The organism is Paracoccus versutus (assembly GCF_029909795.1).
GTDB classification, from domain to species: Bacteria; Pseudomonadota; Alphaproteobacteria; order Rhodobacterales; family Rhodobacteraceae; genus Paracoccus; species Paracoccus versutus.
Window position 1 is genome coordinate 2,334,001 of the sequence record NZ_CP038197.1, and the last position, 55,089, is coordinate 2,389,089.

57 protein-coding genes and 1 pseudogene (1 of these 58 only partly in view) are annotated in these 55,089 nt (G+C 68.4%); 48 read left to right on the plus strand and 10 right to left on the minus strand.

Annotation, left to right across the window (positions count from 1 at the left end):
* Positions 1-157: 157 nt before the first annotated feature.
* Together E3U25_RS22850 and def are read right to left on the minus strand one after the other, a co-directional pair.
* Positions 158-715, minus strand: coding sequence for a peptide deformylase (locus E3U25_RS22850; protein ID WP_116222966.1), 558 nt, complete (start codon positions 713-715; stop codon positions 158-160).
* Complete coding sequence (gene def, locus E3U25_RS22855) at positions 708-1,229, minus strand: peptide deformylase (RefSeq protein WP_114534805.1); 522 nt, start codon at positions 1,227-1,229, stop codon at positions 708-710. Before def ends, E3U25_RS22850 begins: the two co-directional genes overlap by 8 nt.
* A 91-nt stretch (positions 1,230-1,320) precedes the next feature.
* Here def and E3U25_RS22860 point away from each other — a divergent pair, with 91 nt between their 5' ends.
* From E3U25_RS22860 to E3U25_RS22880, 5 genes are all read left to right on the plus strand, one after another.
* Positions 1,321-2,505, plus strand: a complete 1,185-nt coding sequence (locus tag E3U25_RS22860) for a MalY/PatB family protein (RefSeq protein ID WP_116222965.1) — start codon at positions 1,321-1,323, stop codon at positions 2,503-2,505.
* Positions 2,502-3,152: a L,D-transpeptidase family protein gene (locus E3U25_RS22865; RefSeq protein ID WP_116222964.1), complete on the plus strand. Its 651-nt coding sequence runs from the start codon at positions 2,502-2,504 to the stop codon at positions 3,150-3,152. The genes E3U25_RS22860 and E3U25_RS22865 overlap by 4 nt, the downstream gene beginning before the upstream one ends.
* A 56-nt stretch (positions 3,153-3,208) precedes the next feature.
* Positions 3,209-4,585 carry an MATE family efflux transporter gene (locus E3U25_RS22870; protein ID WP_116222963.1) on the plus strand — a complete coding sequence of 459 codons (1,377 nt, stop codon included), beginning with the start codon at positions 3,209-3,211 and terminating at the stop codon, positions 4,583-4,585.
* Positions 4,586-4,616: 31 nt separating this feature from the next.
* Positions 4,617-4,853 (plus strand): Lrp/AsnC ligand binding domain-containing protein, encoded by a 237-nt coding sequence (locus E3U25_RS22875; protein ID WP_028713408.1) that lies wholly within the window; start codon positions 4,617-4,619, stop codon positions 4,851-4,853.
* A 178-nt stretch (positions 4,854-5,031) separates the two neighbouring features.
* Complete coding sequence (locus E3U25_RS22880) at positions 5,032-6,135, plus strand: pyridoxal phosphate-dependent aminotransferase (protein ID WP_116222962.1); 1,104 nt, start codon at positions 5,032-5,034, stop codon at positions 6,133-6,135.
* A 49-nt stretch (positions 6,136-6,184) separates the two neighbouring features.
* Here E3U25_RS22880 and E3U25_RS22885 read toward each other — a convergent pair whose 3' ends face one another.
* Positions 6,185-6,667, minus strand: coding sequence for an Lrp/AsnC family transcriptional regulator (locus E3U25_RS22885; RefSeq protein WP_036760216.1), 483 nt, complete (start codon positions 6,665-6,667; stop codon positions 6,185-6,187).
* A 122-nt stretch (positions 6,668-6,789) separates the two neighbouring features.
* Between E3U25_RS22885 and E3U25_RS22890 the strand changes: the two genes are divergently transcribed.
* From E3U25_RS22890 to ggt, 8 genes are all read left to right on the plus strand, one after another.
* Complete coding sequence (locus tag E3U25_RS22890) at positions 6,790-7,116, plus strand: DUF2849 domain-containing protein (RefSeq protein WP_036760214.1); 327 nt, start codon at positions 6,790-6,792, stop codon at positions 7,114-7,116.
* Positions 7,109-8,773, plus strand: coding sequence for a nitrite/sulfite reductase (locus tag E3U25_RS22895; protein ID WP_072460977.1), 1,665 nt, complete (start codon positions 7,109-7,111; stop codon positions 8,771-8,773). Before E3U25_RS22890 ends, E3U25_RS22895 begins: the two co-directional genes overlap by 8 nt.
* Entirely contained in the window at positions 8,766-9,497 is a 732-nt protein-coding gene (locus E3U25_RS22900; RefSeq protein WP_036760210.1) for a phosphoadenylyl-sulfate reductase, read from the plus strand. Before E3U25_RS22895 ends, E3U25_RS22900 begins: the two co-directional genes overlap by 8 nt.
* Positions 9,494-9,865 carry a DUF934 domain-containing protein gene (locus E3U25_RS22905; protein WP_116222961.1) on the plus strand — a complete coding sequence of 124 codons (372 nt, stop codon included), beginning with the start codon at positions 9,494-9,496 and terminating at the stop codon, positions 9,863-9,865. The genes E3U25_RS22900 and E3U25_RS22905 overlap by 4 nt, the downstream gene beginning before the upstream one ends.
* A 55-nt stretch (positions 9,866-9,920) precedes the next feature.
* Positions 9,921-10,757: a ferredoxin--NADP reductase gene (locus tag E3U25_RS22910; RefSeq protein ID WP_072460976.1), complete on the plus strand. Its 837-nt coding sequence runs from the start codon at positions 9,921-9,923 to the stop codon at positions 10,755-10,757.
* Positions 10,758-10,915: 158 nt separating this feature from the next.
* Positions 10,916-13,471 carry a type I DNA topoisomerase gene (gene topA / locus E3U25_RS22915; RefSeq protein WP_116222960.1) on the plus strand — a complete coding sequence of 852 codons (2,556 nt, stop codon included), beginning with the start codon at positions 10,916-10,918 and terminating at the stop codon, positions 13,469-13,471.
* 32 nt (positions 13,472-13,503) lie between these two features.
* Positions 13,504-13,665 carry a hypothetical protein gene (locus E3U25_RS22920; protein WP_166435610.1) on the plus strand — a complete coding sequence of 54 codons (162 nt, stop codon included), beginning with the start codon at positions 13,504-13,506 and terminating at the stop codon, positions 13,663-13,665.
* A 12-nt stretch (positions 13,666-13,677) separates the two neighbouring features.
* Positions 13,678-15,417, plus strand: coding sequence for a gamma-glutamyltransferase (ggt, locus tag E3U25_RS22925; protein ID WP_181180824.1), 1,740 nt, complete (start codon positions 13,678-13,680; stop codon positions 15,415-15,417).
* Here ggt and E3U25_RS22930 read toward each other — a convergent pair.
* The gene (locus E3U25_RS22930; RefSeq protein WP_036751410.1) at positions 15,411-15,761 is read right to left on the minus strand and encodes a DUF488 domain-containing protein; all 351 of its coding nucleotides are present in this window, start codon (positions 15,759-15,761) and stop codon (positions 15,411-15,413) included. The genes ggt and E3U25_RS22930 overlap by 7 nt on opposite strands.
* 381 nt (positions 15,762-16,142) lie before the next feature.
* Between E3U25_RS22930 and E3U25_RS22935 the strand changes: the two genes are divergently transcribed.
* The 26 genes and pseudogenes from E3U25_RS22935 to aroA all read left to right on the plus strand — a co-directional run bounded on the left by E3U25_RS22935 (position 16,143) and on the right by aroA (position 39,160).
* Positions 16,143-16,508 carry an NADH-quinone oxidoreductase subunit A gene (locus tag E3U25_RS22935; RefSeq protein WP_036751408.1) on the plus strand — a complete coding sequence of 122 codons (366 nt, stop codon included), beginning with the start codon at positions 16,143-16,145 and terminating at the stop codon, positions 16,506-16,508.
* Complete coding sequence (locus tag E3U25_RS22940) at positions 16,499-17,032, plus strand: NuoB/complex I 20 kDa subunit family protein (protein WP_024843170.1); 534 nt, start codon at positions 16,499-16,501, stop codon at positions 17,030-17,032. The genes E3U25_RS22935 and E3U25_RS22940 overlap by 10 nt, the downstream gene beginning before the upstream one ends.
* A 3-nt stretch (positions 17,033-17,035) precedes the next feature.
* Positions 17,036-17,662 (plus strand): NADH-quinone oxidoreductase subunit C, encoded by a 627-nt coding sequence (locus E3U25_RS22945; RefSeq protein ID WP_036751406.1) that lies wholly within the window; start codon positions 17,036-17,038, stop codon positions 17,660-17,662.
* A gap of 52 nt (positions 17,663-17,714) precedes the next feature.
* On the plus strand, positions 17,715-18,953 hold the full coding sequence (locus E3U25_RS22950) for an NADH-quinone oxidoreductase subunit D (RefSeq protein ID WP_072460973.1): 1,239 nt from the start codon (positions 17,715-17,717) through the stop codon (positions 18,951-18,953).
* Positions 18,953-19,651: pseudogene (gene nuoE / locus E3U25_RS22955) on the plus strand (NADH-quinone oxidoreductase subunit NuoE); the annotation flags it as partial. The gene E3U25_RS22950 and the pseudogene nuoE, both read left to right, overlap by 1 nt.
* 45 nt (positions 19,652-19,696) lie before the next feature.
* On the plus strand, positions 19,697-20,344 hold the full coding sequence (locus tag E3U25_RS22960) for a hypothetical protein (RefSeq protein WP_116222957.1): 648 nt from the start codon (positions 19,697-19,699) through the stop codon (positions 20,342-20,344).
* Complete coding sequence (locus E3U25_RS22965; RefSeq protein ID WP_116222956.1) at positions 20,344-20,607, plus strand: DUF5337 domain-containing protein; 264 nt, start codon at positions 20,344-20,346, stop codon at positions 20,605-20,607. Before E3U25_RS22960 ends, E3U25_RS22965 begins: the two co-directional genes overlap by 1 nt.
* 4 nt (positions 20,608-20,611) lie before the next feature.
* Positions 20,612-21,907, plus strand: coding sequence for an NADH-quinone oxidoreductase subunit NuoF (gene nuoF, locus E3U25_RS22970; protein ID WP_036751396.1), 1,296 nt, complete (start codon positions 20,612-20,614; stop codon positions 21,905-21,907).
* Between the two features lie 171 nt (positions 21,908-22,078).
* The gene (locus E3U25_RS22975) at positions 22,079-22,477 is read left to right on the plus strand and encodes a DUF5333 domain-containing protein (RefSeq protein WP_072460972.1); all 399 of its coding nucleotides are present in this window, start codon (positions 22,079-22,081) and stop codon (positions 22,475-22,477) included.
* Between the two features lie 8 nt (positions 22,478-22,485).
* On the plus strand, positions 22,486-22,626 hold the full coding sequence (locus E3U25_RS22980; RefSeq protein WP_166435605.1) for a hypothetical protein: 141 nt from the start codon (positions 22,486-22,488) through the stop codon (positions 22,624-22,626).
* A gap of 130 nt (positions 22,627-22,756) precedes the next feature.
* Entirely contained in the window at positions 22,757-24,775 is a 2,019-nt protein-coding gene (gene nuoG / locus E3U25_RS22985; RefSeq protein ID WP_116222955.1) for an NADH-quinone oxidoreductase subunit NuoG, read from the plus strand.
* Positions 24,776-24,780: 5 nt separating this feature from the next.
* Positions 24,781-25,548, plus strand: a complete 768-nt coding sequence (locus E3U25_RS22990) for a hypothetical protein (protein WP_116223277.1) — start codon at positions 24,781-24,783, stop codon at positions 25,546-25,548.
* 18 nt (positions 25,549-25,566) lie between these two features.
* On the plus strand, positions 25,567-26,604 hold the full coding sequence (nuoH, locus tag E3U25_RS22995; protein WP_036751391.1) for an NADH-quinone oxidoreductase subunit NuoH: 1,038 nt from the start codon (positions 25,567-25,569) through the stop codon (positions 26,602-26,604).
* A 3-nt stretch (positions 26,605-26,607) separates the two neighbouring features.
* Entirely contained in the window at positions 26,608-26,790 is a 183-nt protein-coding gene (locus tag E3U25_RS23000) for a hypothetical protein (RefSeq protein WP_036751389.1), read from the plus strand.
* Positions 26,790-27,281, plus strand: a complete 492-nt coding sequence (gene nuoI / locus E3U25_RS23005; protein ID WP_011748524.1) for an NADH-quinone oxidoreductase subunit NuoI — start codon at positions 26,790-26,792, stop codon at positions 27,279-27,281. Before E3U25_RS23000 ends, nuoI begins: the two co-directional genes overlap by 1 nt.
* Complete coding sequence (locus E3U25_RS23010; protein ID WP_114534814.1) at positions 27,278-27,682, plus strand: carboxymuconolactone decarboxylase family protein; 405 nt, start codon at positions 27,278-27,280, stop codon at positions 27,680-27,682. The genes nuoI and E3U25_RS23010 overlap by 4 nt, the downstream gene beginning before the upstream one ends.
* Positions 27,679-28,281, plus strand: coding sequence for an NADH-quinone oxidoreductase subunit J (locus tag E3U25_RS23015; protein ID WP_036751385.1), 603 nt, complete (start codon positions 27,679-27,681; stop codon positions 28,279-28,281). The genes E3U25_RS23010 and E3U25_RS23015 overlap by 4 nt, the downstream gene beginning before the upstream one ends.
* 99 nt (positions 28,282-28,380) lie before the next feature.
* On the plus strand, positions 28,381-28,686 hold the full coding sequence (gene nuoK, locus E3U25_RS23020) for an NADH-quinone oxidoreductase subunit NuoK (RefSeq protein ID WP_010392916.1): 306 nt from the start codon (positions 28,381-28,383) through the stop codon (positions 28,684-28,686).
* Between the two features lie 6 nt (positions 28,687-28,692).
* A complete protein-coding gene (nuoL, locus tag E3U25_RS23025) occupies positions 28,693-30,792 on the plus strand; it encodes an NADH-quinone oxidoreductase subunit L (RefSeq protein WP_116222954.1) in 2,100 nt (699 codons plus the stop codon).
* A 1-nt stretch (position 30,793) separates the two neighbouring features.
* The gene (locus E3U25_RS23030; protein ID WP_036751381.1) at positions 30,794-32,335 is read left to right on the plus strand and encodes an NADH-quinone oxidoreductase subunit M; all 1,542 of its coding nucleotides are present in this window, start codon (positions 30,794-30,796) and stop codon (positions 32,333-32,335) included.
* A gap of 9 nt (positions 32,336-32,344) precedes the next feature.
* Complete coding sequence (gene nuoN / locus E3U25_RS23035; protein ID WP_114534816.1) at positions 32,345-33,844, plus strand: NADH-quinone oxidoreductase subunit NuoN; 1,500 nt, start codon at positions 32,345-32,347, stop codon at positions 33,842-33,844.
* Complete coding sequence (locus E3U25_RS23040) at positions 33,837-34,595, plus strand: biotin--[acetyl-CoA-carboxylase] ligase (RefSeq protein WP_116222953.1); 759 nt, start codon at positions 33,837-33,839, stop codon at positions 34,593-34,595. Before nuoN ends, E3U25_RS23040 begins: the two co-directional genes overlap by 8 nt.
* Before the next feature lie 5 nt (positions 34,596-34,600).
* Complete coding sequence (locus tag E3U25_RS23045) at positions 34,601-35,380, plus strand: type III pantothenate kinase (protein ID WP_036751375.1); 780 nt, start codon at positions 34,601-34,603, stop codon at positions 35,378-35,380.
* Positions 35,373-37,049, plus strand: coding sequence for a ribonuclease J (locus E3U25_RS23050; protein WP_072460967.1), 1,677 nt, complete (start codon positions 35,373-35,375; stop codon positions 37,047-37,049). The genes E3U25_RS23045 and E3U25_RS23050 overlap by 8 nt, the downstream gene beginning before the upstream one ends.
* 20 nt (positions 37,050-37,069) lie before the next feature.
* Complete coding sequence (trmB, locus tag E3U25_RS23055) at positions 37,070-37,771, plus strand: tRNA (guanine(46)-N(7))-methyltransferase TrmB (RefSeq protein WP_116222952.1); 702 nt, start codon at positions 37,070-37,072, stop codon at positions 37,769-37,771.
* 57 nt (positions 37,772-37,828) lie between these two features.
* Positions 37,829-39,160 (plus strand): 3-phosphoshikimate 1-carboxyvinyltransferase, encoded by a 1,332-nt coding sequence (aroA, locus tag E3U25_RS23060; RefSeq protein ID WP_116223276.1) that lies wholly within the window; start codon positions 37,829-37,831, stop codon positions 39,158-39,160.
* 146 nt (positions 39,161-39,306) lie between these two features.
* Here the strand turns inward: aroA and E3U25_RS23065 are convergent, their stop codons facing one another.
* Positions 39,307-41,211 (minus strand): propionyl-CoA synthetase, encoded by a 1,905-nt coding sequence (locus E3U25_RS23065; protein WP_116222951.1) that lies wholly within the window; start codon positions 41,209-41,211, stop codon positions 39,307-39,309.
* A gap of 242 nt (positions 41,212-41,453) precedes the next feature.
* A complete protein-coding gene (locus E3U25_RS23070; protein ID WP_116222950.1) occupies positions 41,454-43,733 on the minus strand; it encodes an NADP-dependent malic enzyme in 2,280 nt (759 codons plus the stop codon).
* A 173-nt stretch (positions 43,734-43,906) separates the two neighbouring features.
* Here E3U25_RS23070 and E3U25_RS23075 point away from each other — a divergent pair, with 173 nt between their 5' ends.
* The 6 genes from E3U25_RS23075 to E3U25_RS23100 all read left to right on the plus strand — a co-directional run bounded on the left by E3U25_RS23075 (position 43,907) and on the right by E3U25_RS23100 (position 49,502).
* Entirely contained in the window at positions 43,907-44,302 is a 396-nt protein-coding gene (locus E3U25_RS23075) for a cytidine deaminase (RefSeq protein WP_036751365.1), read from the plus strand.
* The gene (locus tag E3U25_RS23080; RefSeq protein WP_116222949.1) at positions 44,299-45,588 is read left to right on the plus strand and encodes a thymidine phosphorylase; all 1,290 of its coding nucleotides are present in this window, start codon (positions 44,299-44,301) and stop codon (positions 45,586-45,588) included. The genes E3U25_RS23075 and E3U25_RS23080 overlap by 4 nt, the downstream gene beginning before the upstream one ends.
* Positions 45,585-46,769 (plus strand): phosphopentomutase, encoded by a 1,185-nt coding sequence (locus tag E3U25_RS23085; RefSeq protein WP_116222948.1) that lies wholly within the window; start codon positions 45,585-45,587, stop codon positions 46,767-46,769. The genes E3U25_RS23080 and E3U25_RS23085 overlap by 4 nt, the downstream gene beginning before the upstream one ends.
* A complete protein-coding gene (locus tag E3U25_RS23090; protein WP_116222947.1) occupies positions 46,766-47,734 on the plus strand; it encodes an adenosine deaminase in 969 nt (322 codons plus the stop codon). Before E3U25_RS23085 ends, E3U25_RS23090 begins: the two co-directional genes overlap by 4 nt.
* A complete protein-coding gene (gene upp, locus E3U25_RS23095; protein ID WP_036751358.1) occupies positions 47,731-48,366 on the plus strand; it encodes a uracil phosphoribosyltransferase in 636 nt (211 codons plus the stop codon). The genes E3U25_RS23090 and upp overlap by 4 nt, the downstream gene beginning before the upstream one ends.
* 68 nt (positions 48,367-48,434) lie before the next feature.
* A complete protein-coding gene (locus E3U25_RS23100) occupies positions 48,435-49,502 on the plus strand; it encodes an SPOR domain-containing protein (protein ID WP_116222946.1) in 1,068 nt (355 codons plus the stop codon).
* A 7-nt stretch (positions 49,503-49,509) separates the two neighbouring features.
* Here E3U25_RS23100 and E3U25_RS23105 read toward each other — a convergent pair whose 3' ends face one another.
* From E3U25_RS23105 to E3U25_RS23115, 3 genes are all read right to left on the minus strand, one after another.
* Positions 49,510-50,529, minus strand: a complete 1,020-nt coding sequence (locus tag E3U25_RS23105) for a hypothetical protein (RefSeq protein WP_072460959.1) — start codon at positions 50,527-50,529, stop codon at positions 49,510-49,512.
* Between the two features lie 353 nt (positions 50,530-50,882).
* On the minus strand, positions 50,883-51,788 hold the full coding sequence (rpoH, locus tag E3U25_RS23110; protein ID WP_036751355.1) for an RNA polymerase sigma factor RpoH: 906 nt from the start codon (positions 51,786-51,788) through the stop codon (positions 50,883-50,885).
* A 66-nt stretch (positions 51,789-51,854) separates the two neighbouring features.
* On the minus strand, positions 51,855-52,880 hold the full coding sequence (locus tag E3U25_RS23115; protein ID WP_116222945.1) for an RluA family pseudouridine synthase: 1,026 nt from the start codon (positions 52,878-52,880) through the stop codon (positions 51,855-51,857).
* On the opposite strand from E3U25_RS23115, the gene E3U25_RS23120 reads away from it, so the two are divergent.
* Complete coding sequence (locus E3U25_RS23120; RefSeq protein WP_244295361.1) at positions 52,879-53,184, plus strand: DUF6476 family protein; 306 nt, start codon at positions 52,879-52,881, stop codon at positions 53,182-53,184. The genes E3U25_RS23115 and E3U25_RS23120 overlap by 2 nt on opposite strands.
* Here E3U25_RS23120 and E3U25_RS23125 read toward each other — a convergent pair.
* Positions 53,175-53,468, minus strand: a complete 294-nt coding sequence (locus E3U25_RS23125; RefSeq protein WP_036751352.1) for an accessory factor UbiK family protein — start codon at positions 53,466-53,468, stop codon at positions 53,175-53,177. The two genes, E3U25_RS23120 and E3U25_RS23125, sit on opposite strands and share 10 nt — an antisense overlap.
* Before the next feature lie 126 nt (positions 53,469-53,594).
* On the opposite strand from E3U25_RS23125, the gene lgt reads away from it, so the two are divergent.
* Together lgt and E3U25_RS23135 are read left to right on the plus strand one after the other, a co-directional pair.
* Entirely contained in the window at positions 53,595-54,485 is an 891-nt protein-coding gene (lgt, locus tag E3U25_RS23130; RefSeq protein ID WP_116222944.1) for a prolipoprotein diacylglyceryl transferase, read from the plus strand.
* A protein-coding gene (locus E3U25_RS23135; protein ID WP_116222943.1) for a class I SAM-dependent methyltransferase crosses the window boundary here: on the plus strand, positions 54,482-55,089 show its 5' portion. Its footprint extends 457 nt past the window's final position; only the first 608 of its 1,065 coding nucleotides appear in the window; the start codon lies at positions 54,482-54,484; its stop codon lies beyond the right edge, outside the window. The genes lgt and E3U25_RS23135 overlap by 4 nt, the downstream gene beginning before the upstream one ends.

Genomic DNA, 55,089 nt, shown 5'->3' on the forward strand with positions numbered 1-55,089 from the left:
CGGGCATGGGCCGGCCATCGGCGGCCGTCAGGTTCGTGCCGTCGCGCATGGGCAAGCGCCAACGGCCGGCCAGGCCCGGCGGGAAGGCACGGGATTTCGGAGAGCATGAACAGCGCCGCCCGGCGGTCTGCCCCGGCCTGGCGCCCGACGGGATGGCTCAGCGCACGCCGGAATCCTCGGGGCCTTCCAGCGTATCGAGGATCAGCCGGCCGTCCAGGTGATCGGCCTCGTGCTGGGCGATGCGGGCCTCGATCCCGGCCAGGGTCAGGACCTGCATCGCCCCCGCCAGGTCGAAGCAGCGCATCGAGATCGTGACCGGCCGCGTCACCGCGACCGGCCGGCCGGGGATCGAGAGGCAGGCTTCCTCGATCGTCTCGACCTCGCCGCCCAGGGCCAGGATCTCGGGGTCCATGACCACGCGGGGCAGGGGGGTGCCCTCCTTCCAGCCGTGGTCCATGACGAAGATGCGCCAGCCCTCGCCGATCTGCGGCGCGGCAAGGCCGCGGCCGCCGGCGTGATACATGGTCGCCAGCAGGTCGGCCGCCAGCTGCGAGACCTCGTCCCAGCCCAGCCGCCCGACCGGCGCGCAGATGCGGCGCAGCGCCGGGTCGGGGTGGATCAGGATCGGGCGGATGCGCCCCTGCGCGGCAAGCCGGGCCGGATCGGGGCCCTGGGACGCCTGCGCGGCATCCTCGCCCGACAGGGGCTCAGGCACGCGCGCGCTCGCGTTTCAGCTTGACCATCTTGCGGGTGATCATCTGCCGCTTGATCGGGCCGAGATAGTCGATGAACAGCTTGCCGTCGAGGTGGTCGATCTCGTGCTGGGCGCAGGTGGCCCAGAGCCCCTCGAAATCGCGCTCATGCGTCTTGCCGTCCAGGCCCAGCCAGCGCACCTTGACCTCGGCCGGGCGGGTCACGTCGGCATATTGCTCGGGAATCGACAGGCAGCCCTCCTCATAGGTGTTCAGCGCCTCGGAACGCCAGGTGATCTCGGGGTTGACCATGACGATGGGGTTGCGCGGCGCCTCGGGATCCTTTTCGCAATCCATGACGTAAAGCCGCGACAGCACGCCCACCTGCGGCGCGGCCAGGCCCACGCCCGGCGCGTCGTACATGGTGGCCAGCATGTCTGCGGCCAGGGTCTCGATCTCGGGGGTGATGCGGGCCACGGGCTCGCAGGGCTTCTTCAGCCGCGGATCGGGATGGAGGATGATGCTGCGCAATGTCATGCCCGTGATCTAGGGCAAGCCTTGGCCTTGCGCAACAAGCCGCTATGCTGCCCCGAACAGAAAGCGCCCGAACGGAAAACAAGGGGAAACCATGGCCCAGCCCGATTTCGACGAGATCATCGACCGCACCGGCACCCATTGCTCGAAATGGGACGACATGCAGGCGATCTACGGCGTCTCGCCCGGCGACGGGATTGCGATGTGGGTCGCGGACATGGACTTCCGCCCGCCGGCCCCGGTGCAGCGCGCGGTCGAGGCGATGGCCGCGCATGGGATCTATGGCTATCCCGGCGCCAACCCGGACTATGTCGGGGCGATCCGCTGGTGGATGGACAGCCGCCACGGCTGGCAGGTCGAGCCGGAGTGGATCCTCTCGGCGCATGGGCTGGTGAACGGCACGGCGATCTGCGTCGATGCCTTCACCCAGCCGGGCGACCGGGTGATCGTCATGACCCCGGTCTATCACGCCTTCGCCCGCGTCATCCGCGCCTCGGGCCGCGAGGTGGCCGAGTTCCCGCTGGCCCTCCAGGACGGCCAGTATCGCATGGACTGGGAGGGCTGGCAGCGCCTGCTGACCGGGCGCGAGCGGATGCTGATCCTGTGTTCGCCGCATAACCCCGGCGGAAGGGTCTGGAGCGCCGAGGAACTGCGCCAGGTCGCTGATTTCTGCGCCGCCCATGACCTGATCCTGGTCTCGGACGAGATCCACCACGACCTGGTCATGCCCGGCAGCCCGCGCCATCGCGTGCTGGCGACCGTCGCGCCCGAGGCCGCGCCGCGGCTGGTGACGCTGACCGCCGCCACCAAGACCTTCAACATCGCCGGCGCCCATATCGGCAACCTGATTGTCGCCGACGAGGGGCTGCGCAAGCGCCTGCAGGGCCGGCTGATGGCGCTGGGCATCTCGCCCGGCCTGTTCGGGCCGGGCATGGTCGCCGCCGCCTATTCGCCCGAGGGCGCGGCCTGGGTCGATGCGCTGGTGGCCTATCTGGACGGCAACCGGCGGCTGTTCGACGAGGGCGTGAACGCGATCCCCGGCATCCGCTCGATGCCGCTGCAGGCGACCTACCTGGCCTGGGTCGATTTCTCGGGCACCGGCATGGAGCGGGCCGAGTTCACCCGGCGGGTCGAGCAGGGCGCGCGTATCGCCGCGAACCACGGCGGCACCTTCGGCACGGGGGGCGAGGACTTCCTGCGCTTCAACATCGCCACGCCCCGCGCCCGCGTGGCCGAGGCGGTGGCGCGGCTGCAAGAGGCGTTCCGCGACCTGCAATGAGGCGGCTGGGCGGGATCTTCTCGGCGCTGTGCCTGGCGGCGGTCCTTGGGGGGCTGTGGCTGCTTTGGGCGCCGCAGCCCGCGCCCGTCCCGGTGCCGCAGCCGCCGGCGGCGGGCTGGCACTGGCCGCGCCTGCCCGATCTGCGCCTGCCCGAGTTCCGGCTGCCGCGCATCGCGCTGCCGCCGATCTTCCAACGCCCGCCCCTGCGGCCGGATGCGCCCATCGCCTCGCCGGTCGAGCGCATCCTGGTCGAGAAATCCGCCCGCCGCATGACGGTGTATCAGGAAAGCGGCCCGCCCCGGACCTTTCGCATCGCGCTGGGCTTTTCACCCCAGGGCGACAAGAGCCGCGAGGGCGACGGCCGCACGCCCGAGGGCATCTTTCGCATCGACCGGCTGAACCGGCAAAGCGCCTATCACCTGTCGCTGGGCATCGACTATCCGCAGCCCCGCCACCGCGAGGCGGCGCGCGCCCTGGGCGTCAGCCCCGGCGGCGACATCATGATCCACGGCCAGCCGAACCAGGTGCCCGAGGGGTTTCGGGTCAAGGGCGACTGGACCGCCGGCTGCATCGCCGTCGACAATGCCGAGATCGCCGAGATCTTCGCCCATGCCCGCATCGGCACCGAGGTCGAGATCCGGCCCTGAGACGCGACCCGGCGCGACGCCTTGCCGCAGCCCTTGCCCAAGGATAAGGCAGGGGCATGACGTCCAATCGCTACGCCCCCCATCTGCGCGCGACGCTCGCGCTCGGCCTGCCGCTGGTCGGCAGCCACCTGGCCCGCATGGCCATCCATGTCGCCGATACCGTCATGGTCGGCTGGTATGGGGTCGAGGAACTGGCGGCGCTGGTCATCGCGGTGTCCTTCTTCAACATCCTGTTCTTCCTGGGCATGGGCTTCGGCATCGGCGTCATGGGGCTGATCGCCACCGCCATCGCGCGGGGCGACGAGGTCGAGGTGCGCCGCTCGGCCCGGATGGCGCTGTGGCTGTCTTTGGCCTTCGCCGTGGCGGTGGTCCCGGCCATGTGGCATTCCGAGCCGATCCTGCTGGCCATCGGGCAGGAGCCGGTGGTGGCGCGGCTGGCGCAGGACTACCTGCGCATCGCCGGCTTCGGCCTGATCGCCGTGCTGTGCCAGCTGACGCTGAACAGCTACCTGGCGGCGATGGAGCGGCCGCAGGTGGTGCTGTGGATCACGCTGGCGGGGCTGCCGCTGGTGATCGTGCTGAACTGGCTGCTGATCTTCGGCAATCTGGGCGCGCCGGAACTGGGGGTGCGCGGCGCCGCCATCGCCGCCATCGCGGTGCAGTTTTCGCAGCTTCTGGCGATCGCCGCCTATGCGGCCTGGCTGCCGGCCGCGCGCAAATACCAGCTGTTCCGGCGATTCTGGCGCCCCGACTGGGCGGGGATGCGGGCGGTCTTCGTGCTGGGCCTGCCGATCGGGCTGACCATGGTGGCCGAGGGCGGGCTTTTCGTCGGCTCGAACGTGATGATGGGCTGGATCGGCACGCGCGAGCTGGCGGCGCACGGGATCGCGCTGCAGCTCGCCTCGCTGACCTTCATGCTGCACCTGGGCATGTCGAACGCGGCCACGGTGCGCATCGGCCAGGCCAAGGGCCGCGGCGACGCCCGCTGGATGCGCGACGCGGGGGTGACGGTGACGGCGGTCTCGGTGGTGATCGCCGCGCTGGCGGTGGCGGCTTTCGAGCTGTTCCCGCGCCAGCTGGTCGGGCTTTACCTGGACGCCTCCCACCCCGAGACCCCGGCCATCGTCGAGATCGCGGCGGGGCTGCTGTTCTATGCCGGGCTGTTCCAGCTGATGGATGCGATGCAGGTGATCGGGCTGGGGCTGCTGCGCGGGGTGCAGGACACGCGCGTGCCCATGGTGATCGCGGCGGTCAGCTATTGGCTGGTCGGCATCCCGGTGGCCTACGGGCTGGCCTTCGTCGCCGGGATCGGCCCGGCCGGCTTGTGGCTGGGGCTGGTCGCGGGCCTCAGCCTGGCCGCGGTGCTGCTGATGCGCCGCTTCTGGCGCGGGCTTGCGCGCGGGGACTGGACCCGCGAGGCGCGCGCGGTCTAGTCTGGCGCCGCAAGAGATCGAGAGGTTCGCCATGCGCCCGGTTTTCGTCCAGTTCCGTTGTTCGCCCGGCAAGACCTACGAGGTCGCCGACGCGATCTATGACCGCGAGATCGTCAGCGAGCTTTACTCGACCTCGGGCGATTACGACCTTCTGGCCAAGATCTATGTGCCCGAGGACCAGGATGTCGGTCATTACCTGTCCGAAAAGCTGTTCGACATCCCGCATATCGTGCGGACGCTGACGACGATCACCTTCAAGGCGTTCTAGCGAGTCTTGGCGCCGCCGCGCCTGCGGCACCATGGGGCTTCGCCCCGCTCGTCGCTGAAAAAGGTCCGGCGGACCTTTTTCCGGGCGCTCCTCGCCCCCCAGGATATTTGAACACGAAAGAAGCCGGCAGGCGGGCGCGCCCTTGCGCGGGGGCGGGGTTTGGGGTTTCTGTGGCGCCATGACGCGCTTTCGCTTTGCCCCCATTCCCGCCGCGCTGCCGGCGACGGTCCCCTTCACCGGCCCCGAGGCGCTGGAGCGGCGCCGCGGCGCGCCCTTCCGCGCCCGGCTGGGCGCCAACGAGAACGGCTTCGGCCCCTCGCCCCAGGCGGTGGCGGCCATGGCGCGGGCGGCGGCGGAGGTCTGGAAATACGGCGACCCCGACAGCCACGACCTGCGCCATGCGCTGGCCGCGCATCACGGCGTCGGGCCCGAGAACATCATGGTCGGCGAGGGGATCGACGGTCTCCTGGGGCTGCTCGTGCGGCTGATGGTGGCGCCGGGCGAGGTGGTGGTCAGTTCGGACGGCGCCTATCCGACCTTCAACTATCACGTGGCGGGCTTTGGCGGCCGGCTGGTCAAGGTGCCTTATCGCGACGATGCCGAAGACCCCGAGGCGCTGGCCGCGGCCGCGCATCGCCATGGCGCGCGGCTGGTCTATCTGGCGAACCCGGACAACCCGATGGGCAGCTGGCATCCCGGCCGCCGCATCGAGGCCATGCTGGACGCCCTGCCCGAGACGAGCCTGCTGGTGCTGGACGAGGCCTATGCCGAATTCGCCCCCTCCGACGCCATCCCCCGCATCGACGCCGAGGACGGGCGGGTGATCCGGTTCCGCACCTTTTCCAAGGCCCATGCCATGGCGGGGGCGCGGATCGGCTATGCCATCGGCCCGGCGGAGCTGATCGCCGGCTTCGACCGCATCCGCAACCATTTCGGCATCGGCCGCATCGCCCAGGCCGGCGCTCTGGCCGCGCTGGGGGACGCGGACTGGCTGGCCCATGTCCTGGCCGAAACCGCCGCCGCCCGCGCGCGGATCGCCGCGATCGCGCGCGAGAACGGGCTGGCGGCGCTGCCCTCGGCCACGAATTTCGTCGCCATCGACTGCGGCCGCGACGGCGCCTTCGCCCGCGCCCTGCTGGAGGCGCTGGCGCAGGAGGGCATCTTCGTGCGCATGCCGGGCGTCGCGCCGATGGATCGCTGTATCCGCGTCTCCTGCGGCCCGGAGCCGGAGATGGCCGCCCTGGCCGAGGCCCTGCCCAGGGCGCTTGGGGCGCTGTGCTGAGCGTTTCTCCGTTCTGAAAATACTCCCGCGGCCGCGCCGCTCGCGCCGGTCAGTCGAGGGGTAGCGCCGTGGTCGCCTTCAGCTCCTCCATCGAGAGAAGCGCCGTGACGTTGTGGATCCTCACCTCGGAAATCAGCGCCTGGTAGAAGCGGTCATAGGCCCGCGCATTGCGCACCCGCACCTTCAGGATATAGTCGATGTCGCCGGCCAGCCGGTGCGCCTCGATCACCTCGGGGCGGGCGCGCACCGCGGCCAGGAAGCGGCGCGCCCATTCCGGGTCGTGTTCGCTGGTGCGGATCAGCACGAAGAAGCAGGCGTCGAGCCCCAGCGCATCGGGGTCGAGCAGGGCCACCTGGCCGCGGATCACCCCCGCCTCGCGCAGCTTGCGAATCCGGTTCCAGACCGGGGTCTTCGAGGCCCCCACCCGCGCCGCGATGTCATCGAGCGACAGCGTGGCGTCCTCTTGCAGCAGGGACAGGATTTTGCGGTCGGTGTCGTCGAGCCGGATGGGAGTTTGCCTGTTGTCGCTCATCGTGAAACCTGGTCCTTGCTGTGCCGCTGACATGCGGAGATGTTTCTTATTTTTTCGCCCCACTCGTCAATATGGGGGATTTTTTTCTATATAGATGCCAGAGGAAACGAAAGGCAAAGGCCATGTCCAAAGGCTTCACCCCATCCCCCGCGACCCCCGGCGTCATCACCGCGAATGACCTGCGCATGGGCCATTGCGTGTGGATGCGTGACGGCAAGTGGACCGCAGACCCGCGCGAGGCCGAGCTGTTCGAGGACGAGGCCATCGCCGAGCTGGCGCTGCTCGACGCGACCTCTCAGGCCCATCTCGTCGTCGGCCCCTATCTGATCGAAGCGAAGCGTGGGGCCGACGGCCGGCCCGAGCCGGCCCATTTCCGCGAGGCGTTCCGCCGCAGCGGCCCCACCCATCGCCATTTCAAGCAAGCCGAGTTCGAGGCCAGCAATGTTTGACGCACGTCCCCAGCACAACGACCAGCATCGCGAATACCTGCGCCACCGCACCCAGCAGTTCCGCCGCCAGGTCGAGCGCCGCCTGGACGGCAGCCTGACCGAAGAGGAATTCCGGCCGCTGCGGCTGAAGAACGGCGTCTACCTGCAGCTGCATTCCTACATGTACCGGGTGGCGATCCCCTATGGCGCGCTGACCCCGGACCAGATGCGCATGCTGGGCCATGTGGCCGAGCGCTGGGACCGCGGCTATGGCCATTTCACCACCCGCACCAATATCCAGTTCCACTGGCACAAGCTGGTCGACATCCCCGATTCCATGGAGGCGCTGAATTCGGTCGGCATCCACAGCATCCAGACCTCGGGCAACACCATCCGCAACGTCAATGCCGACGCCTTTGCCGGCGCCGCCGCCGACGAGCTGGAGGATCCGCGCCCCTGGGCCGAGCTGATCCGCATCTGGTCCACCGACCATGCCGAATTCCAGTTCCTGCCGCGCAAGTTCAAGATCTCGGTCTCGGCCGGCAAGCAGGACCGCTCGGCGGTCTCGGCCTATGACATCGGGCTGCGCATCGTCGAGAAGGACGGCCAGCGCGGCTTCCAGGTCTGGGTCGGCGGCGGGCTGGGCCGCACGCCCTACCTGGGCCAGGTGATCCGCGAATTCCTGCCGCAGGCCGACCTGCTGCCCTATCTGGAGGCGATCCTGTCGGTCTACAACCTGACCGGGCGGCGCGACAACAAGTGGAAGGCACGGATCAAGATCACCGTGAACGAGCGCGGTCTTGACGTGTTCCGCGCCGATGTCGAGGAAGAGTTCAAGCACCGCCGCCAGCAGTTCTCGGGGCTGGATCAGGAGATCCTGAACGACCTGCGCGCCCAGTTCGCGCCGCCGGAATTTCTCGACGCCCCGGTCGAGGGCTATGAGGCGGCGCGGGCGGCGAACGGCGCCTTCCGGTCCTGGACCGACACCAACCTGCATCCGCACCGCATTCCGGGCTATGCCAGCGTCATCGTCACGCTGAAGGCGCCGGGTGCCACGCCGGGCGACATGAGCGCCGACCAGATGCGGCTGGTGGCCGACCTGGCCGAGCGGCTGGCCCATGGCGACATCCGGGTGAACCACGACCAGAACCTGGTCCTGCCCCATGTGCGCAAGGCCGACCTGCCCGAGATCTACGAGGCGTTGCGCGCGGTCGGGCTGGCCACGGCGAATTTCGGCAAGATCACCGACATCATCTCTTGCCCGGGCATGGACTACTGCACCCTGGCCACCGCGCGCTCGATCCCGATCGCGCAGGACATCGCCGCGCATTTCCGCGCCCGCGGCCTGGAGGACGAGATCGGCGAGATGAAGATCCGCATCTCGGGCTGCATCAACGCCTGCGGCCATCACCACCTGGGCCATATCGGCATCCTGGGCCTGGACCGGGCGGGGGTCGAGAACTACCAGATCACGCTGGGCGGCGACGGCTACGAGACCCCGACGCTGGGCCAGCGCGCCGGTGCCGGCTTCCCGGCCGACGAGGTGGTGCCGGCCATCGACCGGCTGGTCGATGCCTATCTGGAACTGCGCGAATCGCCCGAGGAACGCTTCATCGACGCCTATCGCCGTCTGGGGGTGGCTCCGTTCAAGGCGGCGCTGTATCCGGCCGATGCTTGATCAGACGCTGGATGCCCGCGCCGCGCGGCTGAACGACCGCTATCGCCATCACGCCGCGACCGAGGTGCTGCGGCGTGCGCTGCGCGACCCCGACCTGGGCTCGACCACGCTGGTCTCGTCTTTCGGGGCGGAATCGGTGGTGCTGTTGCACATGGTCTCGGTGGTGGCGCCGGGGACGCCGGTGCTGTTCATCGACACGATGATGCTGTTCCAGGAGACGCTGGACTATCAGCTTGAGGTGACGGAAAGGCTGAAGCTGACCGATGTGCGGGTGATCCGCGCCACCGAGCGCGAGGTGGCGCTGAACGACCCGGACGGGACGCTGCACCAGTTCAACACCGACGCCTGCTGCGATTTCCGCAAGACCGTGCCGCTGGAACGCGAGCTGGCAAGGTTCGATGCCTGGATCACCGGCCGCAAGCGCTTCCAGGGCGGCGAGCGCCAGCAGCTGGAGTTCTTCGAATCCGAGCCGCCGTCGCGGCTGCGCATCAACCCGCTGGCCCATTGGCGTCCGCAGGACGTTCAGGACTACATGGCCGAGAACAACCTGCCGCGTCACCCGCTGGTCGCCAGGGGCTATGCCTCGATCGGCTGCGCGCCCTGCACCTCGCCGGTCAAGCCCGGCGAAGACCCGCGCGCCGGCCGCTGGCGGGGCAGCCAGAAGACCGAATGCGGCATCCATTTCATCGGCGGGCGCATGGTCCGCACAGGAGCGAAGGCATGAGCGATTTCTTTCTGGTCCGCGATGACGGCTTCCACCCCCATGACGGAGCCGAGCCCGTCACCCTGGCGCCCGATACGAAGCCGGCCGATCTCGAGGCCTATCTGGCGCATGACCTGATCGCCATCGACTTCCCGGCCATGACCGACGGGCGCGGCTTTTCGCTGGCCCGCCTCCTGCGCCAGAAGGGCTACAAGGGCCGGCTGCGCGCGGTCGGCAAGCTGATCTCGGACCAATATGCCATGGCCCGCCGCGTCGGCTTCGACGAGGTGCAGATCACCGCCGCCCTGGCCGAGCGCCAGCCGCAGGACCAATGGCTCTATCGCGCCGATTGGCGCGACTGGGACCATCGGTCGCGGCTCGCCGGCTGAAACCTGGGGTTTCGCCCCGCCCTCCCATGCATTAGATAGACCGGGAATCCCGAACATGACACTGGATCTTTCCGTGGACCTTGCCGCCAAACCCGCCAAGACGTTGCCTGACGCCCAGACCGTGACCTCGGTCAGGCACTGGACGGACCGGCTGTTCTCGTTCCGGGTGACGCGGCCGGCCAGCCTGCGCTTCCGTTCGGGCGAATTCGTGATGATCGGCCTGCCGGACGACAACGGCAAGCCGATCCTGCGCGCCTATTCCATCGCCTCGCCCAACTGGGACGAGGAGCTGGAGTTCTATTCGATCAAGGTGCCGGACGGGCCGCTGACCTCGCGGCTGCAGAACATCCAGCCGGGCGACCAGATCATCCTGCGCCCCAAGCCCGTGGGCACGCTGGTGCTGGACGCGCTCCTGCCCGGCAAGCGCATGTGGTTCCTGGCCACCGGGACCGGCATCGCGCCCTTCGCCAGCCTGATGCGCGACCCCGAGACCTATGAGCGCTACGAGCAGGTGGTGATGATGCATACCTGCCGCACCGCCGACGAGCTGGCCTATGGCCGCGAACTGGTCGAGAACCTGAAGCGCGACCCGCTGCTGGGCGAGCTTTACGGCGAGGAATTCGCCAGCCGGCTGCTGTATTACCCGACGACGACGCGGGAAGAGACGCAGTACATGGGCCGGATCACCGACAACCTGACCTCGGGCAAGGTATTCCGGGATCTGAACCTGCCGCCGATGGATGCGACAAATGACCGCGCCATGATCTGCGGCAGCCTGGCCTTCAACACCGATGTCAAGGCGGTGCTGGAAGGGTTCGGCCTGCGCGAGGGCGCGAACAGCGATCCCAAGGAGTTCGTGGTCGAGAAGGCCTTCGTGGGCGACGGCATCTGAGCGTCGCGCGGGGGGCTTTGCCCCCCACGCCTCAGGCGCCCCCCGATGGGGCGCATGAGGCGTTCCCCCCAGGATATTTGGACACGGAAGAAGCCCGGCGTTGACAGTTCGCCGGGCGATGCCCATGTTCCGGCGCCGAATCAAGCGAAGGAATCTTCATGCCCGTCGTCGTCGTTGAATCTCCGGCCAAGGCCAAAACGATCAACAAATACCTGGGCGACGACTATACGGTTCTGGCCTCGTTCGGGCATGTGCGCGACCTGCCGCCCAAGGATGGCAGCGTCGATCCCGAGGCGGATTTCGCCATGAAATGGGAAGTCGCCGCGGAATCGAAAAAGCACGTCAAGGCGATCCGGGACGCGCTGGCCTCGGACCCGAACCTGATCCTGGCCACCGACCCCGACCGCGAAGGCGAGGCGATTTCCTGGCACCTGCTGGAAACGCTGGCGCCGGCCCTGAGGAAGGGCGCCGAGGTCAGCCGCGTCACCTTCAACGCCATCACCAAATCCGCCGTGACCGAGGCCATGGCGCGGCCGCGCCAGATCGACCAGCCGCTGGTGGATGCCTATCTGGCGCGCCGGGCGCTGGACTACCTGGTCGGCTTCAACCTGTCGCCGGTCCTGTGGCGCAAGCTGCCGGGCGCCAAGTCGGCGGGCCGGGTGCAATCGGTCGCCTTGCGCATCATCGTCGACCGCGAGATGGAGATCGAGGCCTTCAGGCCGCGCGAATACTGGTCGGTCCATGCCCGGCTGGCGACGCCGCGCGGCGACGAATACGACGCGGCGATGACCGTCTTCGGCGGCAAGAAGCTGGAACGCTTCGACATCGCCACCGAGGAGCAGGCGCAGCTGGCCGTGGCCGCCATCGCCTCGCGCGATCTCAGGGTCGCCAGCGTCGCTGCCAAGCCGGCGAGCCGCAATCCCTGGCCGCCCTTCATGACCTCGACCCTGCAGCAGGAGGCCAGCCGCAAGCTGGGCCTTGGCGCGCGGGCCTGCATGTCGGCGGCGCAGCGCCTCTACGAGGCCGGGCACATCACCTATATGCGGACCGACGGCATCGACATGGCGCCCGAGGCGGTGATGGCGGCGCGCGACGCGATCAAGGCGCGCTTCGGGGCGGAATACCTGCCGAAATCGCCGCGCATGTACAAGAACAAGGCCAAGAATGCGCAGGAGGCGCATGAATGCATCCGGCCGACCGACATGATGCTGTCGCCCGACAGGCTGCCGGTTTCGGACAAGGACCAGAAGGCGCTTTACGACCTGATCTGGAAGCGGACGCTCGCCAGCCAGATGGAATCGGCGCGCATGGAGCGCACCACGGTCGAGATCGCCTCGGCCGACGGCCAGGTCGGCCTGCGCGCCAACGGCCAGGTGATGCTGTTCGACGGTTTCCTGCGGGTCTATGACCAGGGCCGCGACGACGAGGAGGACGAGGACAGCCGCCGCCTGCCGCTGATTCACGAGGGCGAGGCGGCCGAGAAGCGCGCGGTCACGCCCGAGCAGCATTTCACCCAGGCCCCCCCGCGCTATACCGAGGCCACGCTGGTCAAGCGCATGGAAGAGCTGGGGATCGGCCGTCCCTCGACCTATGCCTCGATCATCGGCACGATCCAGGACCGCGACTATGTCCGCAAGGAGCAGAACCGCCTGATCCCCGAGGACAAGGGCCGGCTGGTCACGATCTTCCTGCAGAAATACTTCCCGCGCTATGTCAGCTACGACTTCACCGCCAATCTCGAGGGGGAGCTCGACGACATCTCCTCGGGCGAGCGCGCCTATCGCGAGGTGCTGCGCCGTTTCTGGCGGGATTTCACCGCCGCGCTGGAGGGCACGTCCGAGCTGCGCATCACCGAGGTGCTGGAGGCGATCGACGAGGCGCTGGCGCCGCATCTCTACCCGCCGCGTCCCGACGGCTCGGACCCGCGCGAATGCCCGCTCTGCCACAAGGGGCGGCTGCATCTGAAGACGGCGCGTTCGGGCGGGGCCTTCATCGGCTGCACGAACTATCCCGATTGCCGCTTTACCCGTCCGATCAGCTCGCCGGATGCCGAGGTGGTGGGCGACACCGTGCTCGGCGTGGACAATGGCGACCAGATCAGCCTGAAGAACGGCCGCTTCGGGCCTTACGTCCAGCGCGGCGAGGCCACGGCCGAACAGCCGAAGCCGCCGCGCGCCTCGATCCCCAAGGGCTGGGACCTGGCCTCGGTCGATCTGGAATGGGCGCTGGCGCTTCTGGCCCTGCCGCGCGAGATCGGCCCGCACCCCGAAGACGGCGTGCCGGTCGAGGCCGGGATCGGCCGCTATGGCCCCTATGTGAAGCATGGCGCGAAATACGCCAACCTGCCGGAGGTGGACGAGGTCTTCACCATCGGCATGAACCGTGCGGTCGAGGTGCTGGCCTCGAAGCAGGTGCGGGGCAGGGCGGCTGCCGCCGCGCCGCTGGCGGAACTGGGCGAGCACCCCGAGGGCGGGCCGGTGCAGGTGATGAGTGGCCGCTATGGCCCCTATGTCAAATGGGGCAAGGTCAATGCGACGCTGCCCCGCGACCTGGAGCCCGGCGCGGTCACGCTGGAGCGCGCGCTGGAGCTGATTGCCGAGAAGGCCGCGAAATCCGGCAAGAAGCCGGCGAAGAAGGCTGCCGCGAAAAAGCCCGCCGAAAAGAAGACCGCCGCCAGGAAGCCGGCTGCGGCCAAGGCGAAGAAGGCCGGCTAAGACGCCCGGCTGCGCGGTTGCGTCATGGGTATTTGAGCAACGAAGAAGCGGCGATTGCGCTGGAAATCGGGCGCTGCTCGGGTCTTCTCTGTTCTTCAAATACCCATGACGCGAGCGGGACGCTGGCGCAACGCCGCGGTTTTCGCTTTTTGATCCGCGCCGTTCTGCTGCTAGGCTCGACCCGCAAGGGTTGAGCGGAGGGCGCCATGAAGGATCGAATCGTCGGAATGGGCCGTGCGGCGGCCATCGTGCTGGCGGGCTCTCTCGGGCTGCCTGTTGCGGCGCAGGAGGCTGCGATCTTTGACGCCATGGACCGGATCCATCCGGTCTGGGCGGAAAGCGGCATGGTCTCGGCGCAGGAGCGGCTGGCGGCCGAGATCGGCCGCGACATCATGGCCAGGGGTGGCAATGCGGTCGATGCGGGCGTGGCCGTGGCCTTCGCCCTGGCCGTCACCCTGCCGCGCGCCGGCAATATCGGCGGGGGCGGCTTCATGCTGGTCCATGACGCCGAAACCGGCCAGACCCATGCCATCGACTATCGCGAGATGGTGCCGCAGGGCGCCTCGCGCGACATGTTCCTGGACGCGGCGGGCGAGGCCGACAGCGAGAAGTCGCTTTACAGCGGTGCGGCCTCGGGCGTGCCGGGGACGGTGGCGGGGATGAAGCTGGCGCTGGACAGATACGGCAGCATGGGCTGGGCCGAGGTGATCGCCCCGGCGATCCGGCTGGCCGAGGAGGGCATCACCGTCACCCCGGAGCTTGCCGACAGCATCGCGGCCGAGCGCGATCATCTGGAGAAGTTCCCCTCGAGCGCCGCCATCTTCTTCAAGGAGGGCGGCGCGGCCTATCGGCCCGGCGACCGGCTGGTGCAGGCCGACCTGGCGGCGACGCTGAAGAAGATCGCCGCCGAGGGGCCGGACGGTTTCTACAAGGGCGAGGTGGCCGAGGCCATCGCCCGCGCCGTGCAGGAGGCGGGCGGGCTGATCACGGTCGAGGACATGGCCGCCTACAAGCCCGTCGAACGCGAGCCGGTGCGGGGCAGCTATCGCGGCCATGAGGTGGTCTCGATGCCGCCGCCATCCTCGGGCGGGGTGCATCTGATCCAGATCCTGAACGCGCTCGAGGGCTATCCGATCGGCGCGCTGGGGCAGAATTCCGGCGAGACCATCCACCTGATGGCCGAGGCGATGAAGCTGGCCTATGCCGACCGCTCGGAATACCTGGGCGACCCGGATTTCGTCGACGTGCCGGTCGCGGCGCTGACCAGCAAGGATTATGCGGTCGAGATGCGGCGCAGAATCAGCGCCGATTTCGCCACGCCTTCGGTGATGATCGGGCCGGCGGACCTCGCGCCCTACGAATCCGACCAGACCACGCATTTCTCGGTGGTGGACAAGCAGGGCAATGCGGTCTCGAACACCTATACCATCAACCTGAACTATGGCTCGGGGCTGGTGGCGGGGGGCACGGGCGTGCTGATGAACAACGAGATGGACGATTTCTCGGCCAAGCCCGGCGTGCCCAACGCCTTCGGCCTGGTCGGCGGCGACGCAAACGCGGTCGAGCCGGGCAAGCGGCCGCTGTCGTCGATGACGCCGACCATGGTGCTGAAGGACGGCAAGGTCTGGCTTGTCACCGGCTCGCCCGGCGGGGCGCGGATCATCACCACGGTCCTGCAGGTGGTCATGAACATGATCGACCACGGCATGAACGTGGCCGAGGCCTCGACCGCGCCGCGCGTCCATCACCAATGGCTGCCCGACGAGTTGCGGCTGGAGGAGGGGATCAGCCTCGACACCATCCGCATCCTGCAGGGCAAGGGCCACAGCGTCGCGGTCAAGGAGGCGATGGGCTCGACCCAGTCGATCCTGCGCGACCCGCGGACGGGCACGCTTTACGGCGCCTCGGACCCGCGCCGGCCGGATGCGGCGACGCTGGGCTACTGAGCCAGGTAGTCGCGCAGCGCGACGGCGTTGTTGTGCTCGGTGTCCCTGGCGCCGTAGAGCAGCGTCACCGGGCCCTTGCGGATCAGCTGGCGCAGCTCGCGCAGGGGTTCGGGATTGGCGTCCAGTTCCGCGGCATAGCGGCGGCGGAACTCGGGCCATTTCTTCGGGTCGTGGTCGAACCAGTGGCGCAGGTCGTCCGAAGGGGCGATGTCCTTCAGCCAGAGATCGGCCCCCAGCGTCTCGCGGCTGATCCCGCGCGGCCAGATGCGGTCCACCAGCACCTTGCGCCCCTCGTCCTGCGAGGGGGGCGGGTCATAGGCGCGGCGAAGGAAGATGTCGGTCATGGCAAGCCTCTTTCCAAGGGAAATTCCCCGATGGCCCGCCGGGTTCCCTGTGCCTGGCCGGGTTTTCGGCGGCGGTGCGGCGGGCCGCAGGGCCCGGACCGGGCAGGTCGCGGGTGCGGGTGGGTGCGGGGTTGCCGGCGCGAGTCGGCCCTGCGGGCGGGGCCAAAGGGTTCGGGCTCGCATCGGCAGGAAAAACCGACTAAAATACCCTGTGATCCGGCGCCGGGGGCGCGCGGTTTTGTCGCGTTGCAGGTGCCGCAAAGCCGGCCTGACGCTGGGTGGCACCGTTGACCATATCCGCGACCGGGGATAAACGGACCTTAGCCAAACCCATCGCGGGACGCCAGTCGGGTTCCTGCGAGCGAAAGGGAGCCCAACCCAGTGGAATACCTGCTGCAAGAATACCTGCCGATCCTGGTTTTTCTGGGAATGGCCTCGGCGCTTGCCATCGTGCTGATTCTGGCGGCCGCGGTCATCGCCGTGCGCAACCCGGACCCGGAGAAGGTCAGCGCCTATGAATGCGGCTTCAACGCTTTCGACGACGCGCGGATGAAGTTCGACGTGCGCTTCTACCTGGTGTCGATCCTGTTCATCATCTTCGACCTGGAAGTCGCTTTCCTGTTCCCCTGGGCGGTCAGCTTTGCCAGCCTGTCGGACGTGGCCTTCTGGGGCATGATGCTGTTCCTGGGCGTCCTGACCGTGGGTTTTGCCTATGAATGGAAGAAGGGGGCGCTGGAATGGGCGTGATGACCGGCCTGAACACCGCAGGCGCCGACCGTGACGTCGCCACGGCCGAGTTGAACCGCGAGCTGCAGGACAAGGGCTTCCTGCTGACCACGACCGAGGACATCATCAACTGGGCGCGCAACGGCAGCCTGCACTGGATGACCTTCGGCCTGGCCTGCTGCGCGGTCGAGATGATGCAGACCTCGATGCCGCGCTATGACCTGGAACGCTTCGGCACCGCGCCGCGCGCCAGCCCGCGGCAGTCGGACCTGATGATCGTCGCGGGCACCCTGACCAACAAGATGGCGCCGGCGCTGCGCAAGGTCTATGACCAGATGCCCGAGCCGCGCTATGTCATCTCGATGGGCAGCTGCGCCAACGGCGGCGGCTACTATCACTATTCCTATTCGGTGGTGCGCGGCTGCGACCGCATCGTGCCGGTGGACATCTACGTTCCCGGCTGCCCCCCGACCGCCGAGGCGCTGCTCTACGGCATCCTGCAACTCCAGCGCCGCATCCGGCGCACCGGCACGCTGGTGAGGTGAGCCATGTCCGAAGCCCTCTCTGACGCCGCCCTGCTGGAACTGGCCGAGCATATCGCGCTGCGCCGCGAGAACGACGTGATCTCGACCCAGGTCGCCTTTGGCGAGCTGACGGTGAATGCGACGCTCTCGGGCGTGATCGGCCTGATCGAGTTCCTGCGCAACGATCCGAACTGCCGCTTTTCCACGCTGATCGACATCACCGCGGTGGACAACCCGGCGCGGCCGGCGCGCTTCGACGTGGTCTATCACCTGCTGTCGATGTATCAGAACCAGCGCATCCGGGTGAAGGTCCAGGTGCGCGAGGACGAGCTGGTGCCCAGCCTGACCGGCGTCTTTCCCGGCGCCAACTGGTATGAGCGCGAGGTCTTCGACCTGTTCGGCATCCTGTTCTCGGGCCATGCCGACCTGCGCCGCATCCTGACCGACTACGGCTTCCGCGGCCATCCGCTGCGCAAGGACTTCCCGACGACCGGCTATACCGAGGTGCGCTGGAGCGACATCGAGAAGCGGGTGGTCTACGAGCCGGTGAACCTGGTTCAGGAATACCGCCAGTTCGACTTCCTGTCCCCCTGGGAGGGCGCGAAATACGTGCTTCCGGGCGACGAGAAGGCGCCGGAGGCGAAGAAGTGACCGCAGCCGCGCAGCCTGCCTGCGCGCCACGCATCGGATTTGAGGGCTGACCATGGACGGCGACATCCGCAAGAACAGCTATGACGACGGCTCGATGGACGCCCTGACCGGCGAGCAGAGCATCCGCAACTTCAACATCAACTTCGGCCCCCAGCACCCGGCCGCCCACGGCGTGCTGCGCATGGTGCTGGAGCTGGACGGCGAGATCGTCGAGCGCGCCGACCCGCATATCGGCCTGCTTCACCGCGGCACCGAGAAGCTGATGGAAAGCCGCACCTATCTGCAGAACCTGCCCTATCTGGACCGGCTGGACTATGTGGCGCCGATGAACCAGGAACATGCCTGGTGCCTGGCGATCGAGCGGCTGACCGGCACCACGATTCCGCGCCGCGCCAGCCTGATCCGGGTGCTCTACTCGGAAATCGGCCGCATCCTGAACCACCTGATGGGCATCACCACCGGCGCCATGGACGTGGGCGCGCTGACCCCGCCGCTCTGGGGCTTCGAGGCGCGGGAAGAGCTGATGATCTTCTACGAGCGCGCCTGCGGGGCGCGGCTGCATGCGGCCTATTTCCGGCCCGGCGGCGTGCACCAGGATCTGCCGCCCGACCTTCTGGACGACATCGAGGAATGGTGCGAGCGCTTCCCCAGGCTGGTCGACGACCTCGACACGCTGCTGACGGAAAACCGCATCTTCAAGCAGCGCCTGGTCGACATCGGCATCGTGACCGAGGACGACGCGCTGGACTGGGGCTATAGCGGCGTCATGGTGCGCGGCTCGGGCCTGGCCTGGGATCTGCGGCGGTCGCAGCCCTATGAATGCTATGACGAATTCGACTTCCAGATCCCGGTCGGCAAGAACGGCGACTGCTACGACCGCTATTTGTGCCGCATGGCCGAGATGCGCGAATCCTGCAAGATCATGCAGCAGGCGGTCCGCAAGCTGCGCGCCGAGCCCGCGGGGGACGTGCTGGCCCGCGGCAAGCTGACGCCCCCCAGGCGCACCGAGATGAAGCGCGACATGGAAAGCCTGATCCATCACTTCAAGCTTTACACCGAGGGCTTCCGGGTCCCGGCCGGCGAGGTCTATGCCGCCGTCGAGGCGCCCAAGGGCGAGTTCGGCGTCTACATCGTCGCCGACGGCACCAACAAGCCCTGGCGCGCCAAGCTGCGTGCGCCCGGCTTCGCGCATCTCCAGTCGATCGACTGGATGTCGCGCGGCCACATGCTGGCCGACGTCCCGGCGATCATCGCCACGCTCGACATCGTTTTCGGAGAGGTTGACCGCTGATGCTGCGCCGTCTGTCCCCCATCCAGCCGGACTTGTTCGAGTTCACGCCCGCCAACCTGGACTGGGCCCGCGCCCAGATGACCAAATACCCGGAAGGCCGCCAGCAATCGGCGATCATCCCGGTCCTGTGGCGCGCCCAGGAACAGGAGGGCTGGCTGAGCCGCCCGGCCATCGAATATTGCGCCGACCTGCTGGGCATGCCCTATATCCGGGCGCTCGAGGTCGCGACCTTCTATTTCATGTTCCAGCTCCAGCCGGTGGGTTCGGTCGCGCATATCCAGATCTGCGGCACCACCACCTGCATGATCTGCGGCGCCGAGGACCTGATCCGGGTTTGCAAGGAAAAGATCGCGGCCGAGCCGCATGCGCTGTCGGCCGACGGCCGCTTTTCCTGGGAAGAGGTCGAATGCCTGGGCGCCTGCACCAATGCGCCCATGGCCCAGATCGGCAAGGATTTCTACGAGGACCTGACGGCCGAGAAACTGTCGGCGCTGATCGACCGCTTCTCGGCGGGCGAGGTGCCGGTGCCGGGTCCGCAGAACGGCCGCTTCTCGGCCGAGGCCCTGGGCGGCCCGACCGCGCTGGCCGATCTCAAGGGCGGCGAGGCGCATAACGCCAGCGTGGCGCGGGCGCTGCGGCTGGGCGACACGATCAAGCGCATCGACGGGACCGAGGTGCCGATCACGACGCCTTGGCTGGCGGCGCAGAACGGCGTCTGATCGAAAGGGGGCGGGCTGGTCGCGATGGAACGGGCAGAGTGCAACAGGAACTGCTGGATCTCGGCGGCAATCGCCGGGGTGGTGGTGCTGCTGTTCACCGCCGGCATCGGCGACCTGCACTGGCTGGCCGGGCTGTTCCTGGGCATCGTGACCTTCGTGCTGTTCGGGGCGCTGATGGTCTGGCTGGTCTGCCACGAGCGGCCCGAACTGTTCGAGGACGGCCCCGGCCTGACCGGCACCGACTGGCAGCGCGCCGCGGTGGACCGCCAGCCCGAGACGCTGCTGGTCAGCGGCTCTCTGGGGCCCGAGCCCTTCACCTCGGGCACGCAGATGCCCATCGTCGCCGGGACCATGCCCTCTTCGGAGCCGCCGCCCGTAGTCGCGCCCGCAGCCGTGCCTGCAGCCGCCGCCAAGCCCGTGCCGGGCGCCGACGACCTGCAGCGGATCAAGGGGATCGGCCCCAAGATCTCGGACTGGCTGAACGCGCAGGGCGTGACGCGCTATGACCAGATCGCCGCCTGGGATGCCGCCACCGTCGCCGATTTCGCGCAGCGGCTGGGCCGGATGGGCGGGCGGATCGAGGCCGACGACTGGGTCGGCCAGGCGAAATTGCTGGCGGCGGGGGGCGAGACCGGCCATTCCCGCCGCATCGACAAGGGCGGGGCCGCGTGATGGCCCGCCCGGCAGGACATGCGGCGTCGCAGGCGGATTGGGCCGCCGCGGCGGATGCCCGGCAGATGCGTCTGGTGGCGGTGGTGATCGCCGTCACCATGGCGCTGTGGCTGGGGGTGCAATGGCTGGGGGGCCAGCAGGACTGGCCCGCGAAATATGCCTTTCTCGCCGATCTTGCGGCGATGGGGGCCTTGATCTGGTCGCTTTTGGTGACCTTTCGGATCTGGCGGCGGCGCAAGGCGTCCTCGCAGGGACAAGGATAAGACGATGCTGAACGATCAGGACCGGATCTTTACGAACCTCTACGGCATGGGCGACCGCAGCCTGGCCGGCGCCCGCAAGCGCGGCCATTGGGACGGCACCGCCGCGATCATCCAGCGCGGCCGCGACAAGATCGTCGACGAGATGAAGGCCTCGGGCCTGCGCGGGCGGGGCGGCGCGGGCTTCCCCACCGGCATGAAATGGTCCTTCATGCCCAAGGAATCGGACGGCCGGCCCTCCTATCTGGTCATCAACGCCGACGAATCCGAGCCCGCGACCTGCAAGGACCGCGAGATCATGCGCCACGATCCGCATACGCTGATCGAGGGCGCGCTGATCGCCAGCTTCGCCATGGGCGCGCACGCCGCCTATATCTATATCCGCGGCGAGTTCATCCGCGAGCGCGAGGCGCTGCAAGCCGCCATCGACGAATGCTATGACGCGGGCCTGCTGGGCCGGAACGCGGCCCAGTCGGGCTGGGATTTCGACCTCTACCTGCATCACGGCGCCGGCGCCTATATCTGCGGCGAGGAAACCGCGCTGCTGGAATCGCTGGAAGGCAAGAAGGGCATGCCGCGCATGAAGCCGCCCTTCCCGGCCGGCGCGGGCCTCTATGGCTGCCCGACCACGGTGAACAACGTCGAATCCATCGCCGTGGTGCCGACCATCCTGCGCCGCGGCCCGGAATGGTTCGCAAGCTTCGGCCGCCCGAACAACGCGGGCGTGAAGCTTTTCGGCCTGACCGGCCATGTCAACACCCCCTGCGTGGTCGAAGAGGCCATGTCGATCCCCATGCGCGAGCTGATCGAGAAGCATGGCGGCGGCATCCGCGGCGGCTGGAAGAACCTCAAGGCGGTGATCCCCGGCGGCGCCTCCTGCCCGGTGCTGACGGCCGAGCAATGCGAAAACGCCATCATGGATTATGACGGCATGCGCGAGCTGCGCTCGTCCTTCGGCACGGCCTGCATGATCGTCATGGACCAGTCCACTGATGTGGTGAAGGCGATCTGGCGGCTGTCCAAGTTCTTCAAGCACGAAAGCTGCGGCCAATGCACCCCCTGCCGCGAGGGCACCGGCTGGATGATGCGGGTGATGGAGCGCCTGGTGCGCGGCGATGCCGAGATCGAAGAGATCGACATGCTCTTCGACGTCTCCAAGCAGGTCGAGGGCCACACCATCTGCGCGCTCGGCGATGCGGCCGCCTGGCCGATCCAGGGCCTGATCCGCAATTTCCGCGAAGAGATCGAGGACCGGATCAAGGCCAAGCGCAGCGGCCGCATGGGCGCGATGGCGGCGGAGTAGGCGACGATGGCGACCGGCCCCCTCATCCCGGCATGGCGGACCCCCCAGGGGGAAAGCCCGCGCCTGCGCGCGCGCCGGTGGGGCCGGATCACGGCGCCCTCACGGCTTGGTGCCGAACCTTCGGGGCGGCCGCATGTTATGGCAAAAGGCCATGACAAGGAGGCTATTGCCATGAAGCTGATCCCCGCCGTTCTGATCGCCGCGACGCTTGCCACACCCGCAGCCGCGCTGGAGCCGCTGGCCCAGGAGAAATACATCAACGACCGGCTGATCGCCGCGCGCATCGCCGACCGCATCCGCCGCACCTGCCCCAGCATCGACGGCCGCATCCTTTATGCCTATGGCGAGGCGCGCAAGCTCAAGCGCTATGCCGAGACCAAGGGCTATTCCCGTGCGCAGATCGACGCCTTCCTGGACAGCAAGGCGGACAAGGCGCGCATCTATGCCGTGGCCGAGGACTATCTGGCCCGCCAGGGCGCCAAGGCAGAAGACCCCGAGAGCTTTTGCCGCGTCGGCCGGCAGGAGATCGCGCGCAATACCGTAATCGGCAGCCTTTTGGTGGCGAAATGAAGACGTGGATGAACCGGATCGGCATCGCCCTGATGGCGGCGGCAGCGGCGGCGATGATCGCCGCCGACGGCTTTGCCGCCGAGCGCGCGCCGCAGCCGGGGCAGGATGGCGCCCGCGCGACCGTTCCCGTGCAGGAGGCGCAGCCATGACGCCGGGACGGATGGGATCGACAGGGCCACAGCAAACCGGGCCAGCCTTCGGCCAGCATTTACATCGCGCAAAACCTGCCGGAGATCGTTCCGGCGCGGTTTCCGGGCGCGAGGGATAAGGGAAGACAAGATGGCGGATCTTCGCAAGATCAAGATCGACGACGTGATTATCGAGGTCGATCCCAACATGACCCTGATCCAGGCCTGCGAACTGGCCGGGATCGAGGTGCCGCGTTTCTGCTATCACGAGCGGCTGTCGATCGCCGGCAACTGTCGCATGTGCCTGGTCGAAGTGGTGGGCGGCCCGCCCAAGCCCGCCGCCTCCTGCGCCATGCAGGTCAAGGACTTGCGCCCCGGTCCCGAGGGCGCGCCCTCGGAGATCCGCACCAACAGCCCCATGGTCAAGAAGGCCCGCGAGGGGGTGATGGAGTTCCTGCTCATCAACCATCCCCTGGACTGCCCGATCTGCGACCAGGGCGGCGAATGCGACCTGCAGGACCAGGCCATGGCCTATGGCGTGGATTTCAGCCGCTACCGCGAGCCGAAGCGCGCCTCCGAGGACCTGAACCTCGGCCCGCTGGTCGAGACGCATATGACGCGCTGCATCTCCTGCACCCGCTGCGTGCGCTTCACCACCGAGGTCGCCGGCATCACCCAGATGGGCCAGACCGGCCGCGGCGAGGACAGCGAGATCACCAGCTATCTGAACCAGACGCTGGAATCGAACATGCAGGGCAATATCATCGACCTGTGCCCGGTCGGCGCGCTGGTCTCCAAGCCCTATGCCTTCACCGCCCGGCCGTGGGAGCTGACCAAGACCGAATCCATCGACGTGATGGATGCGCTGGGGTCCAGCATCCGCGTCGACACCAAGGGCCGCGAGGTCATGCGCATCCTGCCGCGCAACCATGACGCCGTGAACGAGGAGTGGATCAGCGACAAGACCCGCTTCGTCTGGGACGGGCTGCGCCGCCAGCGCCTCGACCGGCCCTATATCCGCGAGAACGGCCGCCTGCGCCCGGCCAGCTGGCCCGAGGCGCTGGAGGCCGCCGCGCAGGCGATGAAGGGCAAGAAAGTGGCGGGGCTGGTCGGCGACCTGGTCCCGGCCGAAGCCGCCTTCAGCCTCAAGCAGCTGGTCGAGGGGCTGGGCGGTCGCGTCGAATGCCGCACCGACGGCGCCCGGCTGCCCATCGGCAACCGCTCGGCCTATGTCGGCACGGCGCGGATCGAGGATATCGACCATGCCAAACGCATCCTGCTGATCGGGACCAACCCGCGCGACGAGGCGCCGGTGCTGAACGCCCGCATCCGCAAGGCCTGGGCGCATGGCGCGCAGGTGGCGCTGATCGGCGAGCCGGCGGACCTGACCTATGACTACCACCATTTCGGCAACGACCGCGCCGCGCTGGCCAAGCTGGCGGACGAGGACCTGTCGAACAAGGACGGCACCCCCGGCATCGTCATCGTCGGCCAGGGCGCCCTGCGCGAGGCGGATGGCGAGGCGGTGCTGGCCCATGCCATGCGCATTTGCGAGCGCGGCGACAGCAAGCTTCTGGTGCTGCACGCCGCCGCCGGCCGCGTCGGCGCGATGGATGTCGGCGCCGTGACCGAAGGCGGGCTGCTGGCCGCCATCGAAGGGGCCGAGGTGATCTACAACCTTGGCGCGGACGAGGTGGACATCGCTGCCGGGCCGCTGGTGATCTATCAGGGCAGCCATGGCGACCGCGGCGCGCATCGCGCCGACATCATCCTGCCCGGCGCCTGCTATACCGAGGAAAGCGGCCTATTCGTGAACACCGAAGGCCGGCCGCAGCTGGCCATGCGGGCCAATTTCGCGCCGGGCGAGGGCAAAGAGAACTGGGCGATCCTGCGCGCGCTTTCGGCCGAGCTGGGCAAGACCCAGCCCTGGGACAGCCTGGCCGGGCTGCGCCGCAAGCTGGTCGAGGCCGTGCCGCATCTGGCGCAGATCGACCAGGTGCCGCAGAACGAATGGCAGCCGCTCGACCGCTTCGACCTGGGGCAGGCGAGCTTCCGCTATGCGGTCAAGGATTTCTACCTGACCAACCCCATCGCCCGCTCGTCGCCGCTGATGGGCGAGCTTTCGGCCATGGCCGCGGCCCGCAGGGCCCCGGCGCTGGCGGCGGAGTGAGCGCGATGCGGGTCCGTCTTGCCCTGCTGGCCGCGACCGGCGCCCTGGCGCTGCTGGCCGGCTGCGGCGCGACCAAGGACGCGCGCCCGCAGCCCAAGCCGGCCGAGCTGGGCGTCGCGGTGCTGCAAAGCGACGCAGGCGCCCCGGACAAGAAGGTGCTGACCAGGGGCCGGATCTCGACCAAGTCGGGCGAGATCCTGATCCTGGAGCCCGACGGCTCGGTCAGCGAAATGGCGCTGGACAGTCCCGAGGGCCGCGACGCCTTTGCCGTGACCGAGGCAGACCTGATGGCGCTGAACGCGAATCTGGACCTGGACCTGTCGGGCCTGCCGGACATGGCGCCGGTGCGCAAGCGCGAGCCCACGGCCCAGGAAAAGGCGCTGGCCGAATTCGCGGCGCGCACGCGGCCGCTGCGGCTGAACCTGCCCGCCAGTTTCGAGGCCGATCCGCGGGATTTCCAGGGGGCGCAGGTCGCCTCGCTGGCCGGTTCGCGCAAGGGCTCGGACAGCCTGGTGGAAGTGACGGCAAACCTGCGTGGCGGGGTGGACGCCGACACCGCCTTCGCCTATGCCACATGCGCGCTGGCCAGCTGGGCCGATGCGAAAGGGGCGCCCTATGCCCGCCACATCCGCACGCTTCGCGACAAGCGGGGCGGGAAGATGGTCGTCGGCTCGGTCTTCACGCTTTCCGAAAGAAAACCGATGGGCCTGACGGTGATGACAACGAAACAGACCTTGCAGGAATGCAAGGCACGCGGCATTCCCGCGGCGTGATGAGAGGGACGAAAGATCATGGCTGAATTCTGGGCCTCGCCCTACGGTTTCGCACTCAGCCTGCTCTTGCAGGGTCTGGCGGTCATCGCCTTCGTCATGGGCTCGCTGATCTTCATGGTCTATGGCGACCGCAAGATCTGGGCGGCGGTGCAGATGCGCCGCGGCCCGAACGTGGTCGGTCCCTGGGGCCTGCTGCAGACCTTTGCCGACGCGCTGAAATATATCGTCAAGGAAATCGTCGTCCCGGCCGGCGCCGACAAGTTCGTCTATTTCCTGGCGCCCTTCCTGTCGATGATGCTGGCGCTGTTCGCCTTCGTCGTCATCCCCTTCGACGAGGGCTGGGTGATGGCGAACATCAACGTGGGCATCCTGTTCATCTTTGCCGCCTCCTCGCTGGAAGTCTACGGCGTCATCATGGGCGGCTGGGCCTCGAACTCGAAATACCCGTTCCTCGCCTCGCTGCGTTCGGCGGCGCAGATGATCTCCTACGAGGTGTCGCTGGGCTTGATCATCATCGGGGTCATCATCTCGACCGGCTCGATGAACCTGACCGCCATCGTCGAGGCGCAGCGCGGCGACTACGGCCTGCTGAACTGGTACTGGCTGCCGCACCTGCCGATGGTGGTGCTGTTCTTCGTCTCGGCCCTGGCCGAGTGCAACCGCCCGCCCTTCGACCTGGTCGAGGCCGAATCCGAACTGGTCGCGGGCTTCATGACCGAATATTCGTCCACGCCCTACCTGCTGTTCATGGCGGGCGAATACATTGCCATGTATCTGATGTGCGCGCTCTTGTCGCTGCTGTTCTTCGGTGGCTGGCTGTCGCCCGTGCCGTTCATCGCCGACGGCTGGTGGTGGATGGTCATCAAGATGTGGTTCTGGTTCTACATGTTCGCCATGGTCAAGGCGATCGTGCCCCGCTATCGCTACGACCAGCTGATGCGGATCGGCTGGAAGGTGTTCCTGCCCCTGTCGCTGGGCTGGGTGGTGCTGGTGGCGATCCTGGCGCGCTACGAAGTGCTGGGCAGCTTCTGGGCCCGCTTCACGGTCGGAGGATAAGCCATGTATTCCAACAAGCTAGCCGAGGCATTTGCCAAAGCCAGTGAGACCGACAAGGTGGAGCTGGCGCATTTCCTCGCCAACAATCTGGACAGTGCGGAACAAGCGCGGGACAGCGCCCGCATCCGCGACTATGTCGCCGCGTTCGACCGTTTCGCGGCGCCGCGGGAAGGGGAGCAGTTCTGATGGCCTTCGATTTCGCCCGTGCCACCAAGTATTTCCTGATGTGGGATTTCATCAAGGGCTTCGGCCTGGGTATGCGCTATTTCGTCTCGCCCAAGCCGACGCTGAACTATCCCCATGAAAAGGGCCCGCTGTCGCCGCGCTTCCGCGGCGAACACGCGCTGCGCCGCTATCCCAACGGCGAGGAACGCTGCATCGCCTGCAAGCTGTGCGAGGCGGTCTGCCCGGCCCAGGCCATCACCATCGACGCCGAACCGCGCGAGGACGGCTCGCGCCGCACCACGCGCTACGACATCGACATGACCAAGTGCATCTATTGCGGCTTCTGCCAGGAAGCCTGCCCGGTCGATGCCATCGTCGAGGGGCCGAACTTCGAATACGCGACCGAAACCCGCGAAGAGCTGTTCTACGACAAGCAGAAGCTGCTTGCGAACGGCGAACGCTGGGAGGCCGAGATCGCCCGCAACCTGCAGCTGGATGCGCCCTACCGATGACCGATGCCCTCACCAAGCTTTTCGCACAGATGATGGCCTCGGGGCAGGAGATGGCGCGCGCCTTCAACCCGGCGCTCGAGCATTTCGACATGCGCGCCATGGAAAAGCTGGTGCCGACGATTCCCGCCGACATGCTGGAAATGTGGTTCGGCAAGACCTTCAACCGCGAGGGGCTGGACGCCAAGACGCGCCTGCTTCTCACCATCGGCGCGATCACCGTCCAGGGCGCGCTGGCCGAGCCGCAGCTGCGCATGACCGTGCGCCAGGCGCTGGCGGCCGGCGCCACCAAACGCGAGATCGCCGAGACGATCTTTCAGATGAGCATGTTCGGCGGGCTGCCCGCGATGCAGAAGGCGCTGGAAATCGCCCAGAGCGTCTATGCCGAGGAGGACGAGGAATGATGACCTTCGCTTTCTACCTGTTCGCGATCAGCGCCTGCGTCGCGGGCTTCATGGTCGTGATCGGACGCAACCCGGTGCATTCGGTGCTGTGGCTGATCCTGGCCTTCCTGTCCGCGGCGGGGCTGTTCGTGCTGCAGGGCGCGGAATTCGTCGCCATGCTGCTGGTCGTGGTCTATGTCGGCGCGGTGGCGGTGCTGTTCCTGTTCGTCGTCATGATGCTGGACGTGGATTTCGCCGAGCTTAAGGGCGAGCTTGCGCGCTACCTGCCGCTGGCGCTGGTGATCGGCGTCGTGCTGCTGGCGCAGCTGGGCATCGCCTTTTCGGGCTGGACGCCCTCGGACCAGGCGGAAAGCCTGCGCGCCGCGCCGGTGGACTCGGCGGTCGAGAACACCTTCGGCCTGGGCCTGGTGCTGTATGACCGCTATGTGCTGATGTTCCAGCTGGCCGGGCTGGTGCTGCTGGTGGCGATGATCGGGGCGATCGTGCTGACCATGCGCCACCGCAAGGACGTCAAGCGCCAGAACGTGCTGGAGCAGATGTGGCGCGACCCGGCCAAGACGATGGAGCTGAAGGACGTCAAGCCGGGGCAGGGGCTTTGAACGCGGCAAGTCGAACCGCGACAGCCATCGGGATCGCTGCTGCGGTCCCAGTAGCAAACGGATATTTCAACGGGTGAACGACCCGGAGGGACCAGGACGATGATCGGATTGACTCATTATCTTGTTGTGGGGGCGATATTGTTCGTCACCGGCATTTTCGGGATCTTCGTGAACCGAAAGAACGTCATCGTCATCCTGATGTCGATCGAGCTGATGCTCCTGGCGGTGAACATCAACTTCGTCGCCTTCTCGACCCATCTGGGCGACCTGGCCGGGCAAGTCTTCACCATGTTCGTGCTGACCGTCGCCGCCGCCGAGGCCGCCATCGGCCTGGCGATCCTGGTGGTCTTCTTCCGCAACCGCGGCACCATCGCGGTGGAAGACGTCAACGTGATGAAGGGATAAGCGAGCATGGAAAAATTCGTCCTCTTCGCGCCGCTCATCGCGTCGCTGATCGCCGGGCTGGGCTGGCGCGCGATCGGCGAGAAGGCCGCGCAATACCTGACCACGGGCGTGCTGTTCCTCAGCTGCCTGATCAGCTGGTATCTGTTCTTGTCCTTCGACGGCGTGCCGCGGCACATCCCGGTGCTGGACTGGGTCGTGACCGGCGACTTCCATGCCGAATGGGCCATCCGCATGGACCGGCTGACCGCGATCATGCTGATCGTGGTGACGACGGTCTCGGCGCTCGTCCACATGTATTCGCTGGGCTACATGGCCCATGACGACAACTGGACGCATGACGAGCATTACAAGGCGCGCTTCTTCGCCTATCTCTCGTTCTTCACCTTCGCCATGCTGATGCTGGTGACGGCGGACAACCTGCTGCAGATGTTCTTCGGCTGGGAGGGCGTGGGCGTCGCCTCCTACCTGCTGATCGGCTTCTACTACAAGAAGGCCAGCGCCAATGCCGCGGCGATGAAGGCGTTCATCGTCAACCGCGTCGGCGACTTTGGCTTCCTGCTGGGCATCTTCGGCCTTTACTGGCTGACCGGCTCGGTCCAGTTCGACGAGATCTTCCGCCAGGTGCCCCAGCTTGCGCAGACCGACATGCATTTCCTGTGGCGCGACTGGAACGCGGCGAACCTGCTGGGTTTCCTGCTGTTCGTCGGCGCCATGGGCAAGTCGGCGCAGCTTCTGCTGCACACCTGGCTGCCGGACGCGATGGAAGGCCCGACCCCGGTTTCGGCGCTGATCCACGCCGCGACCATGGTCACGGCGGGCGTGTTCCTGGTCTGCCGCATGTCGCCGCTTTACGAATTCGCGCCGGACGCCAAGAACTTCATCGTCATCATCGGCGCCACCACCGCCTTCTTCGCCGCGACCGTGGGCCTGGTGCAGAACGACATCAAGCGCGTCATCGCCTATTCGACCTGCTCGCAGCTGGGCTACATGTTCGTGGCGGCGGGTGTAGGCGTCTATTCGGCGGCCATGTTCCACCTGCTGACCCACGCCTTCTTCAAGGCCATGCTGTTCCTGGGCGCCGGCTCGGTGATCCATGCCATGCACCATGAACAGGACATGCGGAACTATGGCGCGCTGCGGAAGAAGATCCCCTTGACCTTCTGGGCGATGATGATCGGCACCTTCGCCATCACCGGCGTCGGCATCCCGCTGACCCATCTGGGCTTCGCCGGCTTCCTGTCCAAGGACGCGATCATCGAAAGCGCCTATGCGGGCAGCGGCTATGCCTTCTGGCTGCTGGTCATCGCGGCCTGCTTCACCAGCTTCTACAGCTGGCGGCTGATCTTCCTGACCTTCTACGGCAAGCCGCGCGGCGACCATCATGCCCATGACCATGCGCATGAAAGCCCGCCGGTCATGACCATCCCGCTGGGCGTGCTGGCCGTGGGCGCGGTCTTTGCCGGCATGGTCTGGTATGGTCCCTTCTTCGGCGACCACCACAAGGTCACGGAATATTTCCACATCGCCGGCGCGCAGCATGAGGCCGCCGAGGGCGAGGAGGCCGCGGAACACGCGACTACCGAGGCCCCCGCTGCCGATACGGCCGCCGAGGCCGAGCCCGCCGCCGAGGCCGCCCATGCCGAGGTTGCCGCGCCGGTCGGCGGTGCGATCTACATGCATCCCGACAACCACATCATGGACGAGGCGCATCATGCGCCGGCCTGGGTCAAGGTCTCGCCCTTCATCGCCATGGTTCTGGGGCTGATCACCGCCTGGACCTTCTACATCGCCAACCCGTCGCTGCCCAAGCGGCTGGCGGCGCAGCAGCCGGCGCTGTATCAGTTCCTGCTCAACAAATGGTATTTCGACGAGATCTACGACTTCATCTTCGTCCGGCCGGCGAAATGGCTTGGCCGCGTGCTGTGGAAGGGCGGCGACGGCGCCGTCATCGACGGCACCATCAACGGGGTGGCCATGGGGTTGATCCCGCGGCTGACCCGCGCGGCGGTCCGGGTGCAATCGGGCTATCTGTTCCACTACGCCTTCGCGATGGTTCTGGGCATCGTGGGCTTGCTGATCTGGGTGATGATGCGGGGCGCGCACTGACATGACGAACCTTCTTTCCATCATCACCTTCCTGCCGATCGTCGCCGCCATCATCATGGCGCTGTTCCTGCGCGGCCAGGACGAGGCCGCGGCGCGCAACGCCAAGTGGCTGGCGCTGCTGACCACGACGGCGACCTTCGTGATCTCGCTTTTCGTGCTGTTCCGCTTCGACCCGGCGAACACCGGCTTCCAGTTCGTCGAGGATCACGCCTGGATCATGGGCCTGCGCTACAAGATGGGCGTGGACGGGATCTCGGTGCTGTTCGTGCTGCTGACCACCTTCATGATGCCGCTGACCATCCTTTCGACCTGGCAGGTCGAGGACAAGGTCAAGGAATACATGATCGCCTTCCTGGTCCTTGAAGGGCTGATGATCGGCGTCTTCACCGCGCTCGACCTGGTGCTGTTCTACCTGTTCTTCGAGGCGGGGCTGATCCCGATGTTCCTGATCATCGGCATCTGGGGCGGCAAGGACCGCATCTATGCGTCCTTCAAGTTCTTCCTCTACACCTTCCTCGGCTCGGTGCTGATGCTGGTCGCGATGATCGCCATGTATCGCATGGCGGGCACCACCGACATCCCGACGCTGCTGACCTTCGACTTCCCGTCGGACAACTTCCGCCTGCTGGGCATGACCGTGGTCGGCGGCATGCAGATGCTGCTGTTCCTGGCCTTCTTTGCCAGCTTCGCGGTCAAGATGCCGATGTGGCCGGTCCATACCTGGCTGCCCGACGCGCACGTGCAGGCGCCGACCGCCGGCTCGGTCCTGCTGGCCGCGGTGCTGCTGAAGATGGGCGGCTACGGCTTCCTGCGCTTCAGCCTGCCGATGTTCCCGGTCGCCAGCGGCGTGGCCCAGCCCTATGTCTTCTGGCTGTCGGCCATCGCCATCGTCTACACCTCGCTGGTGGCGCTGGCGCAGTCGGACATGAAGAAGGTCATCGCCTATTCCTCGGTCGCCCACATGGGCTACGTGACCATGGGCGTCTTTGCCGCAAACCAGATCGGCGTCGACGGCGCGATCTTCCAGATGCTGTCGCACGGCTTCATCTCGGGCGCGCTGTTCCTGTGCGTCGGCGTGATCTACGACCGCATGCACACGCGGGAAATCGACGCCTATGGCGGGCTGGTGAACCGGATGCCGGCCTATGCGGCGGTGTTCATGTTCTTCACCATGGCGAACGTGGGCCTGCCCGGCACCTCGGGTTTCGTGGGCGAGTTCCTGACGCTGATGGGCGTCTTCCGCGTCGACACCTGGGTGGCGCTGGTCGCGACCTCGGGGGTGATCCTGTCGGCGGCCTATGCGCTCTGGCTTTATCGCCGGGTGACGCTGGGCCAGCTGATCAAGGAAAGCCTCAAGTCGATCACCGACATGACCCCGCGCGAGCGCTGGGTGTTCATTCCGCTGATCGCGATGACGCTGATCCTGGGCGTCTATCCGCGGTTCGTCACCGACGTGACCGGCCCGGCGGTCGCAGCGCTCGTCCAAGACTACAACCAGAGCCAGCCGGCGGCACCCGTCGCCACGGCCCAAGCCAGCCACTAGGGGACGGACATGACCTCGCTCGATTTCTCGACCATTCTGCCCGAGGTGGTGCTGGCCGGATACGCCCTTGCCGCCCTGATGGCGGGGGCCTATCTCGGCAAGGACAGGCTGGCCCGGACGCTGCTTTGGGTCACGGTCGCGGCCTTCCTGCTTGTCGCGGCGATGGTGGGCCTGGGCAGCCATGCCGACGGCACCGCCTTCCACGGCATGTTCATCGACGACGGCTTCTCGCGCTTTGCCAAGGTGGTGACGCTGGTTGCCGCCGCCGCCGTGCTGGCGATGAGCGCCGATTACATGCAGCGCCGCAACATGCTGCGCTTCGAGTTCCCGATCATCGTGGCGCTGGCGGTGCTGGGCATGATGTTCATGGTCTCGGCCGGCGACCTCTTGACGCTCTACATGGGGCTGGAGCTGCAATCGCTGGCGCTTTACGTCGTCGCCGCCATGCGCCGCGACTCGGTGCGCTCGTCCGAGGCGGGGCTGAAGTATTTCGTCCTCGGCTCGCTTTCCTCGGGCCTGCTGCTCTATGGCGCCTCGCTGGTCTACGGCTTTGCCGGCACCACCGGGTTCGAGGGCATCGTCTCGACCATCCAGGGCGGGCATCTGTCCCTGGGCGTGCTGTTCGGGCTGGTGTTCATGCTGGTCGGCCTGAGCTTCAAGGTCTCGGCCGTGCCCTTCCACATGTGGACGCCCGATGTCTACGAGGGTTCGCCCACGCCGGTGACGGCCTTCTTCGCCACCGCGCCCAAGGTCGCGGCCATGGCGCTGATCGCGCGGCTGGTCTTCGACGCCTTCGGCCATGTCATCGGCGACTGGAGCCAGATCGTCGCGGCGCTGGCGGTGATGTCGATGTTCCTGGGCTCGATCGCCGGGATCGGCCAGACCAACATCAAGCGGCTGATGGCCTATTCCTCGATCGCGCATATGGGCTTTGCCTTGGTCGGCCTGGCCGCCGGCACCGCCATCGGCGTGCAGACCATGCTGCTTTACATGACCATCTATGCGGTGATGAACATCGGCACCTTCGCCTTCATCCTGTCGATGGAGCGCGACGGCGTGCCGGTCACCGACCTCGCTTCGCTGAACCGTTTCGCCTGGACCGATCCGGTTAAGGCGCTGGCCATGCTGGTGCTGATGTTCAGCCTGGCGGGCGTGCCGCCGACGCTGGGCTTCTTTGCCAAGTTCGGCGTGCTGACGGCGGCGGTCGATGCCGGCATGGGCTGGCTGGCGGTGCTGGGCGTTATCGCCTCGGTCATCGGCGCCTTCTATTACCTGCGCATCGTCTATTACATGTATTTCGGCGGCGAATCCGAGGGGATGAGTTCGCGCATGGGCGCGGTGCAATACCTGGCGCTGATGCTGCCGGCCCTGGCCATGCTGGTGGGCGCGATCAGCATGTTCGGCGTCGATGCCGCCGCCGGCCGTGCCGCCGAGACCCTGGTCGGCCCGGTCGCCGCTGTCGAACAGCCCGCCGAGACCCTGCAAGCCGAGCCCGCGCAAGGTGAGTGACGCCTGGCCCGAGGGCGTGGCCCGCCATGTGCTGGCCCGCACCGACAGCACCAATGCCGAGGCGCTGAAGCTGGCGCCCGGTCTTTCCGGTCCCGCCTGGGTGATGGCCCGCGAGCAATTCGCGGGCCGTGGCCGTCGCGGGCGCGAATGGGTCATGCCGGCGGGGAATTTCGCCGGCACGCTGGTCCTGCGCCCGCAGGGCGGGCCGATGGCGGCGGCGCAGCTGTCCTTCGTCGCGGCGCTGGCGCTTTACGATGCGCTTGGCCTGGCCTGCGGGCCGGCCGCGCGGCTGGCGATCAAATGGCCCAACGACGTGCTGCTGAACGGCGGCAAGGTGGCGGGCATCCTGCTGGAAAGCTCGGGCTCGGGTCCGGGGGTGCAGGCGGTGGCCGTGGGCATCGGCGTCAACCTGGCGGCGGCGCCCGATGCCGGCGCGGTCGAACCCGGCGCGACCCCGCCGGTTTCCGTGCAGGGCGAGACCGGCCACGCCGTCGATCCCGAGGAATTCCTGGACCTGCTGGCCCCGGCCTTCGCGCGCTGGCAGGCGCAGCTCGACGCCTATGGCTTCGCCCCGATCCGCAACGCCTGGCTGGCCCGCGCCGCCCGGCTGGGCGAGCCGATCATCGCCCGCACCGGCGCGACCGAAAGCCGCGGCATCTTCGAGGGCATCGACGACAGCGGCGCGCTGGTCCTGCGCGGTCCGGCGGGGCGGCAGGTCATCCCCGCCGCCGAAGTCTATTTCGGAGGCTGATCGCCATGCTGCTTTGCATCGACACCGGCAACACCAACACGGTCTTTTCCGTCTGGGACGGCGAGAAATTCGTCGGCCTCTGGCGCATCTCGACCGACCACCGCCGCACGGCGGACGAATATTTCGTCTGGCTGTCCACGCTGATTTCCCTGCAGAAGCTGGAACTGAACATCGACGCCTGCATCATCAGCTCGACCGCGCCGCGGGTGGTGTTCAACCTGCGCGTGCTGTGCAACCGCTATTTCGACACCCGTCCGCTGGTGGTCGGCAAGCCGGACTGCCTGCTGCCGGTGGCGCCGCGGGTGGATTTCGGCACCGTGGTCGGCCCCGACCGGCTGGTGAACACCTGGGGCGCCTATGAGCGGCACGGGCCGGACCTGATCGTGGTCGATTTCGGCACCGCGACGACCTTCGACGTGGTGGATACCGACGGCGCCTATGTGGGCGGCGTCATCGCGCCGGGGGTGAACCTGTCGCTCGAGGCGCTGCACATGGGCGCGGCCAGCCTGCCGCATGTCGATGTGACCATGCCGCCCAAGGTGATCGGCACCAATACGGTGGCCTGCATCCAGTCCGGCATCTACTGGGGCTATATCGGTCTGGTGCAGGGCGTGGTGGACAAGATCCGCGAGGAACGCGGGCGGCCGATGAAGGTTATAGCAACGGGCGGGCTTGCACCGCTGTTCGACCAGGGATTTGATTTGTTCGACGCGATCGAGGACGATTTGACCATGCACGGCCTGCGCCTGATCCATGATTACAACAAGGAGATGGGCAATGGCTGAGCGCCTGATCTATCTGCCGCTGGGCGGCGCGGGCGAAATCGGCATGAACGCCTATGTCTACGGCTACGGCCAGCCGGGGCGCGAGCGGCTGATCGTCGTCGACCTGGGCGTGACCTTCGGCGACATGGATTCTGCGCCGGGCATCGACCTGATCATGGCCGATGTCGCCTGGCTAGAGCAGAACCGCGACCGCATCGACGCCATCTTCATCACCCATGGGCACGAGGATCACGTCGGCGCGCTTGGCCTGCTGTGGCCCAAGCTGCAAAAGCCGGTGCATTGCCGCCGCTTCACCGGCGCGCTGGCGCGGCTGAAGCTGGAAGAGGCCGGCCAGCCCGTCGACCAGCTGCATATCCACGCCCCGCGCCCCGCGGTGGTGACGGCCGGTCCCTTCCGGGTGCAATTTGTCCCCGTCAGCCATTCGATCCCGGAAAGCTCGGCGCTGATCATCGACACGCCGGCGGGCCGCATCGTGCATACCGGCGATTTCAAGCTGGACGGCACCCCGGTGGTGGGCGAGCCCTTCGACCCGATCCTGTGGCACGACATCGCGGGCGAAGGGCAGGGGGTCAAGGTTCTGACCTGCGATTCCACCAATGTCTTTTCCCCCCATCCCGGCCGGTCCGAGGCGGTGCTGGCCAATCCGCTATTGGATTTCGTCATGGCGCAGCGGCAGATGGTGGTGGCGACGACCTTCGCCAGCAACATCGCCCGCCTCAAGACCCTGGCCGAGGCCGGCCTTGCCGCCGGCCGCAAGATCTGCCTGCTCGGCCGCGCCATGCGCCGCATGGTGACGGTCGGGGTCGAGACCGGCATCCTGACCAATTTCCCGCCGGTGATCGGCCCCGAGGAGGCCTCGGAACTGCCGCGCGACAAGGTGATGCTGATCGTGACCGGCAGCCAGGGCGAGCGTCGCGCCGCCAGCGCCCAGCTGTCGCGCGGCCGCTACCTGGGGATCGAGCTGAAAGAGGGGGACAGCTTCCTTTTCAGCTCGCGCACCATCCCCGGAAACGAGCGCGGGGTGATCCGCATTATGAACGCGCTGTCGGAAATGGGCGTGGACCTCTATGACGGGGACGACGGCACCTATCACGTCTCGGGCCATGCCAACCGCCCGGACATCGAGGCGGTCCACGATCTGTTGAAGCCGCAGATCGTCATCCCGATGCATGGCGAGCATATGCACCTGCGCGAACATGCCAAGCTGGCGCAGGCGCGCGGCATTCCCGCGGCGGTGGCGACCAACGGCACCATGCTGGACCTGACCGGCCCGGTGCCGCGGGTGGTGGACCAGATCGACACCGGCCGGCTTTACCTGGACGGCACGGTGCTGATCGGCGCCATGGACGGTGTGGTGCGCGACCGCATCCGCATGGCGCTGAACGGCCATGCCATGGTCTCGGTCATCATCGACGAGGACGACACGCCCCTGCCAGACGCCTGGGTGGAACTGTCCGGCCTGCCGGAACTGGGCCGCGCCGGCGTGCCGCTGGCCCGCAATATCGAAAGCGAGCTGGCCGAGTTCCTGGAACGCGCCGACGACCGCACGGTGATGGACGACGACCGCCTGGAAGAGGCGATCCGCAAGATCACCCGCCAGGTCTCGATGGAGGAGATCGGCAAGAAGCCCGAGGTGACGGTGGTGATCTCGCGCCTCGCCGCCGAGTGACCGGACCGGCTGGACCAAGCATGAGCGAATTCGACCCGACCCCACCGCGCCGCAATTTCTATGGCCGCCGCCACGGCAAGACCCTGCGCCAGTCGCAAAAGGGCTACCTGTCCGAGGATCTGGGCAGCCTGCGCCCGCGCGGCATCACCGTCCAGGACAACCCCGAGCGCAAGCCCATCGACCCGGCGGCAATCTTCGGCGACGACCGCCCGGTCTGGCTGGAGGTCGGCTTCGGCGGCGGCGAGCACATGGTCCACATGGCCGCCCGCTACCCGCAGATCGGCATCATCGGCTGCGAGCCCTTCATCAACGGCGTCGCCATGCTCCTGGGCAAGATCCGCGCGGCGGGCGTCAGCAATGTCAGCGTGCACCCCGGCGATGCGCGCGACCTGATGGACGTGCTGCCCGAGGCCTCGATCTCGCGCGCTTTCCTGAACTATCCCGACCCCTGGCCCAAGGCGCGCCACCACCGCCGCCGCTTCGTCACGCCCGAGCATCTGATCCCGCTCGCCCGCGTCATGCGGCCGGGCGCCGAGTTCCGCGTCGCGACCGACATCCCCGATTACGTCCGCCAGACGCTGGAAGAGGTGCCGCAGGCCGGTTTCGAACTGATCGCCGAGGGGCCTGAGCCCTGGGACGACTGGCCCAGCACCCGCTATGAGCAAAAGGCCCTGCGCGAGGGGCGGGCGCCGCATTACGTCACTTTCCGCCGCAAGGGCTGATTGCAACCCCCGCCCGTGACCGCTATCACCTTGCGCGACACGCACCAGGGGGCCTTCATGTCACATTCCGCCGAACCGCTGCCGATGACCGCCCGCCGCTCGGGCCCCCTGGCCGGCGAGGCCAAGGTGCCGGGCGACAAGTCGATCAGCCACCGCGCGCTGATCCTGGGCGCGCTGGCGGTGGGCGAGACCCATATCACCGGGCTGCTGGAGGGCCAGGACGTGCTGGACACGGCCTCGGCGATGCGGGCCTTCGGCGCGCAGGTCGAACGCCTGGGCGAGGGGGAATGGCGGGTGATGGGCGTCGGCGTCGGCGGCTTCGCCGAGCCCGAGGGCGTGATCGACTGCGGCAATTCCGGCACCGGCGTGCGGCTGATCATGGGCGCCATGGCGACGACGCCGATCACCGCCACCTTTACCGGCGACGCCAGCCTGTCGCGCCGGCCGATGGGCCGCGTCACCGACCCGCTGGAGCTGTTCGGCGCTCAGGTGACGGCCCGCGAAGGCAAGCGCCTGCCCCTGACCATCAGGGGCGCGGCCGATCCGGTGCCGGTGCGCTACAAGACCCCGGTCGCCAGCGCCCAGATCAAGTCGGCGGTGCTGCTGGCCGGCCTGAACGCACCGGGCGAGACGGTGGTGGTCGAATCCGAACCGACCCGCGACCATACCGAACGCATGCTCGCGGGCTTCGGCGCCAGCATCCGCAGCGAGACGACGGATGAAGGCCATGTCATCACCCTGCAAGGCCGGCCGGAACTGAAGCCGCAGCCGGTGGCGGTGCCGCGCGACCCGTCCAGCGCTGCCTTTCCGGTGGCGGCGGCGCTGATCGTGCCCGGCTCGCAGATCCGCGTCCCCGGCGTCAGCCGCAACCCGACCCGCGACGGGCTCTATGTCACCTTGCTGGAAATGGGCGCCGACATCAGCTTCCAGAACCAGCGCGAAGAGGGCGGCGAGCCGGTCGCCGACCTCGTCGTCCGCCATGGCCCGCTGAAGGGCGTGACCGTGCCGCCCGAACGCGCCGCCAGCATGATCGACGAATTCCCGATCCTCTCGGTCATCGCCTGCTTTGCCGAGGGTACGACCGTCATGCAAGGCGTCCACGAATTGCGCGTCAAGGAAAGCGACCGGATCGAGGCCATGGCCACCGGCCTTGTCGCCAATGGCGCGGCTGTCGAGACCACCCCGGACACCATGACCGTCCATGGCAAGGGCGGGCTGACGGGTGGCGCCACCTGCGCCACGCATCTCGACCACCGCATCGCCATGTCCTTCCTGGTCGCGGGCCTTGCCTCCGAGCAGCCGATCACGGTGGACGACGGCGGCCCGATCGCCACCTCCTTCCCGGATTTCCCGCCGCTGATGCGCGGCCTCGGTGCGCAGATCGACTGAAACCGCGCAGAAGCCGGGGGCTGTCTGCCCCCGGACCCCCGAGGATGCTTATGCACGAAAGAAACGCAGGCGGCGCCGGATGGGGCGCCGCCTGTGGTCTTTCTCCGTTGCACAAATACCCATGCGACAGTGCCGCCGGGCGGGGTCTAGCCCGCCTTGGCGGCTTCGGGATAGCCGATCCCTGCCAGCGCCTCGCGGATCTCGTCCAGGATCGCCGGGTCGTCGATGGTGGCGGGGGTCTTGAAGGGCTCGCCATCGGCGATCTTGGCCATGGTGGCGCGCAGGATCTTGCCCGAGCGGGTCTTGGGCAGCCGGTCCACCACGCAAGCCGACTTGAAGGCCGCGACCGGGCCGATCTTGTCGCGCACCAGCTTGACCACCTCGCGCACCACCTGCTCATGCGGCGTCGCGACCCCGGCCTTGAGGCACAGGAAGCCGACGGGCGACTGGCCCTTGAGGCTGTCAGCCACGCCGATCACCGCGCATTCGGCGACGGCGGGATGGCTGGCCAGCACCTCTTCCATGGCGCCGGTCGACAGCCGGTGGCCGGCGACGTTGATCACGTCGTCGGTGCGCGCCATGATGTAGAGATAGCCCTCCTCGTCGATATAGCCGGCGTCGCCGGTCTCGTAATAGCCGGGGAAATGGTCGAGATAGGACTTGCGAAAGCGGCTTTCGGCATTCCACAGCCCCGGCAGCGTGCCGGGCGGCAGGGGCAGCTTGACCGCGATGGCGCCCAGCGTGCTTGCGGGCACCGGGTGGCCGGCCTCGTCCAGCACCTGCACGTCATAGCCGGGCATCGGCACCGAGGGGCTGCCGAGCTTGGTCGGCAGGGTCTCGATGCCGATGGGATTGGCGGCGATGGCCCAGCCGGTCTCGGTCTGCCACCAGTGATCGACCACCGGCACGCCCAGATGTTCCTGCGCCCATTTCACCGTGTCGGGGTCGGCGCGCTCGCCGGCCAGGAACAGGGCTTGCAGGTCGTGCAGCTTGTAGCGGCGGATCCATTCGCCCTCGGGATCCTCGCGGCGGATGGCGCGCAGGGCGGTGGGGGCGGTAAAGAAGCTCTTGATGCGGTGGTTCTGGATGATGCGCCAGAAGACGCCGGGATGCGGGGTGCCGACCGGCTTGCCCTCGAAGACCACGGTGGTCGCGCCGGCGATCAGCGGCCCGTAGCAGATATAGCTGTGGCCGACGACCCAGCCCACGTCCGAGGCGGCCCAGAAACGGTCGCCGGCGGCGATGTTGTAGATGTTGGTCATCGACCATTGCAGCGCCACCAGATGGCCGGCGGTATGGCGCACCACGCCCTTGGGCTGGCCGGTGGTTCCCGAGGTATAAAGGATATAGGCCGGGTGGTTGCCCTCGACCGGGACGCATTCGGCGGGCTTCACGCCGTATTGGAAGCCGTGCCAGTTGAAGTCGCGGCCCTCGACCAGCTTGGCCACCTCCTGCTCGCGCTGGAAGATCACGCAGAACTCGGGCTTGTGCTGGGCCATGTCGATGGCGGCGTCGAGCAGCGGCTTGTAATGGACGACCCGGTTCGGCTCCAGCCCGCAGGAGGCGGCGATGATCGCCTTGGGCTGGCAATCGTCGATGCGCACCGCCAGCTCGTTCGCCGCAAAGCCGCCGAAGACCACGGAATGGATGGCGCCCAGCCGGGCGCAGGCCAGCATCGCCTCCAGCGCCTCGGGGATCATCGGCATGTAGATGATGACGCGGTCGCCCTTTTCGACGCCGCGCATGCGCAGCGCGCCGGCCAGCGAGGCGACGCGGTCCTGCAATTGCTTGTAGGTGATGCCCTTGGACGACAGCGTGATCGGGCTTTCGTGCTGGATGGCGACCTGGTCGCCGCGGCCGGCCAGGACATGGCGGTCCACCGCGTTCCAGCAGGTGTTGACCATCCCGTCCGAGAACCATTCGTAGATCGGGGCCTTGTCGTCGAAAAGCGCCTTCGAGGGCTCGCGCTCCCAGTCGATCGCCCCGGCCGCCTGCATCCAGAAACCCTCGGGATCTGCCTGCCAGGCGGAATAGATCTCACGATATCCCATGAACCAACTCCTCCCCGGATGAATGGGCCGGAGTTATGCGCGCCCGAGGCCAGGGCGCAAGGATGTTATCGCCCACAGTCGCGGGGTGCGACGGAAAGTTTTGCAGAATGCCGCGCCGCGGCGTGAAATAGTTTGCAAAGGGCGCGGGACTTTGCTGCGCGCTGAAAAACCCGCGCCGTTTTGCAAAAACCGGCCGGCCGGGCGGGGCGGCGGCAGAATCACCGCGCCCCGCCCGCCTGCGCCTAGCGATAATGATCGACCGGGGTGCCGGCGATGGCGCTCATGTTCAGCAGCCCGCGGGTGGTGATCGAGGGGGTGACGATATGGGCGCGGTTGCCCATGCCCATCAGGATCGGCCCGACCTCCAGCCCGTTGGCCTTGAGCTTGAGCGCGTTGCGCACCCCCGAGGCCGAGTCGGTGCCCGAGAACACCAGCGCGTTCGCCGCCCCCTCGATGCGCGAGCGCGGCAGCAGGCGTTCGCGGATCGCGGGGTCGAGCGCGGAATCGACATGCATCTCGCCGTCGAAGATGAAATCGACGCCGCGCGCCTCGAGGATCGCCAGCGCGGCGCGCATCTTGCGCCCCGACTCGGTGTCGAGGTTGCCGAATTGCGAATGGCTGCACAGCGCGACCTTGGGCGTCACGCCGAAGCGGCGGACATGGCGGGCGGCGCCGATGGCGGCCTCGGCCACCTGTTCGGGGGTGGGGGCGTGGTTGACCTGGGTGTCGGCGATGAACAGCGGCCCGTCCTCGAGGATCATCAGCGACAGCGCGCCATGCGGGCGCAGCCCGTCGCGGGCCAGGATCTGGGTGATATAGTTCAGGTGCCAGCTGTATTGGCCAAAGGTGCCGCAGATCAGGCTGTCTGCTTCGCCCCGATGCACCATGACGGCGCCGATGGCGGTGGTGTTGGTGCGCATGATGGCGCGGGCGATGTCCGGCGTCACGCCGCGCCGGGCCATCAGCTCGTGATAGGTGCCCCAGTAGTCGCGATAGCGCGGGTCGTTTTCCGGGTTCACGATCTCGAAGTCGCGGCCGGGGCGGATCGGCAGGCCGGCGCGCTCGGCGCGCATCTCGATCACCTCGGGGCGGCCGATCAGGATCGGCGCGTCGGTGGTTTCCTCGAGCATGGCGTTTGCTGCGCGCAGCACCCGCTCGTCCTCGCCCTCGGCAAAGACGATGCGGCGCTTGGCGGTGGCGGCCGCCTCGAAGACCGGGCGCATGATCAGCGCCGAGCGGAAGACCGAGCCGTCCAGCTTGCGCTTGTAGGCGGCGACGTCCTCCAGCGGCCGGGTGGCGACGCCGGTCTCCATCGCGGCGCGGGCGACGGCGGTCGAGACGACGCCGATCAGCCGCGGGTCGAAGGGCTTGGGGATCAGGTAATCCGCGCCGAAGCTCAGCTTCTCGCCGCGATAGGCCATCGCCGCCTCGGCGCTGGTGGTGGCGCGGGCCAGCGCGGCGATGCCCTCGATGCAGGCCAGCTGCATCTCGTCGTTGATCGTGGTCGCGCCCACGTCCAGCGCGCCGCGGAAGATGAAGGGGAAGCACAGGACGTTGTTGACCTGGTTCGGATAGTCGCTGCGCCCGGTGGCGATGATCGCCTCGGGGGCGACGGCGCGGGCATCCTCGGGCAGGATTTCGGGCGTGGGGTTGGCCAGCGCAAAGATGATCGGCCGCTTGGCCATCCGGGCCACCATCTCGGGCTTCAGCACGCCGGGGCCGGACAGGCCCAGGAACAGGTCTGCGCCCTCGATCACCTGGTCCAGCGTGCGCAGGTCGGTCTTTTGCGCATATTCCGCCTTTTGCGGCGTCATCTCTTCGGTCCGGCCCTCATGGACCAGGCCGGCGATGTCGCAAAGCCAGACGTTCTCGCGCTTGACGCCCAGCTTCAGCAGCATGTTGAGGCAGGCGATGCCGGCCGCGCCGCCGCCGGTCGAGACCACCTTGATGTCCTCGAAACGCTTGTGGGCGATGTGCAGGGCGTTGGTCGCGGCGGCGCCGACGACGATGGCGGTGCCGTGCTGGTCGTCGTGGAAGACCGGGATGTTCATCCGCTCGCGGCACAGCTTCTCGACGATGAAGCAGTCGGGGGCCTTGATGTCTTCCAGGTTGATCGCGCCGAAGGTCGGCTCCAGCGCGCAGACGATCTCGGCCAGCTTCTCGGGGTCGGGCTCGTTCAGCTCCAGGTCGAAGCAGTCGATATTGGCGAATTTCTTGAACAGGACCGCCTTGCCCTCCATCACCGGCTTCGAGGCCAGCGCGCCGATATTGCCCAGTCCCAGCACGGCGGTGCCGTTCGAGACCACGGCGACAAGGTTGCCGCGCGCGGTATAGCGGGCGGCCGTGGCGGGGTCGGCCTTGATCTCCAGGCAGGCTTCTGCCACGCCGGGCGAATAGGCGCGGCTCAGGTCGCGACCGTTGGCAAGGGGCTTGGTCGCCCGGACCTCGAGCTTACCGGGGCGCGGATACTCGTGATAATCCAGTGCCGCCTGCCGGGCGTTGTCCTGCCTGCGTTCTTCCATCGCCAGACCCTCTCCTCTCAAGATGGTTCAGCGTTAAACTATTTTTTTGCCGGGGAACAGGGGGCATCGCGGAAGCGGGCGGGGATGCGCCGCTCTTGCGCCGCTCTTGCATCGTGCGGGGCGCGCGCGCAAACTCCTGATCCGGTCGGACGGGCAGGCGAAAGGTGGGGGCTATGGCGCTTCTGGATGCGGCGCGCGAGGTGCGCGAAAGGGCCTATGCGCCCTATTCCAACTTCAAGGTCGGGGCGGCGGTGCGCGGCGCCTCGGGGCGGATCTATGCCGGCTGCAACGTCGAGAACGTGGCCTATCCCGAGGGCACTTGCGCCGAGGCAGGCGCCATCGCCGCCATGGTCGCCGCGGGCGAGACCGAGATCGTCGAGGTTGCCGTCATCGCCGACTCGCAAGGCCCGGTGCCGCCCTGCGGCGGCTGCCGGCAGAAGCTGGCCGAGTTCGGCCGCCCCGAGACGCCGGTGCTGCTGGCCACGACCCGCGGCGACGAACTGGCCACCACCATCGGCGAGCTGCTGCCCGGCCGTTTCGGCATCAGCCACATGTCGGGCACCGAATGAGCCCTGCCGATCCCCGCCCCGATCCGCGTCCGGTGATCGCTGCCGTGCGCGACGGGCGCGGGCTGCACGCGGCGGGGGCCGCGCTGATCGCGCGCGGCCTGGCCGACGGTTCGGTCAGCGACGCGCAGGCCGCGGCCTTTGCCATGGCGGTGCTGCTGCGCGGGCTGGACGAGGCGGGCCGGGTGGCGCTGACCCGCGCCATGCGCGATTCCGGCGATGTGTTGCGCTGGGATCTGCCGGGGCCGGTGGTGGACAAGCATTCGACCGGCGGCATCGGCGATACGGTCAGCCTGGTCCTTGCGCCGCTGGTGGCCTGTTGCGGCGCCTATGTGCCGATGATCTCGGGGCGCGGGCTGGGCCATACCGGCGGCACGCTGGACAAGCTCGAGGCGATCCCCGGTTTCCGCACCGCGCTGCCCGAGGCCGAGTTCCGCCGCGTCACCGGGCAGGTCGGCTGCGCCATCGTCGCGGCGGGGCGCGAGCTTGCGCCGGCCGATGCGCGGCTTTACGCGATCCGCGACGAAAGCGCGACGGTAGGCTCGATCGACCTGATCACCGCCTCGATCCTGTCCAAGAAGCTGGCGGCGGGGCTTGATGCGCTGGTGCTGGACGTCAAGCAGGGCAGCGGCGCCTTTCTGCGCGGCCCCGATGCCGCGCTGGCCCTGGCGCGCGCGCTGGTCGATACCGCGACCGGCGCCGGCTGCCGCACCCGCGCCTATGTCACCGACATGGACCAGCCCCTGGCCCGCGCCGCCGGCAATGCGCTGGAACTGCGCGAGGCCATCGCCGTGCTGACCGGCGGGCAGGGCGCGCTGCGCGACCTGTCGCTGGCGCTCTCCTCGGCCTGCCTGGAGCTGGTCGGGCTGACGGGGGCCCTGCAGGCGCTGGAAAGCGGCGCCGCGGCCGAGCGTTTCGCCCGCATGGTCGCGGCCCAGGGCGGGCCGGCCGACTTGCTGGAGCATCCCGACCGCCACCTGCCGTCCGCGCCGGTGATCCGCGCCGTGCCCGGCCATGGCCGCGTCGCCGCCATCGACACCGAGGCGCTGGGTCATGCCGTGGTCGCGCTTGGCGGCGGGCGGCTGCATGCCCGCGACCGGATCGACCCGCGCGTGGGGCTTGCGCAGATGCTGCGCATCGGCGAAGAGGCGGGCGAGGGGCGGCCGCTGGCGCTGGTCCATGCCGCCTCGGAGGCGGCGGCCGATGCGGCGGCCGCCACCGTCGCGGCCGCCTATCTGCTGGGCGATGGCCCGGAGCCGGGGCCGTTGATCCGCAGCGAGGTAACATGACCGACAGACGCGCCTTCCTGATCGTGATGGATTCGGTCGGCATCGGCGGCGCGCCCGACGCGGGCGCCTATTTCAACGACGGCCTGCCCGACACCGGCGCGAACACGCTGGCCCATATCGCCCAGGCGCGGCCGCTCATCATGCCGCATCTGGACGCGCTTGGCCTTGGCGCCGCGATCCGGCTGGCCAGTGGCGAGGCGGCACCGGGCCTCGGCGCCCGGCCGCAGGGGCTGTGGGGTGCGGCGACCGAGGTTTCGCGCGGCAAGGACACCCCCTCGGGCCATTGGGAGATCGCGGGCGTGCCGGTGCCCTGGGACTGGCATTATTTCCCCGACACCCGCCCGGCCTTTCCGGCCGATCTGACCCAGCGCATCGCCCAGGCCGCGGGAACCGGGGGCATCCTGGGCAACGAACATGCCTCGGGGACCGAGATCATCGCCCGGCTGGGGGCCGAGCATCTGCGCAGCGGCTGGCCGATCTGCTATACCTCGGCCGACAGCGTGTTGCAGATCGCTGCGCATGAGGACGCCTTCGGCCTCGACCGGCTTTATCGGCTTTGTCAGGATGTGGCCGCCATGGTCCACCCGATGCGCGTGGGCCGGGTCATCGCCCGGCCCTTCCTGGGCGCCGAGGGCAGTTTCGCCCGCACCCCGAACCGCCGCGACTATGCCATCGCCCCGCCGGGCCCGACGCTGCTGGACGTGGCGCAGGAGGCGGGGCGGGCGACCCATGCGGTGGGCAAGATCGGCGACATCTTCTCGCATCGCGGCATTTCGGCCCTGCACAAGGGCCGGTCGGACGCCGACCTGGCCGGCCATCTGCTGGCCTTGGCGGATCAGGCCGAACCGGGCAGCCTGACCTTCGCCAATTTCGTCGAGTTCGACAGCCTTTATGGCCATCGCCGCGACGTGGCGGGCTATGCGGCGGCGCTGGAATGGTTCGACGGGGTGGCCGGTGCGCTGATGGCGCGGCTGCGGCCGGGGGATCTGGCGATCTTTACCGCCGACCACGGCAACGACCCGACCTGGCACGGCACCGACCACACCCGCGAGCGCGCGCCGGTGCTGGGCTGGGGTTGTGGCGTGCGCGAAATCGGCCAGGTGGGTTTCGCCGACATCGCCGCCTCGGTCGCCGCGCATCTGGGCCTGCCGCCGGTCGGGCCGGGGAGGTCGTTCCTGTGAAATCGCTGAAGAAGATCGAGCTGCACCTGCATCTGGAGGGCGCGGCGCCCCCCGGCTTCATCCGCGCGCTTGCGGCCGAAAAGCACCGCGACATCGCCGGCATCTTCGACGAGCGCGGCGCCTATGCGTATCGCGATTTCAGGGATTTCCTGCGCGTCTATGAAGCCGCGACCTCGATCCTGGCGACGCCGCGGGACTATGCGCGGCTGCTGTCCGAGGTGCTGGCGGAATGCGTCGAGCAGGGCGCGATCTATGTCGAGCTATTCGTCTCGCCCGAGTTCTGCGGCGGCGCGGATCTTGCCGCATGGCGCGACTACCTGGCCGCCATGGAGGAGGCCGCGGCCCAGGCCGAGCGCGACGGCATCGCCAGCCGCGCCGTGCTGACCTGCATCCGCCATTTCGGCCCCGAGCGCGCCCGCAAGACCGCGATCTGCGCCGCCGAGACCTCGGGCGGCTGGGTCGCGGGCCTCGGCATTGCCGGGGCCGAGGACGTGGGCGAGCTTGGCGATTTCGCCTGGGCCTTCGATTGCGCGCGCGAGGCCGGGCTGGGCCTGACCGCCCATGCCGGCGAATGGCGGGGGCCGCAATCCATCCGCGATGCGCTGGCCCTGGGCGTCACCCGCATCGGCCACGGCATCCGCGCCGTCGAGGACGCGGCGCTGCTGCGCGACCTGGCCGAACGTGGGATCACGCTGGAGGTTTGCCCCGGCTCGAACGTCGCGCTGGGGCTGGTGCGGGACTGGGCCGCCCATCCCATCGCCCGGCTTGCCGACGCGGGCGTGCGCGTCACCGTCTCGACCGACGATCCGCCGTTCTTCCACACCACGCTGTCGCAGGAATATCAGCGGCTTGCCGATGCCTTTGGTTGGGCCGAGGCCGAGTTCCGCCAGATGAACCTCTGGGCCGTCGACGCGGCTTTCTGCGACCAGACCACCCGAACCCGCCTGCGAAAGGAACTGACATGACCCAAGCGCATCTGACCGTCGTCGATCACCCGCTGGTGCAGCACAAGCTGACGCTCATGCGCGACAGGACCACCTCGACCGCCGGTTTCCGCCGCCTGCTGCGCGAGATCAGCCTGCTTCTGGCCTATGAGGTCACGCGCGAGCTGGAGATGACCACCATCCGCATCGAGACCCCGCTTTGCGAGATGCAGGCGCCGACGCTGGAAGGCAAGAAACTGGCGCTGATCTCGATCCTGCGGGCCGGCAATGGGCTGCTCGACGGCATCCTTGAGCTGATTCCGGCCGCGCGCGTGGGCTTCATCGGGCTTTACCGCGACCCCGAGACGCTGCAGCCGGTGCAGTATTATTCCAAGGTTCCCAGCGCGCTGGACGCACGCATGACCATCGTCGTCGATCCGATGCTGGCGACGGGCAATTCCTCGGTCGCGGCCATCGACCTGCTCAAGGCGGCGGGGGCGCGCAACCTGCGCTTCCTGTGCCTGCTCGCCTCGCCCGAGGGGGTGGCGCGGATGCGCGAGGCCCATCCCGACGTGCCGATCGTGACCGCGGCGCTGGACGAGCGGCTGGACGAGCATGGCTATATCGTGCCCGGCCTGGGCGATGCCGGCGACCGCATGTTCGGCACGAAATGAGGCCGCGTTAACCGGCCTTCAGGGCTTTCGGCCTATCACCGGGTCATGGGTGATTCGAGGATGGGGCCATGCGGGCAATTCTGTGGCTGATGCTGGCGCTGCTGCCGGGGCTTGCGCTGGCGCAAGCGCCGCGCCCGGCCGAAGAGCCGCCGGCGGATTTCCCGGCGCGGCAATATATCGACAGCCGCGGCTGCGTCTTTTTACGCGACGACCTGGGCGGCTGGGCCGCGCGGCTGGCGCGCGACGGCACGCCGATCTGCGGCTATCCGCCGACGCTTTCCGCCCGCGGCGCTCAGGGCGAGCCGAAGCTGCGGGCCCTCGCCCCGGCGGCCGGGCGCAGCCGGGCCGAACTGCTGGAAGAGGCGCTGTCGCAGCAAGTCGTCACCAACCTGCGCCCCGGCGAACTGGCCAGCGATCCGCGGCCGATGGAGCATCTGCCGGATCTGGGCCCCGAGCCGCACTCCCCCGCCCCGGCCGATGCGCTGCGGGCGGCGCTGGCTGCGGCGCCGGCGCTGCGCCAGGGCATGGGCGCCGCCCTGCATCCGAACCGGCGGCTGTGCGAGCTGCTGGGCTATGACGACGGGCCGGGCGCGGCTGGGCTGGACGATCCGACGCAGGGCTATTGCGCGGGAATGCCGAAGTCCGAACTGTCGCGGCTCAGCTTCATGCGCCCGGTGGGTAGCGGGGCGGGAGCCGGGCCGACCGCCTCCCCTGTCAGCGAAACCGCCGCCGGAACCGCCGTCGAAACCGCCCGGCCGATGCCGCCTCCTGCCGCAAGGCCGGCGGCGCAAAAGCCGGCTCCCGCCAAGCCTGCACCCGTATCCGCACCCGTGGCCAAGGCGCCCGAGGCGTCGCGTGGCAAGGCGCCGGCATCCCCTGCCGCGCCGCCCGCGGTCGGGATGATCCCCGCCGGGGCGCGCTATGTCCAGGTCGGCACCTTCGCCGATCCGCGCAATGCCGAACGCGCAGCCGCGCGCATCGCGCAGATGGGCTATCCGTTGCTGCGCGGCAAGGACCAGGCCGGCGGGCGCGAGGTGCAGTTCCTTGTCGCCGGCCCCTTCCCGGACCGGGAAAGCATCGTCCGGGCGCTCGACGCCATCCGCAAGGCCGGGTTCCCCGATGCCTTTCCCCGCTGACCGCGGGTCACTGGTCACAGATTTCCTGCAGCGCGATCCATTCGCGGTCGGCAAGCACGGGGCGCGGCTCGGCCGTGCGAAAGGGATCGGCCTCGATCAGGCCCAGCACCGCCTCTCCGGTCGGGTCGAGCGAGCGGGCATAGGGCTCGCTCGAGATGCCGGCGCGGGTGAAATAGGCCAGCAGCGGCTCGTCCTCGGGGCGGGGCAGGGGACCGGCCAGCAGTTTCTCGCCATAGCCCGACAGCGATTTCGCCGGCAGCGTCCCGGCGGTCAGCAGGTGAAAGGTGGCGCGCGGCCCGGCATGGCGCAGCGCCGCCAGCAGCGGGTCGTCGCGGACCGCCGCCGCCTGCGCGGCCAGGATATGGCCAGCCGCGACCTCGGGCGTCACCTGGCCCGCGATCAGGTCTTCGCCGATGACGGTGATCGGGCCGGGCAGGCGAAGGGCGCCGCGCAGGCTGGCCGGCACCACCACGATCTGCGCATCCGGGCCGATCAGCCGCATCGCCAGCTTCTGGCGCACCATGTCGCCCGCGGGGCGCGAACAGGGGCTGCCGGTGGTCTTGGCGATCTCGGCCAGCACAATGCGCCCGATCTCGGCCCGCTGCGCCGGGGGGGCGATGTCGGCGGCGTGGCGCACCAGCGCCGGCGGCACCCAGAACACCGCCAGCAGCGCCATGACCCCGGCGGCGCTCAGCATCAGCCCGCCACGCAGCCGGCCGGGATGCGGCTTGCTGGCCTCGATCACCTGATGCACCTTGGAAATGGCCGAGATCATCAGCTCGTCGTCGATCTCCAGTTCTTCGCCGGCATCGAGGCCGCCCGGTGCATAGCGCGCCGGCAGCTTGCCGGGGTTGAGCCGGGTGACGGCGGGCAGCGACCAATGCGCCAGCGGCACCTCGGAACGCGGATCGGTCAGCACCAAGGTCGCATCCCCGAAGGAAACGATGACGTCGCGCAGCTGCGATCTGGGCGATTCACGCCAGATTCCTGCGGCTTCCAGCCTTTGATATTGGTTCAGCGCCGTCATTTGCGCGCCATCGGCCCTTGCTGTCCTGTCCCGACCATAAGCCAAGCCGGGCGGCGGTCAACTCTGCCCGCTGTCACGATAATTTCCCCGCCGGGGCCGCGGCTTGCAAGGGGCGTCGCGCCGAAAACCGACCGGCTTGCGCGGGCATGGCCAGCCCCAGGCGGCGCGCGCCCGGCCGGGACGGGTCCGCGGGCCCGTCCTGCCCGCCGCCCCACGGCCTTCGGGCGCTTTCGGCCGGGAAGGCGGGCGCCGGCAAGAGAGCGCACGGCGCCGACCCCCCTGCGCGGCCTTTGCGCAAGGGGTCGCCAGCGGCTGCGGGGGAAGGGAGCGGGCCGGCCGGCGCCAAGGCCGGGTCAGGCGGTTTCGGGCACGGTCATGCCGCGCTCGCGGGCCAGTTCGCGGATGCGGTTCTGCAGCTTCTCGAAGGCGCGGACCTCGATCTGGCGGATCCGCTCGCGCGAGACCTCGTAGCGCGTCGAAAGATCCTCGAGCGTCATCGGGTCGTCGCGCAGCCGGCGCTCCATCAGGATGTCCTTTTCGCGGTCGTTCAGCACGTCCATGGCGGCAAGCAGCATCTCGCGCCGCGCCGAAAGCTCGTCGGCCTCGGCAAAGGCCTGGGCCTGGTCGGCGTCCTCGTCCTCCAGCCAGTCCTGCCATTGCGCGGTCGATTCGCCGTCGCCGGACCCGACCGTGGCGTTCAGCGAGGCATCGCCCCCCGAAAGCCGGCGGTTCATGTCGATGACCTCCTGCTCGGTCACGTTCAGGTCATGGGCGATCTGCGCGACGTTTTCGGGGCGCAGGTCGCCTTCCTCCAGCGCGCCCAGCCGCGACTTGGCCTTGCGCAGGTTGAAGAACAGCTTCTTCTGCGCCGAGGTGGTGCCCATCTTGACCAGCGACCAGGACCGCAGGATGTATTCCTGGATCGAGGCGCGGATCCACCACATCGCATAGGTGGCCAGGCGAAAGCCCTTTTCCGGGTCGAAGCGCTTGACCGCCTGCATCAGGCCCACGTTCGCCTCGGAGATGACCTCGGCCTGCGGCAGGCCATAGCCGCGATAGCCCATGGCGATCTTGGCGGCGAGCCGCAGGTGGCTCGTCACCAGCTTCTGCGCGGCCTCGGCGTCCTGGTGGTCGACCCAGGCCTTGGCCAGCATGTATTCCTCTTCCGGTTCCAGCAGGGGAAACTTGCGGATCTCCTGCAAATAGCGGTTCAGGCCCTGTTCGGGGCTGGGTGCCGGAAGGTTGGTGTAGTTCGCCATCTGAAAATTCCCTGTCCCGCGCTTGGGCGGGTAATTGTGAACGCTGTCGGCGCGCTCCGGGTTCCGTCAGCCCGGTGCCCGGCGCAAGGTCGCCAGCAAGCCGGCCATGTCGGGCGGCAGCGGGCTGGCAAAGGTCAGCGCCTTGCCGCTGACCGGGTGGTCGAAGCCCAGCTCGGCCGCGTGCAGGGCCTGGCGGGGAAAGGCGGCGACGGCTGCGGCGGCATCCGTCCCCAGCGCCCGGACCGAGGCCCGCCTGTTGCCACCATAGACCGGGTCGCCGACCAGGCCCAATCCCGCATGGGCCATATGCACGCGGATTTGATGCGTCCGCCCGGTCTCCAGCCGGCATTCGACCAGCATGGCGGCGGGGGGCGTGCCGAAGGTCTCGATCACGCGGGCGCGGGTCACGGCATGGCGCCCGTTCTGGAAGCTGACCGCCTGGCGCTGCCGGTCGCCGGGGTGGCGGCCGATCAGCGTGGCGATGCGCAGCACGCCGCCCGGTTCGAACCCCACGCCCGGCAGGCCGCGCAGCCGCGCATCGGCCGGGTCGATCATGCCATGCGCGACGGCCAGGTAGCGCCGCCGCGCCGTGTGGTCGGCGAATTGCCGCGCCAGCCCCTGGTGCGCGCGGTCGGTCTTGGCCACCACCAGCAGGCCCGAGGTCTCCTTGTCGATGCGATGCACGATGCCGGGCCGGGCCGCGCCGCCGATGCCCGACAGGCTGCCCGCGCAATGGGCCAGCAGCGCATTGACCAGCGTGCCGTTGGGCGCGCCGGGCGCGGGATGGACCACCATGCCGGCGGGCTTGTCCACCACGATCAGGTCGCCGTCCTCATAGGCGATCGACAGCGGGATCGGCTCGGGCTGCGCGTCCAGGGGCTCGGGCGCGCCGATCTCGACCAGGTAGTCGCCGGTCTCGGCCCGCGCCTTGCCGTCCGTGACCCGCCCCGAGGGCCCCCGGACCGCACCCTCGGCGATCAGCCGGGCCAGGCGCGAGCGCGACAGCGCCGCCTGCTCTGGCGCGGCAAGGGCAAGCGCCTTATCAAGGCGCTCGGACAGTCCTTCGGGGATGGTGATGAGGATTTCGGCCATGGAACGGGATGATAGGCTGGATGCGGGACCAGAGGAAGCGTTGCCGATGCTGCGCTGGCTGCGCATCCTGGTGACGGCCCTGGCGGCGGTGATGGGCATCGGCATGCTGGTGATCGCGGCGCTGCTGTGGCTGCGCCTGTCGCAGCCGCCGCTGCCCGAACTGCCCGAGCAGGTCGCCCTGCCCGAGGGCGCGGTGCCCGCCGCCGTCACCTTTGCCCGCGACTGGCTGGTGGTGGTGACCGAGGCGGGCGAGGTGCTGCTTTACGACAGGCAGGGCCGACTGCGCGAAACGGTTCAGCCCTGACCTTCGCCGGTGCCGAGCGGGCCGGTCGAACTGACCGAGGCCACGCCCTTGCCTTCCAGCGCGTCGAGGCGGGCGCGCAGCTCGGCATTCTCGGACCGGGCCTTGATCGCCATTTCGCGCACCGCCTCGAATTCCTCGCGGGTGACGAAATCGCGCTCGGCCAGCCAGCGGTCGATCCAGCCGTTGAAGGCGGTCTGCGCCTCGTCCTTGGCGCCCTGGGCCACGCCCATGGCATTGGTCATCAATTTCGAGAGATCGTCGAGAAAGCGGTTGTTCGCGGTCATGGCGGGCCTTTCGGTTCAGCGAGACCCCCTATATGGCGCTCGGGGCGCGGCTGTTCAATTGCCTGACAGCGCCGGTTGACACCCGGCCGCCCCCGCGTAGCCTGCCCGCGCCGAAACGAGGAGCCCATGATCCCATTTCCCGACATTTCGCCCGAGATCTTCACCATCCATCTTTTCGGCATGGAATTCTCGTTGCGCTGGTATGCGCTGGCCTATCTGGCCGGGCTGCTGATCGGCTGGCGCATCATCGTCGCGCTGATGCGGCGGCCGCGGCTTTGGGGCGACGCGGCGCCCATGCCGCCCGAGCGGGTCGAGGAATTGCTGACCTGGGTAATCGTCGGCGTGGTGCTGGGCGGGCGGCTGGGCTTCGTGCTGTTCTACGAGCCGGGCTATTACCTGGCCAATCCGGGGCAGATCCCGGTGCTCTGGCAGGGCGGCATGTCCTTTCACGGCGGCTTCCTGGGCGTGGTTCTGGCCTCCTGGTGGTATTGCCGGCGCCACGGCATCCCGGCGCTGCGGCTGGCCGATGCGCTGTCGGTGGCGACGCCGATCGGCCTGGGCCTGGGCCGGGTGGCGAATTTCATCAATGCCGAGCTGTGGGGCCGGCCGACCGACGCGCCCTGGGGCGTGGTCTTTCCCGGCGAGGCGGCGCAGACCTGCCCCGGCATCACCGGCCCCTGCGCCCGCCACCCGAGCCAGCTTTACGAGGCCGGGCTGGAGGGCGTGCTGCTGGCCGGCCTGCTTCTGCTGCTGGTCCGGGCCGGGGGGCTGCGCCGGCCGGGGCAGGCGCTGGGGCTGTTCCTGACCGGCTATGGCCTGTCGCGTTTCGTCGTCGAGTTCTTCCGCCAGGCCGATGCGCAATTCATCACCCCCGACAATCCGCTGGGCCATGTGCTGGGCGGGGCGGTCTGGGGCGTGACCATGGGCCAGCTGCTGTCGCTGCCGATGGTGCTGGTCGGGCTGGCCTTCCTGGCGCGCGCCCGCGCCCGGCCGGCGGTGCCGCAAGGCGCGGCATGACGCCGCTCGGGCGCCTGATCGCCGCGCAGATCCGGCTGTCGGGGCCCATGGCCCTGGACGAATACATGCGGCTTTGCCTGCTCCATCCCCAGCATGGCTATTACGCCACCCGCGACCCCTTCGGCGCGGGCGGCGATTTCACCACCGCACCCGAGATCAGCCAGATCTTCGGCGAGATGATCGGCCTGGCGCTGGCGCAGGCCTGGCTGGACCAGGGCCGTCCCGCGCCTTTTACCTTGGCGGAAATCGGGCCGGGGCGCGGCACGCTGATGGCCGACATCCTGCGTGCCATCCGCATCGTGCCCGGCATGGCCGAGGCGGCACGGGTGGCGCTGGTCGAGGCCTCGCCGCACCTGCGCCGGGTGCAGCGCGACAGGCTGGGCGACATCGCCCATCTGGACGATGTGTCGCAGTTGCCGCAGGCGCCGCTGTTCCTGGTCGCGAACGAGTTCTTCGACGCCCTGCCGATCCGCCAGTTCCAGCGCGGCGCGCAGGGCTGGGCCGAGCGCGTGGTGGCGCTGGATGCCCAGGGCGGGCTGGAGATGGGGCTGGTCCCGGCGGCCGATGCCGCGCTGCCTGCCGCGCCCCAGGGCGTGATCCGCGA

Coding starts and splice junctions, on each gene's coding strand:
- def (WP_114534805.1), bottom strand. CDS start 1,229: ATGACATTGCGCAGCATCATCCTCCATCCCGATCCGCGGCTGAAGAAG.
- E3U25_RS22980 (WP_166435605.1), top strand. CDS start 22,486: ATGAACCGGATCGGCATCGCCCTGATGGCGGCGGCAGCGGCGGCGATG.
- E3U25_RS23065 (WP_116222951.1), bottom strand. CDS start 41,211: ATGGGATATCGTGAGATCTATTCCGCCTGGCAGGCAGATCCCGAGGGT.
- E3U25_RS23120 (WP_244295361.1), top strand. CDS start 52,879: ATGGAACGGGATGATAGGCTGGATGCGGGACCAGAGGAAGCGTTGCCG.
- E3U25_RS23075 (WP_036751365.1), top strand. CDS start 43,907: ATGGCGCTTCTGGATGCGGCGCGCGAGGTGCGCGAAAGGGCCTATGCG.
- E3U25_RS23125 (WP_036751352.1), bottom strand. CDS start 53,468: ATGACCGCGAACAACCGCTTTCTCGACGATCTCTCGAAATTGATGACC.
- E3U25_RS22945 (WP_036751406.1), top strand. CDS start 17,036: ATGTCCGAAGCCCTCTCTGACGCCGCCCTGCTGGAACTGGCCGAGCAT.
- nuoI (WP_011748524.1), top strand. CDS start 26,790: ATGGCCTTCGATTTCGCCCGTGCCACCAAGTATTTCCTGATGTGGGAT.
- E3U25_RS22975 (WP_072460972.1), top strand. CDS start 22,079: ATGAAGCTGATCCCCGCCGTTCTGATCGCCGCGACGCTTGCCACACCC.
- E3U25_RS23030 (WP_036751381.1), top strand. CDS start 30,794: ATGACGAACCTTCTTTCCATCATCACCTTCCTGCCGATCGTCGCCGCC.
- E3U25_RS23015 (WP_036751385.1), top strand. CDS start 27,679: ATGATGACCTTCGCTTTCTACCTGTTCGCGATCAGCGCCTGCGTCGCG.
- E3U25_RS22870 (WP_116222963.1), top strand. CDS start 3,209: ATGACGTCCAATCGCTACGCCCCCCATCTGCGCGCGACGCTCGCGCTC.
- aroA (WP_116223276.1), top strand. CDS start 37,829: ATGTCACATTCCGCCGAACCGCTGCCGATGACCGCCCGCCGCTCGGGC.
- E3U25_RS22895 (WP_072460977.1), top strand. CDS start 7,109: ATGTTTGACGCACGTCCCCAGCACAACGACCAGCATCGCGAATACCTG.
- E3U25_RS22860 (WP_116222965.1), top strand. CDS start 1,321: ATGGCCCAGCCCGATTTCGACGAGATCATCGACCGCACCGGCACCCAT.
- E3U25_RS22930 (WP_036751410.1), bottom strand. CDS start 15,761: ATGACCGACATCTTCCTTCGCCGCGCCTATGACCCGCCCCCCTCGCAG.
- E3U25_RS23010 (WP_114534814.1), top strand. CDS start 27,278: ATGACCGATGCCCTCACCAAGCTTTTCGCACAGATGATGGCCTCGGGG.
- E3U25_RS22875 (WP_028713408.1), top strand. CDS start 4,617: ATGCGCCCGGTTTTCGTCCAGTTCCGTTGTTCGCCCGGCAAGACCTAC.
- E3U25_RS23050 (WP_072460967.1), top strand. CDS start 35,373: ATGGCTGAGCGCCTGATCTATCTGCCGCTGGGCGGCGCGGGCGAAATC.
- nuoH (WP_036751391.1), top strand. CDS start 25,567: ATGGCTGAATTCTGGGCCTCGCCCTACGGTTTCGCACTCAGCCTGCTC.
- E3U25_RS22960 (WP_116222957.1), top strand. CDS start 19,697: ATGGAACGGGCAGAGTGCAACAGGAACTGCTGGATCTCGGCGGCAATC.
- E3U25_RS22890 (WP_036760214.1), top strand. CDS start 6,790: ATGTCCAAAGGCTTCACCCCATCCCCCGCGACCCCCGGCGTCATCACC.
- E3U25_RS22865 (WP_116222964.1), top strand. CDS start 2,502: ATGAGGCGGCTGGGCGGGATCTTCTCGGCGCTGTGCCTGGCGGCGGTC.
- ggt (WP_181180824.1), top strand. CDS start 13,678: ATGAAGGATCGAATCGTCGGAATGGGCCGTGCGGCGGCCATCGTGCTG.
- E3U25_RS23000 (WP_036751389.1), top strand. CDS start 26,608: ATGTATTCCAACAAGCTAGCCGAGGCATTTGCCAAAGCCAGTGAGACC.
- upp (WP_036751358.1), top strand. CDS start 47,731: ATGACCCAAGCGCATCTGACCGTCGTCGATCACCCGCTGGTGCAGCAC.
- E3U25_RS23045 (WP_036751375.1), top strand. CDS start 34,601: ATGCTGCTTTGCATCGACACCGGCAACACCAACACGGTCTTTTCCGTC.
- E3U25_RS23070 (WP_116222950.1), bottom strand. CDS start 43,733: ATGGAAGAACGCAGGCAGGACAACGCCCGGCAGGCGGCACTGGATTAT.
- E3U25_RS23085 (WP_116222948.1), top strand. CDS start 45,585: ATGACCGACAGACGCGCCTTCCTGATCGTGATGGATTCGGTCGGCATC.
- topA (WP_116222960.1), top strand. CDS start 10,916: ATGCCCGTCGTCGTCGTTGAATCTCCGGCCAAGGCCAAAACGATCAAC.
- E3U25_RS22900 (WP_036760210.1), top strand. CDS start 8,766: ATGCTTGATCAGACGCTGGATGCCCGCGCCGCGCGGCTGAACGACCGC.
- E3U25_RS22910 (WP_072460976.1), top strand. CDS start 9,921: ATGACACTGGATCTTTCCGTGGACCTTGCCGCCAAACCCGCCAAGACG.
- E3U25_RS22950 (WP_072460973.1), top strand. CDS start 17,715: ATGGACGGCGACATCCGCAAGAACAGCTATGACGACGGCTCGATGGAC.
- nuoL (WP_116222954.1), top strand. CDS start 28,693: ATGGAAAAATTCGTCCTCTTCGCGCCGCTCATCGCGTCGCTGATCGCC.
- E3U25_RS23080 (WP_116222949.1), top strand. CDS start 44,299: ATGAGCCCTGCCGATCCCCGCCCCGATCCGCGTCCGGTGATCGCTGCC.
- E3U25_RS22905 (WP_116222961.1), top strand. CDS start 9,494: ATGAGCGATTTCTTTCTGGTCCGCGATGACGGCTTCCACCCCCATGAC.
- trmB (WP_116222952.1), top strand. CDS start 37,070: ATGAGCGAATTCGACCCGACCCCACCGCGCCGCAATTTCTATGGCCGC.
- E3U25_RS22965 (WP_116222956.1), top strand. CDS start 20,344: ATGGCCCGCCCGGCAGGACATGCGGCGTCGCAGGCGGATTGGGCCGCC.
- E3U25_RS23115 (WP_116222945.1), bottom strand. CDS start 52,880: ATGGCCGAAATCCTCATCACCATCCCCGAAGGACTGTCCGAGCGCCTT.
- nuoF (WP_036751396.1), top strand. CDS start 20,612: ATGCTGAACGATCAGGACCGGATCTTTACGAACCTCTACGGCATGGGC.
- E3U25_RS22990 (WP_116223277.1), top strand. CDS start 24,781: ATGCGGGTCCGTCTTGCCCTGCTGGCCGCGACCGGCGCCCTGGCGCTG.
- nuoK (WP_010392916.1), top strand. CDS start 28,381: ATGATCGGATTGACTCATTATCTTGTTGTGGGGGCGATATTGTTCGTC.
- E3U25_RS22880 (WP_116222962.1), top strand. CDS start 5,032: ATGACGCGCTTTCGCTTTGCCCCCATTCCCGCCGCGCTGCCGGCGACG.
- nuoN (WP_114534816.1), top strand. CDS start 32,345: ATGACCTCGCTCGATTTCTCGACCATTCTGCCCGAGGTGGTGCTGGCC.
- rpoH (WP_036751355.1), bottom strand. CDS start 51,788: ATGGCGAACTACACCAACCTTCCGGCACCCAGCCCCGAACAGGGCCTG.
- E3U25_RS23100 (WP_116222946.1), top strand. CDS start 48,435: ATGCGGGCAATTCTGTGGCTGATGCTGGCGCTGCTGCCGGGGCTTGCG.
- E3U25_RS22885 (WP_036760216.1), bottom strand. CDS start 6,667: ATGAGCGACAACAGGCAAACTCCCATCCGGCTCGACGACACCGACCGC.
- lgt (WP_116222944.1), top strand. CDS start 53,595: ATGATCCCATTTCCCGACATTTCGCCCGAGATCTTCACCATCCATCTT.
- nuoG (WP_116222955.1), top strand. CDS start 22,757: ATGGCGGATCTTCGCAAGATCAAGATCGACGACGTGATTATCGAGGTC.
- E3U25_RS23105 (WP_072460959.1), bottom strand. CDS start 50,529: ATGACGGCGCTGAACCAATATCAAAGGCTGGAAGCCGCAGGAATCTGG.
- E3U25_RS22940 (WP_024843170.1), top strand. CDS start 16,499: ATGGGCGTGATGACCGGCCTGAACACCGCAGGCGCCGACCGTGACGTC.